Source organism: Mesorhizobium sp. WSM4311 (assembly GCF_002295115.1).
In the GTDB taxonomy this organism is placed as follows: domain Bacteria; phylum Pseudomonadota; class Alphaproteobacteria; order Rhizobiales; family Rhizobiaceae; genus Mesorhizobium.
In genome coordinates, this window is the sequence record NZ_NSFV01000015.1 from 1 (window position 1) to 57,671 (window position 57,671).

51 protein-coding genes and 2 pseudogenes (1 of these 53 running past the window's edge) are annotated in these 57,671 nt (G+C 62.7%); 45 read left to right on the forward strand and 8 right to left on the reverse strand.

Annotated features, from left to right (window positions below; genetic code table 11):
- On the forward strand, positions 1-880 hold an 880-nt coding region (locus tag CK226_RS28415), incomplete at its 5' end, for a calcium-binding protein (RefSeq protein WP_143750389.1).
- Positions 881-975: 95 nt separating this feature from the next.
- The gene (locus CK226_RS28420; protein WP_095775549.1) at positions 976-1,188 is read left to right on the forward strand and encodes a DUF768 domain-containing protein; all 213 of its coding nucleotides are present in this window, start codon (positions 976-978) and stop codon (positions 1,186-1,188) included.
- A gap of 128 nt (positions 1,189-1,316) precedes the next feature.
- On the opposite strand, the gene CK226_RS28425 is transcribed toward CK226_RS28420, so the two are convergent.
- Positions 1,317-2,042, reverse strand: a complete 726-nt coding sequence (locus CK226_RS28425; protein ID WP_095793611.1) for an AAA family ATPase — start codon at positions 2,040-2,042, stop codon at positions 1,317-1,319.
- A gap of 316 nt (positions 2,043-2,358) precedes the next feature.
- On the opposite strand from CK226_RS28425, the gene CK226_RS28430 reads away from it, so the two are divergent.
- From CK226_RS28430 to CK226_RS28450, 5 genes are read left to right on the forward strand one after another with little or no spacing between them, the layout of a single operon-like run.
- The gene (locus CK226_RS28430; protein ID WP_095793612.1) at positions 2,359-5,115 is read left to right on the forward strand and encodes an AMP-binding protein; all 2,757 of its coding nucleotides are present in this window, start codon (positions 2,359-2,361) and stop codon (positions 5,113-5,115) included.
- On the forward strand, positions 5,112-6,095 hold the full coding sequence (nadE, locus tag CK226_RS28435; RefSeq protein ID WP_095793613.1) for an NAD(+) synthase: 984 nt from the start codon (positions 5,112-5,114) through the stop codon (positions 6,093-6,095). The genes CK226_RS28430 and nadE overlap by 4 nt, the downstream gene beginning before the upstream one ends.
- Positions 6,096-6,101: 6 nt before the next feature.
- Positions 6,102-8,129, forward strand: coding sequence for an asparagine synthase (glutamine-hydrolyzing) (gene asnB / locus CK226_RS28440; protein WP_095793614.1), 2,028 nt, complete (start codon positions 6,102-6,104; stop codon positions 8,127-8,129).
- Positions 8,119-9,672 (forward strand): AMP-binding protein, encoded by a 1,554-nt coding sequence (locus CK226_RS28445; protein ID WP_179301149.1) that lies wholly within the window; start codon positions 8,119-8,121, stop codon positions 9,670-9,672. Before asnB ends, CK226_RS28445 begins: the two co-directional genes overlap by 11 nt.
- 55 nt (positions 9,673-9,727) lie before the next feature.
- Complete coding sequence (locus CK226_RS28450; protein ID WP_095775544.1) at positions 9,728-9,994, forward strand: acyl carrier protein; 267 nt, start codon at positions 9,728-9,730, stop codon at positions 9,992-9,994.
- A gap of 55 nt (positions 9,995-10,049) precedes the next feature.
- On the opposite strand, the gene CK226_RS28455 is transcribed toward CK226_RS28450, so the two are convergent.
- Both CK226_RS28455 and CK226_RS28460 read right to left on the reverse strand, forming a co-directional pair.
- The gene (locus tag CK226_RS28455) at positions 10,050-10,742 is read right to left on the reverse strand and encodes a class I SAM-dependent methyltransferase (RefSeq protein WP_095793615.1); all 693 of its coding nucleotides are present in this window, start codon (positions 10,740-10,742) and stop codon (positions 10,050-10,052) included.
- A gap of 96 nt (positions 10,743-10,838) precedes the next feature.
- Complete coding sequence (locus tag CK226_RS28460) at positions 10,839-11,798, reverse strand: aldo/keto reductase (RefSeq protein ID WP_095775542.1); 960 nt, start codon at positions 11,796-11,798, stop codon at positions 10,839-10,841.
- Between the two features lie 607 nt (positions 11,799-12,405).
- Here CK226_RS28460 and CK226_RS28465 point away from each other — a divergent pair.
- From CK226_RS28465 to CK226_RS28480, 4 genes are all read left to right on the forward strand, one after another.
- Positions 12,406-13,368, forward strand: a complete 963-nt coding sequence (locus CK226_RS28465) for a helix-turn-helix domain-containing protein (RefSeq protein WP_095793616.1) — start codon at positions 12,406-12,408, stop codon at positions 13,366-13,368.
- Between the two features lie 144 nt (positions 13,369-13,512).
- Positions 13,513-15,030 carry an aldehyde dehydrogenase gene (gene adh / locus CK226_RS28470; protein ID WP_095775540.1) on the forward strand — a complete coding sequence of 506 codons (1,518 nt, stop codon included), beginning with the start codon at positions 13,513-13,515 and terminating at the stop codon, positions 15,028-15,030.
- Between the two features lie 67 nt (positions 15,031-15,097).
- The gene (locus CK226_RS28475; protein ID WP_095793617.1) at positions 15,098-15,436 is read left to right on the forward strand and encodes a DUF779 domain-containing protein; all 339 of its coding nucleotides are present in this window, start codon (positions 15,098-15,100) and stop codon (positions 15,434-15,436) included.
- 167 nt (positions 15,437-15,603) lie between these two features.
- Positions 15,604-16,035, forward strand: coding sequence for a potassium channel family protein (locus tag CK226_RS28480; protein WP_095775538.1), 432 nt, complete (start codon positions 15,604-15,606; stop codon positions 16,033-16,035).
- A 12-nt stretch (positions 16,036-16,047) separates the two neighbouring features.
- Here the strand turns inward: CK226_RS28480 and hemN are convergent, their stop codons facing one another.
- A complete protein-coding gene (hemN, locus tag CK226_RS28485) occupies positions 16,048-17,397 on the reverse strand; it encodes an oxygen-independent coproporphyrinogen III oxidase (RefSeq protein ID WP_095793618.1) in 1,350 nt (449 codons plus the stop codon).
- Positions 17,398-17,554: 157 nt separating this feature from the next.
- Between hemN and CK226_RS28490 the strand changes: the two genes are divergently transcribed.
- Positions 17,555-18,283, forward strand: coding sequence for a Crp/Fnr family transcriptional regulator (locus CK226_RS28490; protein WP_179296119.1), 729 nt, complete (start codon positions 17,555-17,557; stop codon positions 18,281-18,283).
- A gap of 2 nt (positions 18,284-18,285) precedes the next feature.
- Here CK226_RS28490 and CK226_RS28495 read toward each other — a convergent pair whose 3' ends face one another.
- Positions 18,286-18,696: a hemerythrin domain-containing protein gene (locus CK226_RS28495; RefSeq protein WP_095775559.1), complete on the reverse strand. Its 411-nt coding sequence runs from the start codon at positions 18,694-18,696 to the stop codon at positions 18,286-18,288.
- 242 nt (positions 18,697-18,938) lie between these two features.
- Here CK226_RS28495 and ccoN point away from each other — a divergent pair, with 242 nt between their 5' ends.
- From ccoN to ccoS, 8 genes and pseudogenes are all read left to right on the forward strand, one after another.
- Positions 18,939-20,549, forward strand: coding sequence for a cytochrome-c oxidase, cbb3-type subunit I (gene ccoN / locus CK226_RS28500; RefSeq protein ID WP_095793619.1), 1,611 nt, complete (start codon positions 18,939-18,941; stop codon positions 20,547-20,549).
- Between the two features lie 9 nt (positions 20,550-20,558).
- Positions 20,559-21,290 (forward strand): cytochrome-c oxidase, cbb3-type subunit II, encoded by a 732-nt coding sequence (gene ccoO / locus CK226_RS28505; protein ID WP_095793620.1) that lies wholly within the window; start codon positions 20,559-20,561, stop codon positions 21,288-21,290.
- A 12-nt stretch (positions 21,291-21,302) separates the two neighbouring features.
- Positions 21,303-21,452, forward strand: a complete 150-nt coding sequence (locus CK226_RS28510; RefSeq protein ID WP_019860163.1) for a CcoQ/FixQ family Cbb3-type cytochrome c oxidase assembly chaperone — start codon at positions 21,303-21,305, stop codon at positions 21,450-21,452.
- Between the two features lie 2 nt (positions 21,453-21,454).
- Positions 21,455-22,318 carry a cytochrome-c oxidase, cbb3-type subunit III gene (gene ccoP, locus CK226_RS28515; RefSeq protein ID WP_095793621.1) on the forward strand — a complete coding sequence of 288 codons (864 nt, stop codon included), beginning with the start codon at positions 21,455-21,457 and terminating at the stop codon, positions 22,316-22,318.
- Between the two features lie 193 nt (positions 22,319-22,511).
- Positions 22,512-24,071: a cytochrome c oxidase accessory protein CcoG gene (gene ccoG / locus CK226_RS28520; protein ID WP_095793622.1), complete on the forward strand. Its 1,560-nt coding sequence runs from the start codon at positions 22,512-22,514 to the stop codon at positions 24,069-24,071.
- A complete protein-coding gene (locus CK226_RS28525) occupies positions 24,068-24,565 on the forward strand; it encodes a FixH family protein (RefSeq protein WP_095775531.1) in 498 nt (165 codons plus the stop codon). The genes ccoG and CK226_RS28525 overlap by 4 nt, the downstream gene beginning before the upstream one ends.
- Positions 24,562-26,853, forward strand: coding sequence for a cation-translocating P-type ATPase (locus tag CK226_RS28530; protein ID WP_095793623.1), 2,292 nt, complete (start codon positions 24,562-24,564; stop codon positions 26,851-26,853). Before CK226_RS28525 ends, CK226_RS28530 begins: the two co-directional genes overlap by 4 nt.
- Positions 26,850-26,990: pseudogene (ccoS, locus tag CK226_RS28535) on the forward strand (cbb3-type cytochrome oxidase assembly protein CcoS); the annotation flags it as partial. The gene CK226_RS28530 and the pseudogene ccoS, both read left to right, overlap by 4 nt.
- A gap of 58 nt (positions 26,991-27,048) precedes the next feature.
- On the opposite strand, the pseudogene CK226_RS35790 reads toward ccoS, so the two are convergent.
- Positions 27,049-27,512, reverse strand: a pseudogene (locus CK226_RS35790) (glycerol-3-phosphate ABC transporter ATP-binding protein); the annotation flags it as partial.
- An 85-nt stretch (positions 27,513-27,597) separates the two neighbouring features.
- On the opposite strand from CK226_RS35790, the gene dgoD reads away from it, so the two are divergent.
- The 17 genes from dgoD (at position 27,598) to CK226_RS28620 (ending at position 47,404) form a co-directional block, all read left to right on the forward strand.
- Positions 27,598-28,770, forward strand: coding sequence for a galactonate dehydratase (dgoD, locus tag CK226_RS28545; RefSeq protein ID WP_095775527.1), 1,173 nt, complete (start codon positions 27,598-27,600; stop codon positions 28,768-28,770).
- A 5-nt stretch (positions 28,771-28,775) separates the two neighbouring features.
- Positions 28,776-29,552 carry an SDR family oxidoreductase gene (locus CK226_RS28550; RefSeq protein ID WP_095790504.1) on the forward strand — a complete coding sequence of 259 codons (777 nt, stop codon included), beginning with the start codon at positions 28,776-28,778 and terminating at the stop codon, positions 29,550-29,552.
- A 22-nt stretch (positions 29,553-29,574) separates the two neighbouring features.
- Complete coding sequence (locus CK226_RS28555; RefSeq protein ID WP_095790503.1) at positions 29,575-30,558, forward strand: substrate-binding domain-containing protein; 984 nt, start codon at positions 29,575-29,577, stop codon at positions 30,556-30,558.
- Positions 30,559-30,660: 102 nt separating this feature from the next.
- Entirely contained in the window at positions 30,661-32,184 is a 1,524-nt protein-coding gene (locus CK226_RS28560; RefSeq protein WP_095793624.1) for a sugar ABC transporter ATP-binding protein, read from the forward strand.
- Complete coding sequence (locus CK226_RS28565; protein ID WP_095775523.1) at positions 32,181-33,182, forward strand: ABC transporter permease; 1,002 nt, start codon at positions 32,181-32,183, stop codon at positions 33,180-33,182. Before CK226_RS28560 ends, CK226_RS28565 begins: the two co-directional genes overlap by 4 nt.
- Positions 33,179-33,985 (forward strand): FadR/GntR family transcriptional regulator, encoded by an 807-nt coding sequence (locus tag CK226_RS28570; RefSeq protein ID WP_095775522.1) that lies wholly within the window; start codon positions 33,179-33,181, stop codon positions 33,983-33,985. Before CK226_RS28565 ends, CK226_RS28570 begins: the two co-directional genes overlap by 4 nt.
- A 5-nt stretch (positions 33,986-33,990) precedes the next feature.
- Positions 33,991-34,125, forward strand: coding sequence for a hypothetical protein (locus CK226_RS36080; RefSeq protein ID WP_280951487.1), 135 nt, complete (start codon positions 33,991-33,993; stop codon positions 34,123-34,125).
- Between the two features lie 258 nt (positions 34,126-34,383).
- Entirely contained in the window at positions 34,384-35,406 is a 1,023-nt protein-coding gene (locus CK226_RS28575) for an ABC transporter substrate-binding protein (protein ID WP_095775521.1), read from the forward strand.
- 67 nt (positions 35,407-35,473) lie between these two features.
- Positions 35,474-37,957 (forward strand): ATP-binding cassette domain-containing protein, encoded by a 2,484-nt coding sequence (locus CK226_RS28580; protein ID WP_095793625.1) that lies wholly within the window; start codon positions 35,474-35,476, stop codon positions 37,955-37,957.
- Complete coding sequence (locus tag CK226_RS28585) at positions 37,954-38,985, forward strand: ABC transporter permease (RefSeq protein WP_095793626.1); 1,032 nt, start codon at positions 37,954-37,956, stop codon at positions 38,983-38,985. The genes CK226_RS28580 and CK226_RS28585 overlap by 4 nt, the downstream gene beginning before the upstream one ends.
- A 106-nt stretch (positions 38,986-39,091) precedes the next feature.
- Positions 39,092-39,919: a phosphogluconate dehydrogenase C-terminal domain-containing protein gene (locus tag CK226_RS28590; protein WP_095793627.1), complete on the forward strand. Its 828-nt coding sequence runs from the start codon at positions 39,092-39,094 to the stop codon at positions 39,917-39,919.
- Positions 39,920-40,222: 303 nt separating this feature from the next.
- Complete coding sequence (locus CK226_RS28595) at positions 40,223-41,164, forward strand: D-ribose ABC transporter substrate-binding protein (RefSeq protein ID WP_095793628.1); 942 nt, start codon at positions 40,223-40,225, stop codon at positions 41,162-41,164.
- Between the two features lie 77 nt (positions 41,165-41,241).
- Complete coding sequence (locus CK226_RS28600) at positions 41,242-41,907, forward strand: DUF2291 family protein (protein ID WP_095793629.1); 666 nt, start codon at positions 41,242-41,244, stop codon at positions 41,905-41,907.
- Positions 41,904-43,475 (forward strand): sugar ABC transporter ATP-binding protein, encoded by a 1,572-nt coding sequence (locus tag CK226_RS28605; protein WP_095793630.1) that lies wholly within the window; start codon positions 41,904-41,906, stop codon positions 43,473-43,475. The genes CK226_RS28600 and CK226_RS28605 overlap by 4 nt, the downstream gene beginning before the upstream one ends.
- Positions 43,468-44,532, forward strand: a complete 1,065-nt coding sequence (locus CK226_RS28610; RefSeq protein WP_095793631.1) for an ABC transporter permease — start codon at positions 43,468-43,470, stop codon at positions 44,530-44,532. The genes CK226_RS28605 and CK226_RS28610 overlap by 8 nt, the downstream gene beginning before the upstream one ends.
- Before the next feature lie 2 nt (positions 44,533-44,534).
- The gene (locus CK226_RS28615) at positions 44,535-45,569 is read left to right on the forward strand and encodes a Gfo/Idh/MocA family oxidoreductase (protein WP_095775513.1); all 1,035 of its coding nucleotides are present in this window, start codon (positions 44,535-44,537) and stop codon (positions 45,567-45,569) included.
- Positions 45,566-47,404, forward strand: coding sequence for a hypothetical protein (locus tag CK226_RS28620; RefSeq protein ID WP_095793632.1), 1,839 nt, complete (start codon positions 45,566-45,568; stop codon positions 47,402-47,404). Before CK226_RS28615 ends, CK226_RS28620 begins: the two co-directional genes overlap by 4 nt.
- Positions 47,405-47,410: 6 nt before the next feature.
- Here the strand turns inward: CK226_RS28620 and CK226_RS28625 are convergent, their stop codons facing one another.
- Entirely contained in the window at positions 47,411-48,124 is a 714-nt protein-coding gene (locus tag CK226_RS28625) for a transcriptional regulator NanR (RefSeq protein ID WP_095775511.1), read from the reverse strand.
- A 187-nt stretch (positions 48,125-48,311) separates the two neighbouring features.
- On the opposite strand from CK226_RS28625, the gene oiaX reads away from it, so the two are divergent.
- From oiaX to CK226_RS28640, 3 genes are all read left to right on the forward strand, one after another.
- Complete coding sequence (oiaX, locus tag CK226_RS28630; RefSeq protein ID WP_095793633.1) at positions 48,312-49,562, forward strand: 3-oxo-isoapionate-4-phosphate decarboxylase OiaX; 1,251 nt, start codon at positions 48,312-48,314, stop codon at positions 49,560-49,562.
- A gap of 4 nt (positions 49,563-49,566) precedes the next feature.
- Entirely contained in the window at positions 49,567-50,901 is a 1,335-nt protein-coding gene (locus CK226_RS28635; RefSeq protein WP_095793634.1) for a four-carbon acid sugar kinase family protein, read from the forward strand.
- Positions 50,902-50,984: 83 nt separating this feature from the next.
- On the forward strand, positions 50,985-51,461 hold the full coding sequence (locus CK226_RS28640) for an SgcJ/EcaC family oxidoreductase (protein ID WP_245437871.1): 477 nt from the start codon (positions 50,985-50,987) through the stop codon (positions 51,459-51,461).
- 51 nt (positions 51,462-51,512) lie between these two features.
- Here the strand turns inward: CK226_RS28640 and CK226_RS28645 are convergent, their stop codons facing one another.
- Positions 51,513-52,718 (reverse strand): ROK family transcriptional regulator, encoded by a 1,206-nt coding sequence (locus tag CK226_RS28645; RefSeq protein ID WP_095775508.1) that lies wholly within the window; start codon positions 52,716-52,718, stop codon positions 51,513-51,515.
- 157 nt (positions 52,719-52,875) lie between these two features.
- On the opposite strand from CK226_RS28645, the gene CK226_RS28650 reads away from it, so the two are divergent.
- The 5 genes from CK226_RS28650 to CK226_RS28670 form a co-directional block, all read left to right on the forward strand.
- Positions 52,876-54,129: an ABC transporter substrate-binding protein gene (locus tag CK226_RS28650; protein ID WP_245318340.1), complete on the forward strand. Its 1,254-nt coding sequence runs from the start codon at positions 52,876-52,878 to the stop codon at positions 54,127-54,129.
- Between the two features lie 65 nt (positions 54,130-54,194).
- Positions 54,195-55,130, forward strand: coding sequence for a sugar ABC transporter permease (locus tag CK226_RS28655; protein WP_095775506.1), 936 nt, complete (start codon positions 54,195-54,197; stop codon positions 55,128-55,130).
- Positions 55,123-56,028, forward strand: coding sequence for a carbohydrate ABC transporter permease (locus tag CK226_RS28660; RefSeq protein ID WP_095793635.1), 906 nt, complete (start codon positions 55,123-55,125; stop codon positions 56,026-56,028). Before CK226_RS28655 ends, CK226_RS28660 begins: the two co-directional genes overlap by 8 nt.
- A 67-nt stretch (positions 56,029-56,095) precedes the next feature.
- Positions 56,096-57,202 carry a sn-glycerol-3-phosphate ABC transporter ATP-binding protein UgpC gene (gene ugpC / locus CK226_RS28665; RefSeq protein ID WP_095793636.1) on the forward strand — a complete coding sequence of 369 codons (1,107 nt, stop codon included), beginning with the start codon at positions 56,096-56,098 and terminating at the stop codon, positions 57,200-57,202.
- Between the two features lie 14 nt (positions 57,203-57,216).
- On the forward strand, positions 57,217-57,671 hold the 5' portion of the coding sequence (locus CK226_RS28670; RefSeq protein ID WP_095793637.1) for an SDR family oxidoreductase. The gene runs 313 nt beyond the window's last position; the window shows 455 of its 768 coding nt (coding positions 1-455); its start codon is at positions 57,217-57,219; its stop codon lies off the right edge, out of view.

Below are 57,671 nucleotides of genomic sequence, written 5' to 3' on the forward strand. Positions count from 1 at the left end.
CGCCCAGGAGCAGACCATGCTGGACCACTGGGCCAAGGTAGCGCCATCGCCCGCCTTCGACTATGCCTATGCCTGGGGCTCTCAACAGGGCGACACCGCGCTTGGCGACTCGCCGGCGCTGCAGGCCCTCTTCCTTCAGCATAATCAGAGCACCACCAGCGTAACTTCGACCGGCGCAACGACTCCGCCCACCAGCACGGTGCCCCCAACCACTACCGTGCCTTCGAGCAGCGATCACACTTTCTACGGCACGGGCGGCGCGGATGTGCTTCACGGCACCACCGGCGCCGATACGATGGTTGGTGGCGGCTACAACGACACCTACTATGTCAACAACGTCGGCGACAAGGTGGTGGAACTGTTGGGCGGCGGCAACGATACCGTGCTGGCATCGGTGAGTTACGCGCTGTCGGCCGGCTCGGAGATCGAGCACCTCGCCATCACGAGCAAGTCCGGCACTACGCCCATGAACCTCAAGGGAAACGGGTTCTCCCAAACCATAGACGGCAATGCCGGCAGCAACATCATCAACGGCGGTGGCGGAAAGGACGTGCTGACGGGAAATGGGGGCAAGGACTACTTTTTCTTCAATGCCGCCCTCAAGACCGGCAATGTCGACAAGATCACCGATTTTAACGTGGCACAGGACAAGATCGCGCTCGACCACCATGTGTTCACCGGCCTTCAAGCGGGCGCCCTTCCCACCTCGGCGTTCCACCAAGGCAGGGGTGCGCACGACAGTGGCGATCACATCATCTACAACAGTTCGACCGGCGCCCTGTCTTTCGACAGCGACGGCGAGGGTGGCGCACATCAGATCCAGTTTGCCACCCTGTCTCCGCATCTGTCTTTGACGGCGTCCTCGTTCATCGTAGCGTGAGCCTTGGGAAACGTCAGACCCCGATCACAAGGGTCTGACGTTTTCTTGAACACATATCGGCGGAACGAAATCGCTCCAACGCTCGTTGGTCCATCATGAGCGCTCGGGGCATCGAATTCCTGCAGAAATGGGTGGAGGATAATTTGCCACCCTATTCGAGATCCGATCCGACCCTTGCGGCGAAGCTCGCCGAGCAAGTGACGGCGGACGCCATCAAGGCGGGAATTCGCCCCGAGGAAATCTCGGAAGAAGTCGGAAGCATGTTGACCACCATGCTTGAAGTGCTCGACCAACGCGACACGAAATGATTGCGCGGCCGGTTACATTGGCAACGTCGCACGGGTCCATGGCCGACACGCCGACGGCTTCGCCGAAGAGAGTGCCACCAAGTCCTTGATCGCCAGCCAATCCAGTGGTTTGGCTCTTATCGCCTTGGTCAAACCGGGACGGTCTCGTGCTCTTTCAAGGCTCGCCTGATGATCTTGTCGAGGTCGTGAGGTTCAGCACCGTTGACTTGTATCAAGGGCCATCCATCCTGGCGCAAGCACTTGCCGATCTCCCTTGAGATATCGGCCTGCCTCAAGCCCCTGTCCACGCCGAGTTCGAACAGCAGGACCTCCAGCAGCGGTTGCTGCGCATGCCGATCCATGAGACGGCGGCGCAATGTTTCCTGCGGCGCATCGAGCTGGATAAGGAGGTCTGGTCGCGGCATGAACGCCAGGCAGTCACGAACCACGTCAATGCTTGGATTTCGCGCCAGCACAACCAGCGCGCATAAAGCCTGGATTAGGCCCTCTTCGAAAATGAAATAACCTTCCGATTGCTGCGCTTGACGCCACGACTCGCACAGCAGGGCGATATCGACCTTCATGCGCCACGACCATGTGCGGCTTCGTAGTGGGATTGACGCCAGAAGCCGCGCCGCGACACCATCCTTCGGCAGGGTCGACAGCAAGACTGGGCCGGAGGTGGCAATCTTTTTGCCAATGCGCCCAATGCCATGGCGAACTTCCGGACCGTCTTCCTGGGCCGACCCATATTCAATCAGGCGATACCCGTTCACTGTCTTCACGTTGATGTCGTATTTCGCCATCCCCTGGCAGAGGCCGCGAAGAAGTGTGGTCTTGCCTGCACCAGGCGGCCCGAACAACTCGATGATCATCACGCAATACCCAAATGTCTCCGAGCAAGCAGTCATTCGCCTGCGTATCAAAGCTTAGCCGGATTACGAGCCACACCAACGTTCATTTGAATGATCTTTCATATATGCCGGAGGCACGCGGGATTGGCCCTTGGCAAGCGTCTCAAGATCGGGGACCTCCGGGCGGACCGGCCGTTACCGAAGGGGAATTGGAGAACGTCTTCGAGGCCGGGAGCGGGAAAGCACTGTCTGATCAAGATCGAGGCATCATCCGAATGATTGATGAAAAGATTTCGGTGGCGAGTGATGGTCGACGTTCAGCTTGGTGGGGCCCTGAATGTCTTCAGCGTATTTGCAGTCTGAAGCGGTGAATGAAGATCTGCGGGTGGATTGTCGACCGACGACGACCCGCGGATGGTCAGATATTCCCGAATACGCTCTTGACGAAGGGGGACCCCTCTGGCGCCCCTATCAGCGGATGGGCGCCGGGTTTGCCGACATTCCCGTCTTCGATCACCTTAGAAACGTCGCAAGGCAATATCCCGACAAGGTCGCGATCGGCGACGGCGCCAATCGCCTGACTTATTCCGAGCTTTTCCGGGCTGTCGAGACATTGTCGCACCGTATCGCTACCGTCGTTCCCGAAGGACAGGCGGTCGGAATCCTTCAGGCCAACTCGGCCTGGTACGCCGTGGCGATACTGGCCAGTATGGCGGCCGGGCGGCCTTCGGTTCCGCTCAACATGAGAGATCCGGGCTCTCGGATCATCGAGATCGTGAATGCCGCGCGGCTCGGCGCCATCATAGGCGCTGGAAATGTTCGCCTAACCGATTTGCCGCAGGAAGTCCTATGGATCGATATTGCGGCTGGCGTCGCGCCGAACGGTCAACAGGCATCACAGCAGCCACAGCTCCCTTCGGTTTCCGTCGATGCGCCCGCAATGGTGCTTTACACATCAGGTAGCACCGGACGCCCCAAGGGCATCGTCAACAGCCAACGCAGCCTGCTGTGGCGCGTCCGGCAATATGTCGACGCGTGCCATATCAACGCGGATGACGTTTTCCTGCCGCTGACCGGGCCTGCCACGATCGCCGGTTGCCGGGAGATTTTTACTGCACTGCTGACTGGCGCCACGTTGCACCTTCTCGAGGTGGAGGCGGTCGGCCTCCGCGCTGTCCGCGCTCGGGTTCAAGCCGAAGGTGTGACGATCGCCTATCTTGTGCCGGCGCTGCTTCGGGCACTGTTGACCGAGGCCCCTGCTGACGCTTTCCAGTCGCTCAGAGTGGCACGGATCGGTGGCGAGAAGGTGTCGTGGACGGACATCGCCTTGCTGCGCAAAGCCGTTTCGAACCAGTGCCTGATCCAGATCGGCTACTCGTCAACCGAGACCACCGGCTCGCAATGGTTCCTGCCGCAGGATTGGCCGGAGCAAGACGCATCGATCCCCGTCGGCAGGCTGCTTCCCGGGATGGCATTCGCTATCGTCGACGACGCAGGACACGATGTCGGGACAGGCGAGAGTGGAGAGCTTCTGATCAAAAGCCCCTATGTTCTGCTTGGTCATTGGGAGAACGGCGTCGTCATTCCCGCGCGGCCGGACCCGGACGATCCCGGTGTGCGGGTTTTTGCGACGGGCGACCTCGTTCGGCTGGACGACGATGGCCTGTTGCGCATCGTCGGCCGCAAGGGGCGCCAGATCAAGATCAATGGTCGACGCGTCGAGCCCGCCGAGCTCGAACGGGTCCTGCGTTGCGCGCCTTCGGTGGCGGATGCCGTGGCAATCGTGACGCCGGCCGAGGAACTCATCGCATTCGCGGTTGCCCAGCGCTTCGCCGGGGCTGCTTTCGCGGAGGAGCTTCGTCAGCTCGTCAGAACGACGTTGCCGGCGCCGCTGCGTCCGTTGCGGTTGCACACCATCGCGGAGATCCCACGCTTGCCGGGAGGTAAGGTAGACCTGGCAACGCTCACCGAAATGGATCGTACGGAGAGAAAGACCGCGCCAGCCGTCCAGCCGCCCGCTGCCCGACCGCTCCCCGCAGGAGGCCAACTGAATACAAGGCAAGTGGTGCAGCACGCGTGGATGCAGGTTCTCAACATGGGCGCTGCGGTGGGAAATTGGGATGAGGCGGGGGGAGATTCGCTGCAGCTGCTGCATTGCGTCATGGCGATCGAGAGCGCCATAGGGCGAGAGCTGGGCCTCGAGGCCTTCACCGTCGGTATGAGCTTCGACGAGATGGTTGAGGCTGTCGTCTCCGCACAGGCGGGCGAACGACACGCGAAGAAACATCACCCTCCGGTTCTTTTCCTGTTCCCAGGGTCCGTCGGTTATGGTCCGAGCCTGGCTGCGTTCGCAGCCGCCATGGGCAAAGTCGCCCGCGTGAACCCCATTCGGTATCCTGGCCTCGCCGCGATATTGGACGGACATAACAGCCTCTCCGCCATGGCTGCCGCCGCAGTCGAGCAGATAGACCGCGCCCAGCCTGACGGCCCTGTGCGACTTCTCGGCCATTCGCTTGGTGGCGCGGTTGCGTTCGAGGTCGCGGCACGGCTTCTGGCGGCCGGTCGATCGGTAAGGTTTTTGGGTATCCTCGATACGAGCCTTCTGGACGAGCCGAGCAACCATTGGGAGACACTTACCCGCACATTCCATCGCATTCGCACCAATCGCATATCCGCCCACCGGATGGCTTGCCGAGCTCTTGCCAAGATCACCGTCGCCATGGGCTGCGAGGCGTATCTCGCCAGGATTCTCGACCGCTTTGGCAAGGGAGAGTTCAGCCCGACAAGCTTCAGAACCAAACTGGAACTGCAGGAAGTCTTGCGGGCGCGGTCTTTCTTCCAGTGGCTCGCGGCACCCAAACCGGCCCTGCCCATCTCCGGCACCTTGTTCCGATGCCGTCGGGAGGGAATGCCTCGGGCCCTGGGCTGGGAAAGCGCTCTGGCGCATTTGGACGTGGTTCCGATCATGGGCAACCACATCGACCTTGTCATAGAGCCCAATCTTGCCACCAACCGCCCGCTCATCGAGACGGCCGTCGTGCGGACCTACTCCCCGGCCGAGTCTCGCAAAAGGGAGGATCTGTCATCGACGTGATCTCACACTTCAGCAAGGACATGCTGGTGCTCGATGCTCGTGCGGAGGTCGATCGCATCGTTGACACCTTGCGCAAGCAGGTTCTTGGCACGCTCCGCCGTCGCGGAGTGGTTGTCGGCCTTTCCGGCGGCATCGACAGCTCCGTCGTCGCGACCCTGTGCACACGGGCGTTCGGCAAAGACAAGGTCTTGGGCCTGTTCATGCCGGAGCGCGATTCCTCCGGCGACTCCCTGAGACTTGGCCGCCGTGTCGCGGCACAGCTTGGCATTGAGAATATCCTGGAAGACATAGGCCCGGCAGTGGAAGCCGTCGGCGCCTACCGTCGGCAGATCGAGGCGATCCGGACCGTCGTTCCCGACTATGGGGACGGCTGGAAATGCAAGCTGGTGATCGAACCGGTTCTCGAGAGCAACGGCCTCAACATCACCCGACTCACCGTCCAGGATCCGGAGGGCAAGGTCGACACGGTGCGTCTGTCGCCTGCCGCCTATCTGCAGATCGTCGCCGCAACCAACTATAAGCAGCGTCTGCGCAAGATGACGGAATACTACCACGCCGACCGCCTCAAATACGCGGTTGCGGGGACACCAAACCGTTTGGAGTACGACCAGGGGTTTTTCGTCAAGCAGGGCGACGGAACCGCCGACGTGATGCCGATCGTCCACCTTTACAAAACCCAGGTTTATCAGCTCGCGGAATATCTCGGGGTGGACGAGGAAATCCGCCAGCGGGCACCGACCACCGACACATTCTCCATGGCGCAAAGCCAGGAGGAGTTCTACTTCGCGCTGCCCTATCATCTGATGGATTTATGCCTCTACGGCCTAAACCATGGGATCGCCAGCGAGGAGGTCGCGGCGGTTGCCGGCCTCACCGAGCCCCAGCTGCAGAAAGTCTTCAAAGACATCGACGCGAAACGGCGGGCCGCCCACTATCTTCACGCGCGGCCTTTGCTCTCCGTGGAAATTGGCGAGGATTGACCGGGAATGTGCGGCATCGCTGGAATTGTGACCCTGAACGCCGCGGCGGCTTCTCCTTCACGCGAGGCGCTGATGCGGATGGTGGGCACGCTGGCGCATCGCGGGCCGGACGAGCGCGGCATCTACCGCGACAAGCGTGCAGGGCTGGCGCATGCCCGCCTGTCCGTCGTCGATCTTTCCAGCGGCCAGCAGCCGCTTGCGGACACAGGCGATACGACCTGGATCGTGTTCAACGGCGAGATATTCAACTATGTCGAGCTGCGGGAAAAGCTGATTGCGCTTGGCCACCGCTTCCGGACCCGCAGCGACACGGAGGTCGCGCTGCATGCATATCGCGCATGGGGCGAAGCGGCCTTCGAGCGGATGAACGGCCAATGGGCAATCGCAATCTGGGACTCAATAGCAGGTCGTCTCGTCTTGTCGCGCGACCGGTTCGGCATTTGCCCCCTGCATTTTTGCGAGCATGCGGGCCGCCTTTATTTCGCCAGTGAAGTGAAGGCCATTTTCGCAGCCGATCCAGCCATCCCTCGCGCGTTTGATCCTGCCGGCCTCGATCAGACTTTCACGCTCTGGACTGTCGTTCCACCGCAAGGGGTATTTCAGGGAATCCACGAGCTCGTACCGGGGCATGTCCGCATCTACCAGGATGGCACCGTTCGCGAGCAGGTCTTTTGGCAGCCTTCCTACCCCGAGAATATCGGAGCGCAGCACGGCGAGTTCAGCGGGTCGTGCGATGACGCGGTGGACCGCGTGCGTGACGCCCTCGAGGCCGCGACGGCACTCCGAATGGTGCGCGCCGACGTGCCTGTCGGGTGTTACCTGTCGGGAGGACTGGACAGCTCGCTTGTGGCGACACTGGGAAGGCGCTTCGCCGGCCGACGCTTCCAGACCTTCTCCTTGCGTTTTGCCGACGCCGAATATGACGAGACCCGCTTCCAGCGCCTGGTTGCCGAAGCAACCGGCAGCGAGCACCATGAGGTGGTGGTTTCGCGCGGCGATATCGCGGCAATCTTTCCTGAGGTGATCTACCATACCGAGCGCCCGATACTGAGGACCGCCCCGGCGCCGCTGTTCCTGCTATCGAGGCTGGTGCGCGAGCGTGGCATCAAGGTCGTGCTGACCGGCGAAGGTGCCGACGAAATGTTCGCCGGCTACGACCTGTTCCGTGAAGCCAAGGTCCGCCGATTCTGGGGACGCCAGCCGGCGTCGACACGACGCTCACGCCTCCTCGAGCGTCTTTACCCGTATCTCACCCGCTCGCCGGTGCAACAGCAAGCGATGGCGCGCCAGTTCTTCGGACGCGGGATCGAGGCGCATGACGCGCCCGGCTTTGCCCATGACACGCGCTGGCGCAGCACCGGCGCCATCAAGCGCCTGTTCTCCGCGGATCTGCGCGCCGATTCCCAGCGCCGCGACGCCGTGTCGGAGTTGCTTGGCAGTCTGCCCGCGGCGTTTTCGCGCTGGAGCCCTCTTGCGCAGGACCAGTATCTCGAGGTCCAGACGTTGATGTCGGGCTATCTGCTTTCCTCGCAGGGCGACAGGATGCTGATGGCTCACTCCGTCGAGGGGCGCTTTCCGTTCCTCGACGATGAACTTGTGAGGCTCGCGAATTCACTTCCGCCTTCCTACAAGCTGCGTGTCCTGGATGAGAAGCACGTGCTGAAACGCGTGGCGGAGCCGATCGTGCCCTCCGAGATCGTAACCCGCAAGAAGCAGCCATTCCGGGCGCCCAATGCGCTTTGCTTCGCTGACGACGCCGCACCTGAATACATTCGCGAAGCGCTTTCGGAGACGGCGATACGCAAGGCGAATGTTTTCGATCCGGCTTCGGTCACACGCCTGCTCGGCAAGTGCCAGGCCAGGACCGGTGACGGTGATCTTTCCAATGCCGACAACATGGCGCTTGTCGGCGTGCTGTCGACCCAGCTCCTGCACCAGCAGTTTGTCGCGAGCTGTCCCGGTGCAACCCACGTGCGTGGGCTCAGCGTCGACGTCGACCGCGAACATCGGGAGGAGCGCTTGCATGTTGCATGATGCCGTACCCCTGCTGCATGACTACCTCGCCCACTCCGCCGGCCGGCTCGGCGACAAGGTAGCGCTGGTGTGCGGCAAGCAACGTGTCACCTATGGCGAGCTCGAGGCGCGCGCCAATGCAATCGCCACGGATTTGGCCGCATCAGGGGTCGCGCGCGGCGACCGCGTGATGATCTTCGCCGACAACACGGTCGAGACGGTGGTGAGCTTCTGGGCTGTACTCAAGGCGAATGCGGTGGTGTGCATCGTCAACCCGCTGACCAAGAGCGACAAGCTTGATTATCTGCTCAACGACTGCCTACCGGCGGCGCTGATCACCGACGCGCATCTGCACTCGATCTTCCGCGAACCGGCGCGCAGCTGCCCGTCACTTCTGCGGACGATCGTTTCCGGATCGATCGATGATGACGAGCTCTCCCGATTGCCGCAAGCCATACGCTGGGACATCGCGGTCGCCGCCGGCGACGCGCCGCCGGCGCGGCGCTGCATCGATATCGATCTTGCCGCCATCATCTACACGTCCGGCTCGACGGGCGAACCCAAGGGCGTGATGCTGACGCACAGGAACATGATGACCGCGTGCGCGTCGATCGCTTCCTACCTCGAGCTTGCAGAGGACGAGGTGATCCTCAATGTCCTACCCCTCGCCTTCGATTACGGCCTGTACCAGATGGTCATGGCGTTTCGCACCGGCGCCCGGCTGGTGCTCGAACGTTCGTTCGCCTTCCCGGCGCAGGTCCTTGGGCTGATCAGGCAAGAGGGGGTTACGGGTTTCCCCGGCGTGCCGACCATCTTTGCGGCACTCTCCGAGCTCAAGTCCCTCAAGGACCAGGATTTCTCAAGCATTCGCTACGTCACGAACACCGCGGCGGCCCTGCCCCTCAAGCATATTCTCATGCTTCGGGAGCTGTTTTCGAGCGCACGCATCTATTCGATGTACGGCCTCACCGAATGCAAGCGTTGCACCTATTTGCCGCCGGAGGATCTCGCGCGAAAGCCGTTGAGCGTCGGGATCGCGATCCCGAATACGGAAATGTGGATCGTCGACGAACATGACAGAAGGGTCGGCCCCGGCGTCGTTGGCCAGCTCGTCATTCGCGGCGCGACAGTCATGAAGGGCTACTGGGGCAAGCCCGAAGCGACGGCCAGGAAGCTCAAACCCGGCCCGTTGCCCGGCGAGCAGGTCCTATATACCGGCGACTACTGCCGGATGGACGCGGAGGGCTACCTCTACTTCGTCAGCCGCGGTGACGAGATCATAAAATCGCGAGGCGAGAAGGTGGCGCCGAAGGAAGTGGAGAACGTCCTTATGGATATTCCCGGCGTCCGGGAAGCAGCGGTCATCGGTGTTCCCGACGAACTCCTTGGGCAGGCGGTTAAGGCGTTTGTCGTGATGGAGAATGGAAGAACCATCGGCGAAAAACAGCTGCAGATGGAGTGCCAGAAACGACTGGAAAACTTCATGGTTCCGAAGTCCATCGTCGTCGTGGCCAGCCTACCGATGACGGATACCGGCAAACTCAAGAAAACGGCCCTGTCATGAGGTGGGCGCGGGGACGAGGTCGCTTATTTTATTGTGTCTTACAGAGGGCGAATTCATGTTGACGATCAAAGACCGCACCGGAACCTACAGCGAGCAGATCCGCAGTTTCTTGGTTTCGAATTTCTACGTGAGCGACGTGAAGGCATTGATGAGCGACACGTCCTTGCTCGACCAGGGCATCGTCGACTCGACGGGAGTGCTTGAGATTATAGGCTTCATAGAGGAGACCTTTGGCATCATCGTCGAAGACAGCGAGCTCTTGCCTGAAAACCTCGATTCCATTCAAGGGATCGAGCAATACATCATCCGCAAGATGAATTGATTGCCGGCGTAAAGCCCAGACCGGTTCGCGCAATTGCTCTGGGTTTCCCGCACGCTCATGCCTGCGACTTGGCTTGTCCCAGGACCACCCGGCCCTCGCCCGCTTCGTTCGACACAGCGCGGATGTTCTCGTATGCCTTGCCGCGCTCCAGCAGTCCCATCACCTGCCGGTCCTGGCCAAGGCCGACCTCGAAGAGCAGGGTGCCGCCAGGCCGCAAGTATCGTGGCGCGTCCTTCACCACCCGCATATGGATGCTCAGGCCGTACGGGCCGGCCGCGAACGCTTCGCGCGGCTCGAGTTCGACCAGATGCGCGCGGTCGCCCTCAAGCCGCTTTTCCGAAATGTAGGGCGGATTGCAGACGATAATGTCGATCGTTCCGTCGAGCCCAAGGCCCGAGAGAGCGTCGAACAAATCGCCCTGAAGCACCGAAACGCGGTCAGCCATGCCGTGATGGGCAGCGTTACGGCGTGCCACGCCGACGCATCCATCGGTGAGGTCGCTCGCCCAGACACGTGCGGTGGGAATGTGGTGGGCGATGGCACACGCCAGATTGCCAGTGCCGCAGCACATGTCGACGATGCGCGGCGCCGGCAGGTTCATTTGATGCAAAACACCAAGGGCCGTCCTGCCCAGCAATTCCGTCTCTGGCCGGGGGACGAGCGCACCGGGCGCGACGAGCAACTCAAGTCCCATGAAAATGGCGCGGCCCGTGCCATAGGCGTCGGCGACACTGAACTCTTTGCTCATGGCGAACCCGCTGGCTTAATGTTTCCAGTATAGCTGTTCGGCATTCCTGCGCCAGTCAAACCTGTGGTTGGAGAACCCCGGCAAGCTGCCAGCCGATCAGTCTTTGACACCCATGTCGAGCGCGGCAATGACGGCATTCAGGCGCTCGGGTGTTAGATCGTTCTTCAATCGCCGCAGATTGAAATCGAGGTGTTCCTTCTTGAGCATGGAGACCAGGGTGACGCCGGCCGAATTCGTTGCGAATGCGTAATCGGCGAGAAATGCGATAGCAATTTCAGTGGGACTGCCGCGGTATCCGAGGTCACCAAGAGCGACCAGTATTCCCTTGCGCGCATTGAATTTCGCGACGATTCGATTGAGGCCTGAGAATGTCCCGTGCGTTACGAACGTTCTGTGCCGGTGAACGCGCGCCTTCAACTTGGCGAGGTTTGACTCCAGCGGGGTATTGGCAATCTGCACGAACCGATAAGGCAGCGATTCCTGGAGAGCCGTCATTCCGGCCTCGAGGTCTCCCGCGACCGAGATGGCCCGGGCCTTCCCGTCCTGAATCACGCGCTCCACGGCCCGGATGATATCCTCGCGAACAAGCTCTTCGGCGGTCGGACGATGCAGTGCGAGGACATCGACATAATCCGTGCGAAGACGCCTCAGGCTTTCCTCGACACTGGATCTTATCAACGCCGCGGACAGCGGCACCTTGAAAGGCGTGGGGCGCACTCTTGAAGCATGCTGCTTAAGCGCCGGAACCGTCGCAACAGCGATCCGCGACAACGGCTTCAGCAGTCGCATGGTGGCGGAGGTCTTCGGCGGACGCATGCCAACCTTGGTGCAGACGCAGACGCTATCCCGTTTCCTGGATGCAAATTCACCCCAGATCGATTCAGCCATGCCGTCGCCATACGAAGGCGCTACGTCGTACCAGGTCACCCCTGCTTCGTAGGCGCGTTCCAAGGTCTCGATGCCCTTGCGAACTCCGATACGAGAGCCAAGCGAAGCGCAGCCAAAGCCGATACTTGAAACCTTGCTGCCAATAGCTTCGACAAAGACCAGCTTCATGGCAAAGCCTCGTTTTTGATACCGGCATCAAGCCGCCGCTGTCTCAGTCGAATGATCTTTTTGTCTTTCTGTCAATAGACAAGAAAGAAAGCCATGAGCCCGCGCCAGTGCAAAAGGTGGCATTAAATAGCATATCTGCGCGTCTCGGATCGTGATCACGGGTGACTGCATGCAGAACAGAAACGGATTCTTAGTCAGGTAAAAATTCCCCCAGAAAGATAGTGGCGGGTCGGACGGTATATTTATAATTTTGATTTTATTGATTTTTTCGTGGGCCGGGACGTTCGCGAGGTTGTTATCTGTATGCCTTGGCAGCGATTTCAGCGACCGGGCCGTAGTGAGCAGATCTTTGCTCTCGATCAAGGAAGCCCCAGTTCATTGAGCTAGATTTTGAACCAGCTGAAGGGCGCCTGGGAGCAAAGAATGTTCTCGCCGAGGAGGGCTATGGCTTGGCCGGATATCGCAGTTCGATGACTCCGCCTCTGATTCTTCTGTCGAATTGACAGTGTCGTGATTGAAAGCCGAACCTGGCATGGCACCAGCGCTACCTTGTCTTGAAGCAGCGATGGTCCGGGGGCTGAAGGAAAGACTGGTTCTGGGAGGAAGCATGGGCGAGGACCTATCCGGTCATCATGCCGACCGCATTCAGGCCGCGATCGCTTCGGACGCGGCGGCGAAATCCGCGCTGGTCGCGTCCTGGCGACGGTCTTCCAATTTGCACCGGCTCGATCCAACCGACTGCAGTTCCCCACGCTACCTCACGGAGACGGAGCTGGGGCAGGCCCGCCAACGTATCGAACCACTCGTCCGGGCTGCCCAATCGAGTCTGGACCGGCTCTATCTCGCGGTGGGCGGCGTCGGATGCTGCGTCCTCCTCGCCGATCGTGATGGCGTGCCCGTCGAACGGCGCGGCGCGCCTGTGGATGACGAAACGTTTCATTCCTGGGGTTTGTGGACTGGCTCCGTCTGGAACGAACAAAGCGAGGGCACCAACGGTATCGGCACCTGCCTGGTCGAACAGCGCGCGCTGACGATCCACCGCGACCAGCATTTTCATACGCGCAATACGGGGCTCAGTTGCACCACCGCTCCGATCTACGACCACCAGGGAGATCTGGTGGCCGCGCTCGACGTGTCGTCCTGCCGCGCTGACCTGACCGAAGCTTTTGCCAACCTTATTTCGCTAGCCGTTATCGACGCGGTGCGTCGGATCGAGGCAGAGAACTTCAAAATGGCATTCCCCAAGGCCCGCATTCTGCTGGCGCCGGTGGCCGACAAAGGCTCCGGCGCACTGATCGCCGTGGATACAGACGATTTGGTGGTCGGCGCGACCCGGTCGGCTCGCCTTGCGCTTGGAATCACCCAGCAGTGCCTGGACAAGCCGATGCCGGCGGCCGATCTGCTCGGCTGGGCCGGCCCCGAAGTGCTTGCCGAGGCGGAGCGCGGTGTTCTGCAGCGGGCGCTCGCGCGGGCGGACGGAAATGTCTCGGCCGCGGCCCAGGCGCTGGGCATCAGCCGCGCGACGCTTCACCGCAAGCTCAACCGCCTGGACGTCCACAGGTCGCACTGACCATTCGAAACCTCATACGGCTGTCGCAATTCTGCGACACATCCCGCCCGCGCGCTGTCCCCGGGGCGGTGACATTGGCGGCCTAAATCGCAACTCTCTTCCGAAGCGTCGCATCCCGCGACGTCAGCTTTGGGAGGAAGACACATGAACAAGGTTGAATTCTCACGCCCGGTCAAGGCGCCTTTCGACAAGCGCTACGGCAATTTCATCGGCGGCAAATGGACCGAACCCCGCTCCGGCCGCTACTTCGAGAACCACTCCCCGGTGAACGGCCAGCTGCTGTGCGAGGTGGCGCGCTCGGATGCCCAGGACATCGAGGCGGCCCTGGATGCGGCCCATGCCGCCAAGGACGCGTGGGGACGCACCAGCGTGGCAGAGCGGTCGCTTATCCTCAACCGGATCGCCGACCGCATGGAGGAGAACCTCGATCTGCTCGCCTGCGCCGAAACCTGGGACAACGGCAAGCCGATCCGGGAAACGACCGCGGCCGACCTGCCTCTGGCCATCGACCATTTCCGGTATTTCGCTGGCGCCGTGCGCGGCCAGGAAGGCAGCCTTTCGCAGATCGACGACGACACGGTCGCCTATCATTTCCACGAGCCGCTCGGCGTGGTCGGCCAGATCATTCCCTGGAACTTCCCGCTGCTGATGGCATGCTGGAAGCTCGCGCCCGCGCTTGCGGCCGGCAACTGCGTCGTGCTGAAGCCCGCCGAGCAGACACCGGCCGCCATCCTGCTCTGGGCCGATCTTATCGGCGATCTGCTGCCGCCAGGTGTGCTCAACATCGTCAACGGCTTCGGCCTCGAGGCCGGCAAGCCACTCGCGTCGTCGCCGCGCATCGCCAAGATCGCCTTTACCGGCGAGACCACGACGGGCCGGCTGATCATGCAATATGCCAGCCAGAACCTCATCCCCGTCACACTGGAACTGGGCGGCAAGTCGCCCAACATCTTCTTCAAGGACGTTGTCGCCGAGGACGACGATTTCTTCGACAAGGCGATCGAAGGCTTCGTCATGTTCGCGCTGAACCAAGGGGAGGTCTGCACCTGCCCGAGCCGCGCGCTCATCCATGAATCGATCTACGACAGGTTCATGGAACGTGCCCTCAAGCGCGTCGAAGCGATCGTGCAGGGCGACCCGCTCGATCCCGCGACGATGATTGGCGCCCAGGCCTCGTCCGAGCAGCTTGAAAAGATCCTGTCCTACATCGACATCGGCCGCCAGGAAGGCGCCGAGGTGCTGACCGGCGGCGCCCGCAATGTTCTGCCCGGCGACCTGGCGGGCGGCTATTACGTCAAGCCGACCGTGTTCAGGGGCCACAACAAGATGCGCATCTTCCAGGAGGAGATTTTCGGACCGGTGGTTTCGGTCACGACCTTCAAGGACGACGACGAAGCGCTCAGCATTGCCAACGATACGCTCTACGGGCTCGGCGCCGGCGTCTGGACACGTGACGGCAACCGCGCCTATCGCTTTGGCCGCGCGATCCAGGCCGGCCGCGTCTGGACCAACTGCTACCACGCCTATCCCGCGCATGCGGCCTTCGGCGGCTACAAGCAGTCCGGCATCGGCCGCGAGACGCACAAGATGATGCTCGACCATTATCAGCAGACCAAGAACATGCTGGTCAGCTATAGCCCGAAGAAGCTCGGCTTCTTCTGATCGGCTGTTTGTCGCACAGGCGCGGCTCCGCGAGGGGCCGCGCCCAAGACTGGAGATCGGAAAGACCATGCACGCAAAGGTCACGGCGACGCCGGCCGCCCTCGAACTGATCGCGGAGATCGTTGCCGAGCATGGGCCGGTGCTGTTCCACCAATCCGGCGGCTGCTGCGACGGCTCTTCGCCCATGTGCTATCCGCGCGCCGGCTTCGTCGTCGGCGACCACGATGTACTGCTCGGCCACATCGAAGACGTACCCTTCTACATCGGCGCGTCGCAATTCGAGGCCTGGAAGCACACCGATCTGATCATCGACGTGGTGCCTGGCCGCGGCGGCATGTTCTCGCTCGACAATGGTCGTGAGAAGCGGTTCCTGACGCGGTCGACGATCTGCGCCGTCCAGATGTGATGTCGGTGCATCGGGCTGCTTGCCCTTTGTCCCAGTGAAAGGAACGCACCAGAAAAACAGACGCGTGGACAACCGACAGGCTGCAAGAAGCGCGTGCTTCGGTTCTCATCCTCCATCGGTTTGATCTTGCACAATGCAAAGCGCCGCTGCGCCGCTACGATCAGCATATGGTCATAAATCTGTTCGCCGGCACGATCGTCATCAGCCTGACGGTCCTCATCCATACCTTCGGTCTCATCGCGATTACCCACGCCATGGCGCACCTCGTCGCTCGCTTCCGCATGCACGGCCGTCGCAGCCGAGTGGTCGCGATGATCAGCGTCGTCATGGGGCTCTTTGCCGTTATCACAGCCGAGGTGTGGCTGTGGGCCGGCGTGTATCTTGAACTCGGCGTCTTGCCGGACTTCGAGACCGCGCTCTATTTTTCCACCATTACCTTTTCGACGGTCGGATATGGCGACGTGGTTCCCGCCCATGGCTGGCGCGTGCTGGCGGCGCTCGAGGGCGTGAACGGATTTCTGCTCATCGGCTGGTCGACCGCCTACCTGGTCGCTGCCGGAACGCGCATCGGCCCGTTCAGGGTTGGCGAGCACTTCTGACCGGACTGGCGCTCAGACCGCCACTGAATGCCTGGCTGTGCCGGCTTCGAGGTACTTGTCGAACTTCGCTGCCACCGTCCTGACAAGCGGGCGGCTGTCCTTCGGCACGACGAAGTTTTCGCCGTCGAGCCGAAGCAGCAGCCCGCCGCCGCTGATCGCAAGTCGACTTGCCATGGCCAGGAGACTCTGGCCGACGTCGCCGAAGCGCTCGACCAGTTCGATCGCCGAGAAGGCGAAATGGCACATCAGACGCTCGATGATCCAGCCTCTCGCCAGATCGTCGACGCTGAGCTCGATGCCGCGCGCCACTGCCAGCTGTCCGGAATCCACGGCCTTCTCGTATGCGCCGGTTGCGACGATGTTCTGGGCGTAGCCCTGGCGGTATCGGCTGATCGCGGAAGGCCCGAGCCCAATCAGCGTCTCGCAATTGTCCTCTGTATAGCCCTGGAAATTGCGGCGGATCTTGCCGGTGCGAGCCGAGATGGCGAGCGTATCGTCCGGCTTGGCGAAATGGTCCAGCCCCAGGGCCTCGTATCCGGCGTCCACGATCAGCCGGGCGGCGAGCTGCGATTGCGCCAACCGTCCGGCGGAATCGGGGAGCCATGCTTCGTCGATCATCGTTTGATGTTTCTTGAACCAAGGCACATGCGCGTAGCCGAACAGCGCCAGCCTGTCGGGCTGCAGCGTCAACGCCTGGGCGACGGTGCGAGCAACACTCTCGAGGGTCTGGTGCGGCAGTCCGTAGAGCAGGTCGAGGTTCACCGAATTCACGCCACGCGCCCGCACGGCGTCCACCACGCTCTTGGTCAGCAGGAAGGTTTGCTCGCGATTGATGGCTTTCTGCACCTTGGGATCGAAATCCTGAACGCCTAGGCTCGCCCTCGTCATGCCGATCGCGGACAGGGCGTCGAGCCGGGCCTCGTCCATGTCGCTCGGATCGATTTCGACACTGAGGCTGGCATCGTCGAGCACATCGAAACGATCCCGCAGCGCTTTTCCAAGCGACAGGATGTCCTCGGGATTCAGCATCGTCGGCGAGCCGCCGCCGAAATGGATGGCGCGCACCCGGCCCTTGCCGCGCACGAGGCGGCCAACCGTCTCGATCTCCCTATGCAAGGAGTGCAGAAAGGTCGCCACCGGCTGATAGTGCCGGGTCTGCTTGGTGTGGCATGCGCAGAACCAGCACAGCTTGTCGCAGTAGGGAATATGCAGATAGAGCGATATCTCGTCATCGCTTTCGAGCGCTTCGAGCCAAGTCCGACAGACAGCCGCATCAACCCTCGGGTGGAAATGAGGCGCTGTCGGATAGCTCGTGTACCGCGGTACATTTTCGCCAAGCCTAGCGGCCACTTCCGGTTGCATGTCGCTTCCTCTGTGTTTGCAAGGTCAAGGCAATGGCCGCAACCGCGCGCCAATGCCTTGATTTCGGTCAAAGCCTTTGCACCGGACAAACTGTCACAAGGCTTTTTCAATGGCCGACACTTATCTTGCCGATACTGAGGGTCCTCGGACGATCGTGATGACAGTACGTCAAGATGTTCATAGCGCCGGCATTCCCGTGCTTTGCCAATCATGCGAGGCGCGGCATCGTGGCGTATGCGGTGCGCTCGACCCCGATCAATTGGTCGGACTCGCCAAGCTTTCGTCAAAGCACACCATTGATCCGGGCGTGGAGCTGATTGGCGACGCCGAGACCGTCGACAGCTATTCCAACGTGCTTTCCGGCGTGGTGAAGCTGACGAAAAGCCTTTCGGACGGGCGCCAACAGATTGTCGGGCTTCAGTTTGCTCCCGATTTTCTGGGGCGGCCATTCAAGGTGGAAAGCGCTATCAACGCCGAAGCGGCAACGGCCGTCTCCCTGTGCTCGTTTCCAAGAGCGTCCATCGAGAGAATGATGAGGGAATCGCCAGAGCTCGAGCATCGCCTGCTCAAGCAGACATTGAACGAGCTTGACGAAGCACGCGACTGGATGGTGACGCTGGGGCGCAAGACGGCCGCGGAAAAAGTGACGAGCTTTCTGCTGATGATTGCCAGAAACATCGATCCCACGCTCGATCCGGCCACCAACGCGACGAGCTTCGAGCTGCCGCTCACACGCGCCGACATCGCCGATTTCCTCGGCCTGACGATCGAGACGGTGAGTCGCCAGTTGACCCGGCTGCGGACAGACGGGCTGATCCGGATCGAGAACAATCGACATGTGACGGTGACCAGCCTTAACCGCTTGGCCAGTCGCTCCGGCGCCTGACCTCAATCAGCGATCCCGATCATCGGCAGCACGTGCTCGCGTTCAAACGCGATGTGCCGGCGCAGATTCTCGAACAGGCCGCGCAACATGAACCCGATGGCTTCGGGATTCTCGACTGTCTCGCCATGTCCGATGGCCAGCAGGATTTCAGTCACCTCACCGGCAAAGCATTCGTCTTCCACATGCTCGGCCCGCAATCGTCGGGTCGAGGCAAGGTTCGCCTCGCTGCCGACCACCGCCTCCTCGTAAGCCGGAAAAATGATGGCCTCTTCGTACTGATGGATGCTGCGCAGAAGCGGCACGATCGAGTTGGCTGTGCTGAGGCATATCATCCGATCAACACCTGGCAGAGCGTCCGCGATTTGTTCCAGAGCATCGCAAAGGCGGAGTTTCTCGTCATGCGCACGCCGCATCACCGCGGTCGGGACGGCCTCCCGCCCGGCCAGCGTGGCGATTTCACGGCGGTTTTCAAACAGCGACGGTCCTCGCACTTTCTCCGAGTCCAATGTCAGCCTCCGGTCTTTTGCAAGGCTTACGCTGCCCAATGATAACGCGGTGAGCTTTGACCTGGATCAAGGCACCGGCAACCCGGCTGAGGAATTGTGCCGCTGCGGATTTGCTTTCCGCGCACGGAATCCGAGGTCGGGGACATGTCATGAAATTCGGCACTGAAACTGTGGCTCTAAGCCTGTTTGCATTCGCGGCCCTGGTGGCCGCCGGCTTTGGCGTGGATGAGCCTTTCCGCCAGCATATGTGGGTGCTGTTCATCGTGCTGCTGGGCTTTGTCGCTGTTCTTCTGCGCAAGACCAGTTTCGCGCCGGCGGCTCCGATCGATCCGTCCGCCTATATGGACGGGCCGATCCGCTACGGCGCCATCGCCACCATGTTCTGGGGCGTGGTCGGCATGCTTGTCGGCGTGATCATCGCGCTGCAGCTTGCCTACCCGGATCTCAACATCCAGCCCTGGTTCAATTTCGGGCGTTTGCGGCCGCTGCACACATCCGGCGTCGTTTTTGCCTTCGGCGGCAACGCTCTGCTTTGCACGTCCCTGTATGTGGTGCAGCGCACCTGCCGCGCCCGACTTTTCGGCGGCAATCTCGCCTGGTTCGTGTTCTGGGGGTATCAGCTTTTCATCGTCATGGCGGCCACCGGCTATCTGCTCGGCATCACCGAATCCCGTGAATATGCCGAGCCTGAATGGTATGTCGACATCTGGCTGACCATCGTCTGGGTCGCCTATCTCCTCCTGTTCCTCGGCACTATCCTGAAGCGCAAGGAGCCGCATATCTACGTCGCCAACTGGTTCTACCTCTCGTTCATCGTGACCATCGCGATGCTGCACGTGGTCAACAACCTGTCGATGCCGGCCTCCTTCCTGGGCTCGAAGAGCTACTCCGCATTTTCCGGTGTCCAGGATGCGCTGACGCAATGGTGGTACGGCCACAACGCGGTCGGCTTCTTCCTGACGGCCGGCTTCCTCGGCATGATGTATTACTTCGTGCCCAAGCAGGCCAACCGCCCGGTCTACTCCTATCGCCTTTCGATCATCCACTTCTGGGCCCTGATCTTCCTCTATATCTGGGCTGGGCCCCACCATCTCCACTATACCGCCCTGCCTGATTGGGCGCAGACGCTCGGCATGGTGTTTTCGATCATGCTCTGGATGCCGTCCTGGGGCGGGATGATCAACGGCCTGATGACGCTGTCCGGTGCCTGGGACAAGATCCGCACCGACCCGATCATCCGCATGATGGTGATCGCCATCGCCTTCTACGGCATGTCGACCTTCGAAGGCCCGATGATGTCGATCAAGTCGGTCAATTCGCTCAGCCACTACACCGACTGGACCATCGGCCACGTTCATTCCGGCGCCCTCGGCTGGGTCGGCATGATCTCGTTCGGCGCGATCTACTACATGGTGCCGAAGCTGTGGAACCGCGAACGCCTCTATTCGCTGCGGCTGGTCACTTGGCACTTCTGGCTGGCGACGCTCGGCATCGTCGTCTACGCCGCGGTCATGTGGGTGTCCGGCATCATGCAGGGCCTGATGTGGCGCGAATACGACGAGCAGGGCTTCCTGGTCTACTCCTTCGCCGAGACCGTCGCCGCCATGCATCCCTACTACATCATGCGCGCCGCCGGCGGAGCCATGTACCTGTCCGGCGCCCTGATCATGGCCTGGAACATCACCATGACGATCCTCGGCCACCAGCGCCAGGAGCAACCGTTACCGGGCTCTGTTCCCGCCCTCCAGCCTGCACAATAGGAGCCAGAAATGGGCTTGATGGACAGACACGCGATCATCGAGAAGAACGCCACGCTTCTTCTCGTTGGTTCCCTTCTGGTGGTGACGGTCGGCGGCATCGTCGAGATCGCCCCGCTCTTCTATCTCGACAATACGATCGAGAAGGTCGAAGGCATGCGGCCTTATTCGCCGCTCGAACTCGCCGGCCGCAACATCTATGTGCGTGAGGGCTGCTACCTCTGCCACAGCCAGATGATCAGGCCATTCCGGGACGAGGTCGAGCGCTATGGTCACTACAGCCTGGCTGCCGAGTCGATGTACGATCACCCCTTCCAGTGGGGCTCGAAACGCACCGGCCCCGACCTTGCCCGGGTCGGCGACCGCTACTCGAACGATTGGCACGTCCAGCATCTCAGCGATCCGCGCTCGGTGGTGCCGGAATCGATCATGCCGAAATACGCGTTCCTGAAGGACACGCCAATCCAGGTGAAGGACTTCTCGACGCATCTGGTTGCGAACAGGCGTGTTGGCGTCCCCTACTCCGACGACATGATCGCGCACGCCAACGCCGACTTGATGGCGCAGGCCGATCCCAACGCCGACACGTCCGGCCTCCTGGCCCGCTATGCGAAAGCGAAGGTCGGAGATCTCGACGGCAATCCGCAGCAGGTCACCGAGATGGACGCGCTTGTCGCCTATCTGCAGATGCTCGGCACGCTGGTCGATTTCAAACACTACGACGAAGCCGCCGGTTACCGCTGAGGAGCACGACCCATGGACTACAATCTGATGCGGGAATTCGCCGACAGCTGGGGCTTGCTGGCCATGGCGCTCTTTTTTGTCGGCTGCATTGCCTTCGCACTTCGGCCGGGCGGCCGCAGCCAGGCCGATGAAGCCGCCCGCATTCCCCTCAAGGATGACTGATCATGAGCACAGAGCATATCGACGACGTGTCGGGCATCTCGACGACCGGCCATGAGTGGGACGGCATCAGGGAACTCAACAACCCTCTTCCCCGGTGGTGGGTGATAACCTTCTACATCACCATCGCCTGGGCGATCGGCTACACCATTGCTTATCCGGCATGGCCGATGCTGTCCTCCGCGACGAGAGGGCTGCTCGGCTATTCGAGCCGAATTGACGTCAAGAACGAGCTGGCGGCGGCCGAACTTGCGAAGGGCAAGTATGTCGCGGCAATTCAATCGAAGACCGTGTCCGAGATTGCCGCCGACGATGCTCTGCGTGAATTCGCGGTCGCGGCCGGCGGAGCCACATTCAAGGTCAATTGCGTTCAGTGTCATGGCTCGGGCGCACAGGGGTCCAAGGGCTTTCCCAACCTGAATGACGACGACTGGCTGTGGGGCGGCAAGGCCGACCAGGTCCAGCAGACGATCACGCACGGCATCCGGTTCGCGTCCGACCCGGATACGCGCATCTCCGAGATGCCGGCCTTTGGCGACATCATCACGTCCGAGCAGATCATGCAGGTCAGCGCCTACGTGGCGAGCCTCTCCGGCAAGGTCCAGGACGCAAGTCTGATCGAGCCCGGCGCCAAGGTCTTCGCGGAAAACTGCGTGGCCTGTCATGGCGCCAACGCGAAAGGCAACAGGGAGTTCGGCGCTCCCGATCTGACCGATGCCATCTGGCTCTACGGGTCTGGCGAGGCAGCCATCGCCGCCCAGGTCCGCACGCCGAAACACGGCGTGATGCCAGCCTGGATTGACCGTCTCGGCGAGACCAAGGTCAAGGAGCTCGCAGTCTACGTGCATTCGCTTGGCGGTGGAGAATAGCAACGGGGGCCTATTCTCCTGCCCTCTCCGTCCAGGCGACGAGGCCCGGCCCTGCCGGGCCTCGACTGATTTGCGGTGCCGACGATTGACCTGCATCAACGCGGCGCGATCCAGTCGGAGGCAAGGTCCCGGTCGACGCTGCATTTCGCGCCGCCACAGGGCGAAATTACAAGCTGCATGACGGGAGAGACCGGTGCTGGACAATACGCAGGTAGAACGGCTCGAAGCTGAGGCGGTCAACTCCGCCAAAGTGCGCCAGCCATTGTATGCTGCGCGCAAGAAGGTTTTCCCCAAGCGTGCATCGGGCAGCTTTCGCCAGTTCAAATGGCTCGTGATGGCGATCACGCTCGGCATTTACTACCTGACGCCGTGGTTGCGATGGGATCGCGGCCCGTTTGCCCCGGACCAGGCCGTACTGCTCGATGTCGCCAATCGGCGCTTCTACTTCTTCTTCATCGAAATATGGCCGCAGGAATTCTACTATGTGGCCGGCCTGCTGGTCATGGCCGGCGTCGGCCTCTTCCTGATCACGTCGACGGTCGGGCGCGCCTGGTGCGGCTATACATGCCCGCAGACCGTTTGGGTCGATCTGTTTCTGGTCGTCGAGCGCGCCATCGAGGGCGACCGCAACGCTCGCATGAAGCTCGATGCCGGACCCTGGACCGCACGCAAGCTCGTGCTGCGGGTCTCGAAACACGCCATCTGGCTGGTCATAGGCGCGGCCACCGGCGGCGCCTGGATCTTCTATTTCGCCGATGCGCCGACGCTAGCCGGCGAACTCTTCACCGGCGCGGCGGCTCCCATCGCCTACATCACCGTCGCCGTACTGACGGCGACGACCTATACGTTCGGCGGGCTGATGCGCGAGCAGGTCTGCACCTATATGTGCCCGTGGCCGCGCATACAGGCGGCCATGCTCGACGAGACCTCCCTCACCGTCACCTACAATGACTGGCGCGGCGAACCGCGCTCGCGCCACGCCAAGAAGGTGCTCGCCGCGGGGCAGCCTGTCGGCGACTGCGTCGACTGCAATGCCTGCGTCGCGGTCTGCCCGATGGGGATCGACATCCGCGACGGCCAGCAGCTCGAATGCATCACCTGCGCGCTCTGCATCGACGCTTGCGACAGCGTCATGGACAAACTCGGCAGGGAGCATGGGTTGATCTCCTACGCGACGCTCTCCGACTACAACGCCAACATGATGCTGGCGACCGCCGGGGGCTCGGGTTCAGTCAATCCTTCGCTGGTCCGAACCGCTGACGGCCTGTTCTCCGACAAGGTGGCCCATTTCCACATTCGCAAGATCTTTCGGCCACGCACCTATGTCTACATGGCCCTGTGGTCGCTGATCGGCCTGGGCCTGCTGTATTCGCTGCTGACGCGCGACCGGCTCGAAGTGAACGTGCTGCACGACCGCAATCCGCAGTTCGTCACCCTGTCCGACGGCTCCATCCGCAACGGCTACACCGTCAAGCTGCTCAACATGATCCCCGAGCCCAGGACCATCGTCGTCACCCTTCAGGGCTTGGAAGGAGCAGAGATGAGCGTGGTCGGCATCGATCAGCCGGCAGGTCGCTCCGTTCCCATCTCGGTCGAACCCGACCGGCTGAAGATGCTCAAGGTCTTCGTACGCCAGCCGGCGGGCCAGATCCAGGGTACGGCACAGACCTTCAAGTTCCGGGCCGAGGACAGAGCGAGCTTCGAGTCCGACGAATACACCGCCACCTTCAACGCACCGGAGATCGCCAGATGACCGCCAAGGCGCAAAAATCCCGCGAATTCACCGGCAGGCACATGCTGGCCACCGTCCTTGCCTTTTTCGGCGTGGTCATCGCGGTCAATCTGACCATGGCGACGCTCGCCAGCACAAGCTGGACCGGCCTGGTGGTCGAGAACACCTATGTGGCGAGCCAGCAATTCAACAAGAAAGCCGAAGAGGGGCGCGCGCAGGCGGCCCTCGGCTGGACCGGCAAACTGACCATCGCGGCGGGTGAGGTTCGCTATAGCCTTACCGATGCCGGCGGCAAGCCGGTCGCCTTGCATGGCGTCAAGGTGCTGTTTCGCCACCCCGCCTATGAGAAGGAGGATAAGGCCATCACGCTCGCCCTCGCCTCGGGCCAGGACTTCGCCGCGCAGCATACGCCGAAGGACGGGGTCTGGATCGTCGAAGTCGACGCCGATGCCGGTCTGGACAAAGCCTATCGTGACGTCCGCAGGATCATGATTTCCCATGGGGCGATGAAATGAGCTGTTGTGCACCTGGCGCTGAAATGACGCTGGATCTGGCCGGCGCCCCATCGGTCCTGCCGTCCAGCCAGGAGATCAGGCTGGTAAGCCGATCGATCGGCGACAACCTTTGCCAGACCGATCTGTCGGTACCGACAGTCCACTGCGCGGCCTGCATCCAGACGATCGAGACGGCATTGGGAAAGCTCAATCGCGTCGAGAGCGCTCGCGTCAACCTGTCGACCAGACGAGTTTCGGTCCAGTGGCGTGGCGACGAGGCTCCGCCATTTTTCGCAACGCTTGGGCGGCTGGGCTACCAAGCGCATCTCTTCGATCCGGAGACCAGCAACAAGGACAAGACGCTTTCGGAACTGATCCGGGCGGTCGCGGTCGCGGGTTTTGCCGCCGGCAACATCATGCTGCTGTCGGTCTCGGTCTGGTCCGGCGCCGAAGGCGCGACCCGCGATCTGTTCCACTGGGTCTCGGCGCTGATCGCCATCCCCGCCCTGGCCTTTGCCGGCGGCATCTATTTCCGCTCGGCCTGGAATGCCTTGCGCCACGGGCGCATGAACATGGACGTCCCGATTGCGGTCGGCGTGTCGCTTGCCTACGCCATGAGCCTCTACGAAACCATCAATCATGGCGACCACGCCTATTTCGACGCCTCCGTTTCGCTGCTGTTCTTCCTCCTGATCGGCCGCACGCTGGACCACGTCATGCGCGAACGGGCCCGCACCGCCGTGAATGGCCTGTCGCGGCTGGCGGCACGCGGCGCCATCGTGCTGCGCGGCGATGGCGTGCGCGATTACCTGCCGGTCGGCGAGATCGAGCCGGGCATGGCGCTGCACATCGCCGCCGGTGAGCGAATTCCGGTCGACGGCAATATCCTCAGCGGTATTTCGGATCTCGATTGTTCACTGGTATCCGGGGAAAGCACGCCCCGGACCGTGGGAGCGGGAGCCCAGGTTCAGGCAGGCACGCTCAATCTCACCGGCCCGCTGACCATGCAGGCGACGGCCGCGGCGAAGGATTCTTTCCTGGCCGAAATGGTCCGGCTCATGGAAGCCGCGGAGGGCGGCCGCTCGCACTACCGCAGGATCGCCGACCGTGTGTCGGCGCTCTACGCTCCGGTGGTCCATCTCGCTGCCTTGCTGACGTTCCTTGGATGGATGATCGCTTCGGGCGACTGGCATCTGGCAATGACGATCGCGATTGCCGTTCTCATCATCACCTGCCCATGCGCGCTCGGCCTGGCCGTGCCGATCGTGCAGGTCGTCGCGGCGCGGCGTCTTTTCGAGGCCGGCGTCATGGTCAAGGACGGTTCGGCCATGGAACGACTGGCGGCGATCGATACGGTGCTGTTCGACAAGACCGGGACCCTCACGCTCGGACAGCCAAGGCTGATCAATGGGCCGTCCATCGACCCGGCCATGCTGGCGATCGCGGCCGACATGGCCGCGCAGTCGCGCCATCCATTCTCGAAGGCCATAGCCGGTTTCGCGGGCTCTTCCAGCCAACCCGGGCTCCAGTCCGTCGGCGAACACCCAGGCTTCGGCATGGAAGCCGTCACCAAAGGCAATACCTGGCGCCTCGGCCGGCGCGGATGGGCTGGATGGAAGGCGCGGACCGGCGGCGAAGGCAAATATGGCGGCTATGGCGGGACAGTGCTTTCGAAGAACGGGATCATCGTCGCCACCTTTGCCTTCGAAGACGCCGCGCGCGCCGATGCAAAGGCGGCGGTCGGGCAATTGCAGGATGCCGGAATGTCGGTCCAGATGTTGTCCGGCGACACCGCCAACGCCTGTCGCGACGTCGCCAAGACCTTGGGGATCGAGGACTTCGTTCCGGCCCTGCTCCCGTCCGGCAAGGTCGAGTGGATCGAGGCGCTGTCCAGGGAAGGCCACAAGGTGCTGATGGTAGGCGACGGACTGAACGATACGCCGGCGCTCGGCGCGGCGCATGTCTCGATGGCCCCGGCCACAGCGGCCGATGTCGGTCGCAATGCCGCCGATTTCGTCTTCCTGCGCGAAAGCCTTCTGGCGGTGCCCTTGGCCTTGGATATCTCGCGAAAGGCAGGCCGGCTCATTCGACAGAACATCGCCATTGCCATTGTCTACAACGCGTTCGCGGTGCCGATCGCCATATCGGGGCACGTGACGCCGCTCATCGCAGCGATCGCCATGTCCGCCTCGTCGCTGCTGGTGATCGGAAACGCCATGCGGCTGCAAGGTTTCACGAAAAGCGCATCGCCTGAACGCGCTTCGCGCGACCGGCGCGGACGCCCAGGCATGTTGGTCCAACAGCCATGACGACGCTCGTCTATCTCATCCCCGTGGCCCTCTTCCTCGGAGCGCTTGGACTGAGCGGCTTTCTGTGGGCCCTGAGAAGCGGCCAGTATGAGGATCTTGATGGAGCGGCGGAGCGCATTCTCATCGATGGGGATGAGCCGCCGAGCGGGCGCATCGCCTTGGCGAAGGTGGACAGTATCGAGAGAACAAGCGCCCCTAGTTTATCCTGATGCCGCTCTGGGCGTCGAACAGATGCACCTTGTGCACGACAATCTCCAGATTCACCTCTTGATCCGGTCTGAACAGTGGCTGTTCCCGGATTTCGGCCATCAGGTCGACGCCATCAGCAGTTAGGGTGATTTCCTGGGCTTCCGGTGGCTCGACCACTTGGACCCTCGCCTTTGCGTGACTGCCACCGACAGCGATGTGCTGGGGGCGAATCCCGTAAACCACGCCTTGCCTGTTCCCTATCCCTGCCTCCTTCGGCAGTGGCAGGCGCAGGCCTTGTCCGGCGATGAACACGCCACTCTCGACATGGCCCTGATGATGTTCATTTCCGGCGATCCTATGAAGCTCGCAACGAACAGATTGGCCGGGTTCTCTTAGAGTTCGGAGGGCGTTCCGATCTGTTCGATGCGGCCTTTGTTCGGCACCACGAAGCGGTCGGCGAGCATCATCGCCCGATGCCGCGCTTGACTTGCTCATATGACTCATAATAAATCATACATAATAACTTTTAAAAAGACGACGCACCTGGGAGCATCCATGAAAATTACGGCCATCAAGGCGCTCGTCTGCAATGCGGAAATGCGCAACTGGGTTTTCGTTCGGGTCGAAACCGATGAGCCCGGTCTGTTTGGCTGGGGCGAGGCAACGCTGGAATGGAAGACGCGTGCCGTCGTTGGCGCGCTTCAGGATCTCGAGGCACTGCTCATCGGGCAGGATCCGCGCAATGTGGAGCAGTGCTACCAGATCCTGACGCGCCACGGTTTCTGGCGTCTTGGCGTCGAGGGAATGTCGGCCGTGAGCGGCATCGAGATCGCGCTCTGGGACATTCTGGGCAAGTCGCTGGGCGTTCCGGTCTGGCGGCTTCTCGGCGGCCAGGTCCGCGACTATCTGCGCACCTATACGCATCTCGGCCTCGGCGACATGAAGGCGGTCTATGAGAGCGGGTCGGCGGACACGATCGTCGAGCGCGGACGCATCGTCACGCAGGCCGGCTACGACGCGGTCAAGGTCGTCTGCATTCCCTACACCCACTATGTCTCGCCGGCGAAGGCGGTCGATTCCGTTGCCGACATGGTTGGCGCGCTGCGCGAGGCCGTCGGTCCCGATATCGACATCATGGTCGACTTTCACGGGCGCCCGGCCTCCGTCAACGCGGCGATGGACTATCTCAAGGCGATCGAACCGGCCCGCATCATGTTCGCCGAAGAGCCGGTGCCGCCCGAAGATGTCGCCGGCCTGGCGCATATCACCGCGCGATCGGCGGTCCCCATCGCATCCGGTGAGCGGCTGATCGGGCGCCGCGAGTTCACGCAATCGATCGCGGCGCGTGCGTTCAACATTGCCCAGCCCGATATCTGCCATACTGGCGGTCTGCTCGAGACCAAGAAGATCGCGGCGCTGGCCGAAACCGCCGGCATCGGCCTTGCGCCGCACAATCCGCTCGGCCCGATCGCCGGCGTCGCAGCACTTCACTTCGGCATATCGACGCCGAACGTCATCATCCAGGAGGAGATGTCGGGCGCGGTCGCCTGGTACGACGACGTCGTCACCTGGCCGATCGATCGCAAACCCGGCCGCTGGGACGTGCCCGATCTGCCGGGCCTTGGCGTCACCGTGAATGAAGATGTCATTGCGCGCCACCCCTTCAAGCAGGAAGTGCTGCATGCGCGCAACGCCGTCATGCCCGACGGCACCGTGGTCGATTGGTGAGCGCCATGACAGGCAGGCTTCAGGGAAAGATTGCAATCGTCACCGGCGCCGGCCAGGGCATTGGCGCCGCCACCGCGCGGGCCTTTGCGATGCAGGGAGCAAAGACCGTGATTGCCGAGCTGAATGCGGCAACCGGCAAGGCGATCGCCGACGAATTGCGTGCCAAGGGCGCCGACGCCCTTTTCGTCGAAACCGACGTCACCGACACAGCGGCAGTGGCCGACATGGTGGCGAAGACGATCGCGGCCTATGGCAGCGTCGATGTTCTCGTCAACAATGCCGGCGCCAACGTCTTTTACGAACCCTTGTCGATGCCGGACGAGGAATGGGAACGCTGTCTCAGGCTGGACCTTGAGGCCGCATGGTTCTGCGCCAAGGCGGTGTTGCCGACGATGCTGGCGAACGGGTCGGGATCGATCGTCAACATAGCCAGCTGCCACGCCTTCAAGATCATTCCCCACACATTCCCCTATCCGGTCGCCAAGCATGCGCTTGTCGGGCTGACCCGCTCGCTCGCCATCGAATATGCGGCGCGCGGCATTCGCGTGAATGCGATCGCCCCCGGCTACATCGAGACGCCGATCGCGGAAGCCTATTGGAACACGTTTCCAGACCCAGCCGAAGAGAAGCGGCGGGCCTACGACCTTCATCCGCCCAAGCGCATTGGCCGGCCGGACGAAGTTGCGATGACGGCGGTTTTCCTCGCTTCGGACGAGGCGCCGTTCATCAATGCCGAGACGATCATCATCGATGGTGGACGCTCGGTTCTCTACCACGACTGACAACCAAGCAGGGAGGATCCACATGAAAACGACGACAAAGGCTCTGGCAACATTGGCGCTACTGGCTGCCGGACTGATGGCCGGCGCGGCAAGCGCCGACGACATCAAGATCGGCTACATCAACAAGATGGGCGAGCATCCATGGTTCGTCGCCGAAGTCGGCGGCGCCAAGAAAGCGGCTGAGGCGGCCGGCGCCGCCTTCGTGTCGCAGGACGTCCAGTTCGACTCCAATCTGACGATCACAACCTTCGACACAATGGTCGGCGACGGCGTCAAGGGCATCGCCATCGTCGTTCCCGACAAGGCGCTGGGACCGGTCATCGCCGAGAAGGCGAAGGCGGCGAAAATCCCCCTGGTGGCGGTCGATGACGATATCTACTACCAGGACGGCACCCAGGTCCCCTATGTCGGCATGAATGCCTACAATATCGGTGCGCGGGTGGGCGAGGAACTGGCCAAGCTCTACAAGGCCGATGGCTGGGCCGGCAAGGAGGTGCGTATCGCCTCGATCGAGGACCGCAAGGCCGACACCTGCATGCAGCGCAACAAGGGTGCCGAGGAAGCGTTCCTGAAGGCGGTGCCCGATTTCAAGCCGGCAAATATCCTTCGCGTCCCCTATGACAACACGATGGTCAACGCCATCGACGTCATGACCACCACTTTGACGGCCAATCCCGGCGTCACCAACTGGATCTTCTATTCCTGCAATGATGACGGCGTGCTGGGAGCGGCGCGAGCGCTGGAAAACGCCGGCTATGCCCCGGACCAGGGCATGGGCATCGGCATTGACGGCAGCCGCGCCTGCGAAGCCTTCGGATCGGGAAAGCCTTCGGCATTCCGTGGTACGATGTGGCTCAATTCGGCAAACCATGGCGCGCTGGCGGTGAAGATCCTGCTGGCCTCGATCAAGGACGGAACGAAGCTGCCCGTTCAGTCCTTCACCGACCCGGAATACATCACCGCCGGCAATTTTGCATCGGACTACAAGGCCAAGCTCTGCCACTGAGCCGAACCTGCGTCATGCGTCCCCAGGGCGCATGACGCTTCCAGTTGGCAGGTTCGCTGGCTGCCATGCCACCGAACACGGATCGATCCTCGGGAGTGAGCTTTGACGCAATCGGACTTCTTCTCGCTCGATGGCATATCGAAGCGCTTCGGCGTCGTGCAGGCGCTCGACAACGTCTCGATTGCCTTCCGACCAGGCGAGGTGCTCGCTCTGGTCGGCGAGAACGGGGCAGGCAAATCGACGATGATGCGCATTCTCGAGGGCGTCTTCGGGCCCGACAACGGCACTGTGCGGCACGGCGCGACGCCGATCGTTTTCGGCGAACCGCGCGACAGCCACCGGGCCGGAATCCGCGTCATCCATCAGGAGCCGGAGATCGTGCCGAACCTGACGGTGGCCGAGAATATTTTCGTCGGCGAATTGCCGCGCCTGGCAGGCGTCCTGCTCGACTGGCGCAAACTGGAGGAGCGGACCGACCGGGTGCTTGCGACCTTCGGCATGCAGCAGGACATGCGGCCACGCCAACTCTGCGGCACGCTCGGCCCGGCACAACGCCAGATGATCGAGATCATGCGCGCCATCCGTGCCGGCGGCCGGCTGATCGCCTTCGATGAGCCGACCTCGTCACTGACCGATGACGAAGCGCGTCGCCTGTTTTCCGTCATCCGCCGGCTGCGCGAGGAAGGCACGTCGATCATCTACATCTCGCACCGGCTGAACGAGATCATCGACCTTGCCGACCGCATTGTCGTTTTACGTGACGGCAGGCTGGTCGACGATTCGCCGGCGGCCGGCGCCAGCGAGCAGACCATCGCCAAGCTCATGGTCGGCCGCAACATCGCCGATCTGTTCACCCGCGAGACCTGGCGGTCCGGCGAACAATTGCTGGACGTGGCGGGATTGACCACCGACCGCGTCAGCGATGTCAGCCTCAGGGTTCGTCGCGGCGAAGTGCTCGGCATCGCCGGCCTCATGGGTGCGGGCCGCTCCGAACTGGCAAAGGCGATTGTCGGCTATGACCAGCGCATCGCCGGCACCATAGCCATGAATGGCGTGCCCGTTCTCCCCAACAGTCCGCATGCGGCAATCGTCGCGGGCATCGGTTTTGCTCCCGAAGACCGCAAGCACGAGGCGTTGCTCCTGTTCAGAAGCATTCTCGACAACGCTTCGCTTTGCGTGCCCGACAAGACGTCGAGCTTCGGCTTCTTCAACCGGCGCAAGGCACTGGAGATTGTCTCGCCGCTGGCAGCCAAGATGTCGATCAAGGCACCCAACCTCGACGAGCAGGTTTCGAAACTGTCGGGCGGCAATCAGCAGAAGGTCGTTCTGGCGCGCTGGCTTGCCCGGCAGCCGATGCTGCTCATTCTCGACGAACCGACGCGCGGCATCGATATCGGCGCCAAGGCGGAAATCTATCGGCTGATCGATGAACTCGCGGCAAGCGGCATTGGCATCATCCTGATTTCCTCGGAAATGCCGGAACTGATCGGTCTCGCCGACAGGGTTCTTGTCATGGCAGGCGGCCGCATCACGGCCGAATTGTCCCGCCCCGACATCGACGAAGCGACGATCCTCAAACACGCCATGCCGCAATCCGCACCAGCGCCCGGAGACCACATTCAATGAACAGCCTCGAGCTTCGCGCATCGAAAGCGCAGACCGATGCCAGGGGCGCTTCCGCGCGCCTTGTGGAGCGCCTTGGCGTTCACAACATCAGCCTTCTGGTGGCGCTCGCCATTCTCGTTGTCATCTTCGGTTCGCTACGCGGTGATGTGTTCTTCTCCAGCCGGAACCTGCTCAACATCGGTCTCGGCATCACCATTCTCGGCGTGCTGGCAATGAGCCAAACCGTAGTCATCGTCGGCGGCGGTCTCGATATCGCCGTCGGCGCCACCGTCGGTCTGACCACGGTCTCGACGGCAATGGCCATCCAGGCGACCGGGTCGCCGGCGGCCGGCATCGTTGCCGGCCTGATGCTTGGTGGTCTTGCCGGTCTGGTCAACGGCATCATCATCACCTATGGGCGAGTCAACGCGGTCATTGCCACGCTCGGCACCATGGCGATCTTTCGCGGCATTGCCTTCATCATGTCCGACGGCCAGTCGATCGCAATCTTCAGCGACACGTTCCGGTTCATAGGCATTGGACGCATCCTCGGCCTGCCGTTGCTGGTCTGGATTCTGGTGCTGACGGCGATCGCATTCCACCTCTTCCTCGCGCGTTCGATTGTCGGCCGCAACATCTATGCGCTCGGCGGCAATGCCGTTGTCGCCCGCTTCTCCGGCATCAACATCAACCGCTACCGCGTCGGCATCTACATCATGAGCGGTGTCGCCGCCGGATTGGCCGGGATCCTGCTGGCTGCCCGTACCGGTTCGGGTCAGCCCGTATCCGGATCACAGGGCCTGGAACTCGAGGCTATCACCGCGGCCGTGCTGGGTGGCTGTGCCTTGCAGGGCGGCAAGGGCACGATTGTCGGCGCGCTGCTCGGCGTCGCCATCATTGGCGTGCTCAACAACGGAATGATACTGACGTCCGTGCCGACCTTCTATCAATTGCTTGCAAAAGGCTCACTGCTGATCCTTGCTGTGGTCATTGCCGAGTACCACTTGAACAGGACATGACGATGGACGCGGCGACCGCTGCAAGCGATCAAGGCAAGCAGGACCTTCCTGCCGGGGATGGCGCCAATTTGTCCCTGAAGGATCGCATCGCGCGCGATCTCGGACAGCGCATTCTCGCCGGCACCTACGCGCAGCACGCGGTCCTGCCGACGGAGGCTGAACTGTGCGTCATCTACGGCGCCAGCCGCACGGCGCTACGCGATGCGCTGCTGACACTTTCGGCCAAGGGACTGATCGAGGCGCGCAAGCGGGCTGGCACGCGTGTGCGCGCGTCGAGCGAATGGAACAGGCTTGACGCGCAGGTCCTCGAATGGATGCGCGATATCGAGCCTGATCTCGATTTCGTCCGCGGCTTGATCGAGGCGCGGCTGGTCATCGAGCCGGCTGCCGCCCAGCTTGCGGCCAGGATGGCGACCTCGGGCGATCTCGCGGTGATCGAAGCCGCCTACGAGGCCATGCGCATTGCGCCGGAGGACGACCTCGCGGCCTGTCTCGATGCCGATGTCCGCTTTCATACCGCTATCCTGCGCGCCAGCCGCAACCCGGTTTTCGCCAATCTCGGCAATATGCTGGCAGCCGCACTCAGCTTCTCTTTCCGACTGACCACATCGGCCACCGCCAATTATCAGCAGACGCTCAGCGCCCATGGCGATGTGCTGGAAGCAATCCGCATGCGTAGGGTCGACGACGCTCACGACCAGATGAAAGCGCTGATCGGCATCGCCTCGAACGACCTTCTCGCTATCGCCCGCAAGGGCCGCCACCAACAGCGCGTCCCCACCGCCAATGCCGATCCCATCTGAGGTTGATGATCCGCACCATTGAAATTCGAAATGGCGACCTGTCCGCCGAAATGGTTCCGTCGCTTGGCGCCGGTCTGGCGCGGTTCGATCATGGCCGCAGCCGCTGTTCAAGCCATGGCCTGACGACGCAAGCCGAATGAGAGCTTCGCGACTTCGGGATGGCGAAAGCGGACGTTTCGCATGGGAGGAAGTTCCGACCTGACCCTCGGGATCCGGGATTGTCTGACCAGACGACATGCCAATTCGACGAAATTGGTGGGCCTTACGCTTTTCAGCCTCCGAACCCCAGCAGGCAGCAAAGCGCTTGTCTATTTGGTATGCTGGTATAATATGTACCTGACATAGCGTGATCCTCAGCAGATGCGCTGCGTCCTATGGTCTTTCTGGGAGGAGATACAATGAAACGTTCAATCGTGGCGGCGCTGGCCAGCGCCGCGCTGATCAGTGTTGTGACGCTGCCGGCAATGGCGTCGTCGGACAAGCCGGTCATCGCGCTGACCAATGCCTATTACGGCAACACCTGGCGCCACCAGATGGTGGAAGCGTTCGAGGCTTCGGCCAAGGAAGCCAAGGCCGCCGGACAGATCGCCGACTACATCGTCATGAACGGCGACGGCTCGGTGGCGCAGCAAAACAGTCAGATCGCCGAACTGATCCTCAAGAAGGTCGACGTGCTCGCCGTCGACGCCGCCTCGGAAACCGCGGTCAACGGCATCATCGAAAAAGCCTGCAAGGCCGGCATCATCGTCGTCTCCTTCGATTCAGTCGCCTCGGCACCCTGCAACTACCAGCTCAATTTCGACTTCAAGGGCTACAAGGCGACCCAGGCCGAAGCCGTGTTCAAGATGCTCGGCGGCAAGGGCAACGTCATCCAGGTTCGTGGCGTGAAGGGCTCGGCGCCCGACAATGACATGTTCAACGCGCAGCAGTCGGTCCTGGCGAAATATCCGGACATCAAGGTTGCCGCGACCGTCTATGGCCAGGCGACGGCCTCGGTGGCGCAAGCGGCGATCGCCAATGTGCTGCCCTCGCTGCCGCATGTCGATGCGGTGCTCGGCCAGGGCGGCAGTGACGATGTCGGCATCGCTCAGGCCTTCGTCCAGTATGGCGGCGAGTACAAGGACAAGATGCCGATCATCGAGGGCGGCGGCGGTACCGACTTCGTCAAATGGTGGGCCGACGAGAACGCCAAGAACGGCTACCAGACCGTCTCGATGAACACCACGCCTGGCATTGGCGGCGCCGCTTTCTGGCTCGGCCTCTCCCTGCTCAAGGGCGCCAAGGCGCCCAAGATGATGATCATGCCCGTCGCAACCGTCGATGCCAGCAACCTCAAGGAATACGCCAAGCTGCCGGCCGGCCAGATCATCAGCCCCAGCTATTCGCTCGACTGGGTCAAGCAGAACCTGCTGAGCAAGTAACCCGACCAGAATAAGGGATCGGACGCCGAAAGCGCCCGATCCCTGGCCGTGAAGAAACGGAGGACGAATGTCCCACCTTGCCGTTGCCGATAAGAAGCGTGCAGCCGCCATGGCACCCGCCGCTTCGATCCGGCAGGAAATCGTCTCGCTTTCACAGATCACCAAGAGCTTCGGGCCGACGCTGGCGAACGCCGAGATCGACCTCGCCGTTTCGGCCGGCGAGATCATCGGACTCGTCGGCGGCAACGGCGCCGGCAAATCGACGCTGATGCGCATTCTTTGCGGCACGATGCGGCCGACCCTCGGCTCGATCTCGTTCGCCGGCCAGACGCTGAGCTTCGCCGACTACGACACGGCGGAAGCGCAAGGGCGCGGCATCCGCATGGTGCATCAGGAACTGTCGCTGTGTGCCAACCTCTCCGTGGCCGAGAACTTCTTTCTGGAGACGCCACAGGACGCGACAAGCCGGCCCGGCTGGCGGAAGCTTTACCTGGGCCGTGCACGCGCGGCGCTGGATGCCGTATTCCCCGGCAATGGCATCGATGTGGACGCGGACGTCGGCCAACTCTCCATCGCCGAACGGCAGATGGTCGAGATCGCACGCGCCGCCGCCACGCCCGGCGTCAGGCTCATCGTTCTCGACGAGCCGACCTCCTCGCTTGATCTCGATCGCTCCAGGCAGTTAAGGGCCTTCATCCGCGAGCGAGCCAAGGCTGGCCTCGCCTTCATCTTCATCAGCCACAAGCTGCAGGAAATCATCGACATCGCCGCGCAGGTTGTCGTGCTGCGCAACGGACGCACGGCTTGGCGCGGCGACGTGGCGGATACGTCGTTCAGCAAGCTGGTGCAGTTGATGGGCGGCGACGCCAACTCGATCCACCAGCATGGCGCCATCGTCGCCAGCACCGGGGGCGCATTGGTGCGGCTGTCCGGGTCGCTGACATCCGAACTCGGCCGCGACATCGAGATCGCGCGCGGTGAGATCGTCGGGCTGGCGGGGCTCGAGGGCAGCGGCCAGAAGGAGCTGCTGCATGCCATCTTCAAGCCCAATCCAGCAAAGGATGCCGCCGTCACGAGAACCGGCGAGGCCGGCTTCATTGCCGGCGACCGACAGAAGGAAGGCGTGTTCCCGCTGTGGAGCGTGCTCGGCAACATCTCCATCGGCAGCCTTGCGCGCCGCCCGTCCTTGGGCCTGGTCTCGGATCGCCACAACCGCGAGGCCGCGGCCGACGCCGCAGGTCGGCTGCGGCTCGACGAAAATCGCTTCGGGTCCAACATATTGGAGCTGAGCGGCGGCAATCAGCAGAAGGCGCTGGTTGCCCGCGCGCTCGTCGCCGATACGCCGATCATCCTGCTCGACGATCCGACGCGCGGCGTCGACATCGCCACCAAGCAAGATTTCTACCGGCTCTGCAACGACATCGCACGCGGCGGGCGGACACTCGTCTGGCACACGACCGAGGACGCCGAATTGCTGGCCTGCGACCGCGTGCTGATCTTTGCCGGCGGCCGGATCGTCAAGGAACTGACCGGTGAGGCGATCACCGAAGCGGCGATCGTCGGGGCGTCTTTCGTCCAACAGGCGGACAAGCGCATCGACGCCGCGCAGGCCAAGGCCGGCGCCGCCGGGCTTGTCCGCAGGCTGGTGAACGCAGCCCCCTTCATCGGCCTCGCCGCCGTGCTGGCGGTGATGATCTCGGCCAATCCGGCGGTCGCCTCGATCTTCGGCCTCGATCTGCTGCTGATGCCAGCGCTGTCGCTGGTGCTGGTGACGGCGGCACAGATGTTCATCGTCGGCGGCAGCGAAATCGATCTCGGCGTCGGCGCGTTCGCCGGGCTGATCAGCGTGCTCAGCGCGACGCTGCTCTACGACCGGCCATGGCTCGGTGCGCTGGCTGTTTTGGCGGCGGTGGCCGTGTATGCCGGGCTCGGCGGGTTGATCCAGGCACGCAAGATCCCAGCTATCGTCGTCACGCTCGGCGCCTCCTTCATCTGGGTGGGGCTGGGCTATGCGCTGCAGCCGACGCCAGGCGGCGCCAGCCCTGAATGGCTTACGGCGCTGTTCGGCTGGTCGCTCGACTTCCTGCCGACATCGATCATCCTCATCGCGGCTGTTGCCCTGGTGGTCTTGACGATCGACCGGTTGCCACTCGGCGTGGTGCTGCGAGGCTTCGGCAACAATCCGACGGCAATGATCCGCTCGGGCTGGTCGCCAACACGTTACGCGCTGGTGCGCTATCTCATCGCCGGGCTGTTCGCGGCGGCCGCCGGCCTGTCGCTGACGGCGATCAACACGGCGAGCGACATCAATTCCGGCAATTCGTTCACGCTGCTCAGCGTCGCCGCCGTGGTGATGGGCGGCTGCTCGCTGCTCGGCGGCATCGTCTCGCCGGTTGGCGCCATCGCCGGCGCGGTGACGCTGTCGCTGATCGGCGCACTGCTCGGCACGCTCAATGTCAGCAGCGACTTCAACGCCGCGACGCAAGGGCTGATCCTGATCGCGCTCCTGACGTTGCGCGGCCTGACCGCGGACCGCAGGAGCGAACAATGAACGCGCTGTCCGCCTTCACTGTTTGGGCCCAGAAAAACCGCTGGATCTGGGCAGCGATCGGCGTGCTCCTGCTCTGGCTCGTGCTCTCCGTGGTCACCAACCGGTTCAGCCTGTCCAGCCTGTCGGGCATCGTGCTGTCGGCCTCGTTCCTGACCGTCGTCGGCATCGGCCAGATGTTCGTCGTCACCACCGGGCGCGGCAATATCGATCTTTCCGTCGCCTCGGTCATCACGCTCAGCGCCTTCGTCGCGCTGCTCACCATCAAGGGCCAGGATGCCAACCTTGCTATTGGCGTCACGGCTGCCGTCCTGCTCGGCCTCGCGGTCGGGTTGCTCAATTCGCTGCTGGTCGTCGGCCTCGGCATTCCGGCGATCATCGCGACGCTCGCCACCGGCTATGTACTGGCGACCGCGACGCTGCTGTCGAACAAGGCAATCCCCGGCTTTGCCGTCAGCCCGGCGCTCAAGGATCTGGCGACGGGCCGCATCTCGGGCGTCCCGATCATGGCCATCATCGCCATCCTCGGCGTAGCGGCGGCTTCCTTCGTGCTGCGCTACACCGTGTTCGGGCAGCTCCTGTCGGCGGTCGGCCAGAACCGCGCGGCCGCCCGGCTCGCCGCCATCAGCAATGGCCGGGTGATCGCAGCGGCCTTCATCATCTCGTCGGTGCTGGCCTCGCTCGACGGCCTGCTGCTCGGCGCCTATATCGGCGGCGCCTTCCTCGAAATGGGCCAGCCCTATCTGTTGCAGTCGATCGCCGCCGTGGTGCTCGGCGGCACGCTGATCTTTGGCGGCTCGGCGACCGCGCTCGGCACCCTGTGGGCCAGCATCCTGCTCATCCTGATCGTGACGACCATGCAGATTATCGGGCTGCCGCCCGGCGCCCAGGACATCGTCCAGGGCATCGTCGTCATCTTTGTCCTGGCGCTTGCCGGCCGACAGGCATTGGCGCGGCCCACCACTGCCGAGCCTGCAGATGGAGCGACGCCGAAGACGCGGGCAAAGGCGGCCGCGTCGTTGCCGGAGTGACCAGCAGGCCGACAATTCCGCTTGCCAAATTATGGTAGAGTGATCATACCAGTATATAAGATGATGATCGCGCGACGATCATCCAGAATTCAAGGAGCAAGGCCAGATGACAACGATTGCGCTATTTGGTGCGGGCGGGAAAATGGGCTACCGCCTGTCGACCAATTTTCGCGGATCGGACTACACGATCCGCCATGTCGAGATCAGCGAGGCCGGCAAGGAGCGGCTGAAAACCGGTCTGGGCTTCGATACGGTCGACGCCGACGAGGCGCTTAAGGACGCCGAAGTCGTGATCCTGGCGGTGCCGGACACGCATATAGGCAAGGTCGCCGCCAGCATCGAAAGCAAGCTTTCGTCCGGCACGATGGTGATCGTGCTCGATGCGGCGGCCCCTTTCGCCGGCCATCTGCCTGATCGTGCCGACCTTACCTATTTCGTGACCCATCCCTGCCATCCGCCGATCTTCAACGACGAGACCGACATGGCCGCCAAGAAGGACTTCTTCGGCGGCGTCAAGGCCAAGCAGCACTTCGTCAGCGCCCTGATGCAGGGGCCAGAGGAAGACTACGCCAAGGGTGAGAAGATCGCGCAGATCATCTGGGCGCCGGTGATGCGCTCGCACCGGGTCACGGTCGAGCATATGGCGCTGCTGGAGCCCGGCCTTTCGGAGACAGTTTGCGCTTCGCTGCTCGTCGTCATGAAGGAAGCGCTCGACGAGGTCGTGGCGCGCGGCGTCGACCGGCAGGCCGCGCTCGATTTCCTGCTCGGCCACATGAATGTGCTCGGCGCCGTCATCTTCGGCGAGACCAAGGGCGTGTTCTCCGATGCCTGCAACAAGGCCATCGAGTTCGGCAAGCCGGTGCTGATGCGCGATGACTGGAAGCGCGTCTTCGAGCCGGAGGAAATCGCCGCCAGCATCCAGCGCATCACCTGAGGCGCGCATTTCCCTTCGCCGCAGCAAGGTGCGCGGTTAGATACAGATCATCTGAATTAGTGGTTGACTCATTATACCAGTTGGCTAAGCTGCTGACGCACTCGGGACTGATCCTTCTCCGCTGGGAGGAGGCATCAGAACGAGCGGAGGATGGCGGGGACGGGCGCGAAAATCGGTTCGGTCGAAAAGCCGGCAAACGGCTTTGCCGATCCAGGCGGCGTTTTGCCCCGCCCTGTCTGACGATTTCAAATGAAGACAGTGGCCTCGACTGGTCGAGGCCCATGTTCTTAACGGGAGGACTTAGTGAAACTTACTCGCAGAATGACACTTGCGGCTTTCGCCGGCGTACTGGCACTGGGCACGGCTGCGCCGGCCTTCGCGGCCGACCTGATCGCGATCATCACCCCCTCGCACGACAATCCGTTCTTCAAGGCGGAAGCCGTCGGCGCCGAGGCAAAGGCCAAGGAACTCGGCTACGAAGCGCTGGTGCTGGTGCATGACGATGACGCCAACAAGCAGTCCGAGCTGGTCGACACCGCGATCGGACGCGGCGCCAAGGCCATCATCCTCGACAATGCCGGCGCCGACGCCACCGTCGCTGCGGTGCAGAAGGCCAAGGACGCCGGCATCCCCTCCTTCCTGATCGACCGCGAGATCAATGCCACCGGCGTCGCCGTGGCGCAGATCGTCTCGAACAACTACCAGGGAGCCCAACTGGGCGCGCAGGAATTCGTCAAGCTGATGGGCGAGAAGGGTAACTTCGTCGAATTGGTGGGCAAGGAATCCGACACCAATGCCGGCATCCGCTCCAAGGGCTATCACGACGTCATCGACGACTATCCGGACCTCAAGATGGTGGCGCAGCAGTCGGCCAACTGGAGCCAGACCGAGGCCTATTCCAAGATGGAATCGATCCTCCAGGCCAATCCCGATATCAAGGGCGTGATCTCCGGCAACGACACGATGGCGATGGGCGCTAATGCGGCGCTCGCTGCGGCGAACCGCAAGGATGTCATCGTCGTCGGCTTCGACGGCTCCAACGACGTGCGCGACTCCATCACGTCGGGCGGCATCAAGGCGACGGTGCTGCAGCCGGCCTACGCCCAAGCGCAGATGGCGGTCGAGCAGGCCAACGACTTCATCAAGAACAAGAAGTCGCCCGAGAAGGAAAAGCAGCTGATGGACTGCGTGCTCATCAATGGCGACAATGCCGCCAAGCTGGAAACCTTCGCGCTGAAGAACTGAGCCGGCGCAACGCAAACAGCGAGGGGCGAACCTTGGTTCGTCCCTCGCCTCCATTTCAATGGGAAGCTTTGACCGCCATGCTCAGTAAGCCGATCCGGCCGATTAAGGCAACTTGGCCGATCCTCGCGCTGGTCGCCGGCATCGGCCTCAGCGCCTGCAAGGTCCTGCCGACGCCATCGGCGCAAGGGGTTGCAGGCAACGCGTCCGGCTTCAACCCGGACAAGATGGTCGAGGAGATCTGGGCTTCGAAGGTGATCCCCTATTTGCAAGGGAAGGCTGGGCCATTTGCCGAGGTCCATGCTCTGGCGAAGACCGACCCGGCGGCGGGCGGCGCCAAATACGGCAATCCCAAGAAGCAGGCGAATGCGCCATGGACCTTCGCGGTCCGCGTCGAGGGCAAGATCGTCGCCGCCAACACGCAGTCGCGCGCGGCGACGATGGATATCGACGTCGACGGCGACGGCAGGGCCGATGTGCACGTCCAGATCGGGCCGGCGATGCGCGGAACCGCACTGCGCGACAGCCTCGATTTCGTTCAGTTCAACGATTTCACCAACCAGATCGACTTCGCCCAGTTCGGCAAGGCGTTCAATGCCTATGCCGACAAGACCGCGCTGTCCAAGCTGCCGCGCGAAGCGCTGGAGGGCCGCACCGCCAAGGTGCTCGGCGCCTACACGATCGAAGGCGGCCAGGACCTGCCGTTGGTGACCCCGGCGGAGGCCGAGATCGGGCCTAAGCCATGAGCGCGGCGCTTGATCATGACGTCATCCTGAAGCTCGAAGACGTCTCGAAAGTCTATGCCGGCACCGTCGCGGTCAAGCAGGCCAATTTCGAGGTGCGCAAGGGCGCGGTCAATGTGCTCGTCGGCGAAAACGGCGCCGGCAAATCGACACTGATGAAGATCATCGCAGGCGTCGAGCAGCCGACGGCCGGGCGCATCATGCTCGACGGCAACGAGGTTTCCTTCTCCTCCTCCGGCGATGCCGTGGCCCGCGGCATCGGCATGGTGTTCCAGGAGCTGAACCTGTTCGGCAACATGACGGTCGCCGAGAACATTTTCGCCACGCGCGAGATCACCAACCGGTTTCGCAAGATCGACCGCAAGACGCAGGAGCGGCGGGCCGGCGAATTTCTCGATCGGCTCGAAGCCGGTATCCGGCCGGACATGCTGGTCGAGGATCTGCGCATCGGCCAGCAGCAGCTGGTCGAGATCGCCAAGGCTGTTTCGCTCGACGCACGCATCCTGATCATGGACGAGCCGACCTCGGCACTCAGTGCGGCGGAAGTCGAGATCCTGTTCAAGGTGATCGCCGACCTCAAGGCGCGCGGCGTGGCGATCGTCTACATCTCGCACCGGCTCGAGGAGCTGATCCGCATCGGCGACTACATCACCGTGCTGCGTGATGGCCGCATCACCGGCCAGGAAGAGGTGAAGAACGTCGACACGCAGTGGATCGTGCGGCAGATGATCGGCTCGGACGCCAAGGATTTCGCCAAGGCCGACGGCCATGTTCCCGGCGAGGAGATCTTCCGAGCCGAGGACATCTGCCTGCCGCGCGTCACCGGCGGACTGGCGGTCGACCATGTCTCGCTGTCGCTGCGCGCCGGCGAGATTTTGGGCATTTACGGCCTGATGGGCGCGGGGCGCAGCGAGCTGTTCGACTGCATCATGGGCCGCCACGGCCATGCCAGCGGCGAGATCTTCATCGACGGAAAACATATCAGGGAACGCGACACGACGCGGCGCATACGGCGCGGGCTGGCGCTGATTCCGGAAGATCGCCAACGCGAGGGATTGGTGTCGATCTTATCCGTTGCCAGCAACCTGACGCTGGCCAGCCTGTCGCGTTTCGTGCGCTTGTTCCATATCCGAGGCGGCGCAGAGCGGCAGGGAGTCAGGCAGATGGTGCGCGAGCTTTCGATCAAGGTCGGCGATCCGGCGCAGGAAGTCTCGTCGCTTTCAGGCGGCAACCAGCAGAAGGTGGTGATCGGCAAGGCGCTCCTTACTGAACCGAAGGTGCTGTTGATGGACGAGCCGAGCCGCGGCATCGATGTCGGCGCCAAGGCGGATGTCTTCCGCACCATGCGCAAGTTGTCACGCGATGGGCTCGGCATCCTCTTCGCCACTTCCGATCTCGACGAGGTGATGGCGCTGTCCGACCGGATCGCGGTGATGAGCAATGGCAAACTGACCGGCACGTTCGATCGCGCCGAGGCGAGCGAAGCCGCGATTGTCGCCGCATCGGCGCTCGGCCATGGACCCGCCCCGCACATCTTGCCCCAGAATTTGGAGAGCAACGCTAATGACTGACATTCCGGCCAGGGCGACTCACTCTTCCGCCTCCAGCGGCTCCGCGCTGCTGACGGTGATGAAGCTCAGGACCTTCATCGCGCTGATTGCCGTGCTGGTGTTCTTCTCCATCGCGGCGCCGAACTTCCTCTCGGCCGCCAATCTGATCCTGATGGCCAAGCATGTGGCGCTCAACGCCTTCCTTGCCATGGGAATGACCTTCGTCATCATCACCGGCGGCATCGATCTTTCGGTCGGTTCGATCGTCGGCTTGTGCGGCATGGTGGCCGGCTATCTCGTGCTCAACGGCATCGACCTGCAGATCGGCTACACCATCTATTTCAACGTGGTGGAGATCGCATTGATCACCCTGGCGGTCGGCATTTTGATCGGCGCCGTCAACGGACTGCTGATCACCCGGCTCAATGTCGCGCCGTTCATCGCCACGCTCGGCGTGCTCTATGTGGCGCGCGGCCTGGCCCTGTTGTCGTCCGACGGCCGCACCTTCCCCAATCTGGTCGGCAAGCCGGAGCTCGGCACCACCGGCTTCGGCTTCCTCGGCGCGGGTCGGCTCGTCGGCTTGCCCGTCTCGATCTGGATCCTGATCGTGGTGGCGCTGGGTGCTGCCTATCTCGCCAGGTACACGCCGCTTGGCCGCCACATCTTCGCCGTCGGCGGCAACGAGCGCGCGGCACGCATTTCGGGCGTGCGCGTCAACATGGTCAAGATGTTCGTCTACATGTTCTCGGGCTTCTGCGCGGCGATCGTCGGCCTGATCATCTCGTCGGAGCTGATGGCTTCGCATCCGGCGACGGGCGAGAGCTTCGAACTGAATGCCATCGCCGCGGCGGTGCTTGGCGGCACCTCGATGTCGGGCGGTCGCGGCACGATCGGCGGCACCATCGTCGGCGCCTTCGTCATCGGCATCCTGTCGGACGGGCTGGTGATGATGGGGGTGAGCTCGTTCTGGCAGATGGTGATCAAGGGCCTCGTCATCATCGTCGCCGTCGTCGTCGATCAGGCGCAGCGCCGGCTTCAGCAGCGTGTCACCCTGATGCAGATGGCAAAGGTGGGCTGATCATGGCAACTTTGAGCGGAGCGCTGATCGGCTGCGGCTTCTTCGCCGTCAACCAGATGCATGCCTGGCGCGACATAGAGGGCGCCGCGATCGTCGCCATTTGCGACCGCGATCCGGAGCGGCTCAGGATCGTCGGCGACCAGTTCGGTGTGGCAAGGCGCTACACCGATGCAGCCGCGCTGTTCGCGGCCGAGACGCTCGACTTCGTCGACATTGCCACCACCGTGGCCAGCCATCGGCCGCTGGTCGAGATGGCGGCCGCCAACCGCGTCCCGGTGATCTGCCAGAAGCCCTTCGCGCCGACGCTGGCCGACGCCAAGGCAATGGTCGCGGCCTGCGCCGAGGCCGGCGTGCCGCTGATGGTGCATGAGAATTTCCGCTGGCAGTCGCCGGTCCAGGCTGTGCGCGCCATGCTCGACAGCCGTGAAATTGGCACGCCCTTCTTCGGGCGTATCTCCTTCCGCTCGGCCTATGACGTATTTTCCGGCCAGCCCTACCTGGCGACGGGAAAACGCTTCATCGTCGAGGATCTCGGCATCCATATCCTCGACATCGCCCGTTTCCTGCTGGGCGACGTAAAGAGCCTCACGGCGCGCACCGCGCGCATCAATCCCGCCATCGCCGGCGAGGATGTCGCCACGATGCTGATGGATCACAAGAACGGCGCCATTTCGGTGGTCGATTGCAGCTATGCGACCAGGCTTGCCGTCGAGCCGTTTCCCGAAACGTTGATCGAGATCGACGGCAGCGACGGCACGCTCCGGCTGGCGCAGGGATACCAGCTGACCGTCACCGGCAAGAGCGGAACCACTGTCACAGACGTCTCGCCGCCGCTGCTGCCCTGGGCCTCGCGGCCATGGCACAACATTCAGGAAAGCGTGCTGGCGATCCAGCGGCACTGGGTCGACTGCATTGCATCAGGCAAGGGGCCGGCGACCTCCGGCGCCGACAACCTCAAGACATTCGCGCTAGTCGAGGCTGCCTATACCGGCGCCGCAAGCCGGCAACCGGTGCGGATCGACGACCTGCTGGAATGACCACGGATCGCTTCCTCCTTTGCGGCACGCACGCGGCGGAGACCGAACCGGTCCGGTTGATCGCCGGCCCGCTCAGTGCCGGTTTCGTCAACGGCAATCTGCGCACAATACGCCATGGCGGCGCGGAGGTGCTGCGTGCCATCGCCTATGTCGTTCGTGACCGCGACTGGGGCACCTATGAGCCAGCGCTGACGGACTTGACTATCGATCAGGGTGCCGATGCTTTCTCCGTCAGCTACGCGGCAAGCTGCACCGGGCCTGGCGGAAGCCGGCTCGCCTTCCACGCCACCATCAAAGGCTCCTCTGATGGGCAGCTGGTCTTCGACGTCAACGCGCTGCCCGAAAGTGATTTCGAGACCAACCGCTGCGGCTTCTGCATCCTGCATCCAATCGCCGGCCTCGCCGGCAGCCCCGTAATGGTCGAGCACACGGATGGCAGCGTGGTGGCGACGAGACTGCCTGATCTGATCGATCCCTGGCAGCCTTTCAAGGATTTGTGCGCCATCACGCATGAAGTGCGGCCCGGCGTCACCGCGCAATGCCGTATGGAAGGCGACGTCTTCGAAATGGAGGACCAGCGCAACTGGTCCGATGCTTCCTACAAGACCTATGTACGGCCGTTGGCGCTGCCCTGGCCCTATGTATTGCCGGCCGGCGAAACCAACCGCCAGACGATTAGCCTACGCATTGCCGGCGACGACAAGACGCCGGCCACCACCGAGCCATCTGGCCCGATCCGCGTTACGCTCGGCGAGCCCGGTCCGGCGCTTCCGGATGTCGGCGTGATCCTCTATCCCGGCGATGTCGAGACAGCGCTGGCGAACCTCCCAGCACTGTCGGCGCTCGGCCCGCAGCAACTGCTGCTTCATTACGATCCGACGGGCGGCCATGGGCTCGATGCCTTGCGCTCTTTCGCCCGGCTCGCCGCGGCTTATCCCGCCCGCACAACGCTCGAATGCGTGGTCGCCTGCAGCGGCGATCTCGATGCCGAACTCTCCGATATCATCGACCTGGTGCGCCGGGCGGGCCTGCGGCTCGATGCCATAGCGGTCTCGCCTTCGGTCGATCGGCAATCGACACCACCAGGCAGCGCCTGGCCGCCCTGCCCGCCGCTGGAAGATGTCTACGCCGCCGCGCGCCGGGCCTTCCCGGATATCCGTCTTGGCGGCGGCATGTTCAGTTATTTCACCGAGCTCAACCGCAAGCGCGTCCCGGCCGGGCTGCTCGATTTCGTCAGCCATTGCACGTGCCCGATCGTGCATGCCGCCGACGATCTCAGCGTCATGCAGTCGCTGGAGGCGTTGCCGTTCATCACCCGGTCGGCGCGGGCGATCTTCGGCGACAGGCCCTACCGGATCGGGCCCTCGACCATTGCCATGCGGCAGAACCCCTATGGCGGCGCCACCAAGGACAATCCGCGGGGAGAGCGCATCGCCATGGCGAACCGCGATCCGCGCCACAATGGCCAGTTCGCCGCCGCCTGGACGATCGGCTATGCCGCGCGGGTCGCGCCGGCCGGCCTGGAGATGCTGACGCTGTCGGGATTCACCGGGCCATTCGGCGTGCTGGCGGGATCTGGGGAACCCGTTGCGGAAGGGTCACCCCGGCCGATCTTCCAGGCCATCAAGGGGCTTTGCGAACTGGCTGGCCTTAAACATGTCACGGCCAAAACGAGCGATGAGACCCGGGTAATGGCGTTGGCCGGGCGTTCACCCTCGGGCAAGACAGTCGTGTGGCTGACGAACCTGACGGCAAGCGACGTGGCGGTCGACCTTTCGGAGTTTGACCGAGGCCATCTTGTGATGACACCCTACGCGATCGCGCGGATCGGCTGAATCAGATTACTTTTCGGAATTCATCACATAGAGGGCGCGCGAGCGCTCCAGATGCTTGATCATCGCCTTCTCGGCGCCATCGGCATCCTTCTTCTCGATGCGGCCGATGATCTCTTCGTGCTCGGTCAGCGTGAACTGTTCCTTGCCGGTCCAGATCAGCATTTCGGTGTGATATTCCTTCAGCCAGCCGAGCATCGCCTCGCTGACGGCGACATAGATCGGGTTGCCCGATATCGTCGCGATCTGGGTGTGGAATTTCATGTCGGCGGAAATGAAGGCTTCGGAATCACCTCGCGCGGCACGCTGCTCGGCGACGGTTGCCTTGAGCCGCTGCACATCCTCGACGGTGGCCTTCTCGGCGGCTTCCCTGACCATGCCACGCTCGAAGAAAATGCGCGCGGTCTTGAGGTGCTCGAGCGTGTCCTTCGACGACGACAGGATGATCTTGGCCGCGCCGTCGACCTGTTTGATGATCGACTTGGCGGTGAGCTGCAGCACCTTGGCCCGCTCGCCATGCGAAATGGCGACGAGGCCCATATTGCTCAGCGCCTGCATCGCCTCGCGAATGGCCGGACGGCCAACCTCGAAGCGCTCCATCAATTCGCGCTCCGACGGCATGTCGTCGCCCGGCTGCAACTCGCCGCTGGTGATCAGCCGCTTCAGCCTTGCAAAGACTTCGTCGGAAAGTTTGCGCCGGACGATCGGCTCCGAACGGTTCATCGTGACGAATCACTCCCTGGCCCGGTTCCTGTTTAGCACTGCCGGTGCGATTCCCGGAATGCCTGCACCTTTGCCCGCCCCCGTTTCGCGAAGTGGGATATTTGCTTGCAATACTTATGTACTCATTATACCAGATTTCAGACGTGACGAAACTTTTTTCGGACCCTTTTCGACCGGCCGGCTCCCCATGATCACCTTCACCTATCGCATCGAAACGTCAGGCAACATCGAGGCGCTGGCGGCCAAGATCGCCAGCGACCAGTCGACCGGCACCTTCGTCGTTCTGCCCGGCGAGACCGAGGAGCTGAAGGCCCGCGCGGCGGCGCGAGTGCTGGCGATCCGGCATCTGCCCGATGCCCAGCAACCGTCCATTCCCGAGGCCGGCGGAGGGCCTTTCAAGCGCGCCGATGTCGACATCGCATTCCCGTTCGACGCGATCGGCACCGACCTTTCGGCCCTGATGACCATCGCCATCGGTGGCACCTATTCGATCAAGGGCCTGTCGGGCATCCGCATCGTTGACATGCAGCTGCCTGATGACTATCGCGGCGCCCATCCCGGCCCGCAGTTCGGCGTCGCCGGCAGCCGCAAGCTGACCGGCATCGTGGGACGCCCGATCATCGGCACCATCGTCAAGCCGGCGCTGGGGCTGCGGCCGCATGAGACAGCCGAGATGGTCGGCGAATTGATCGAGGCCGGCGTCGATTTCATCAAGGACGACGAAAAGCTGATGAGCCCGGCCTACTCGCCGCTGGCCGAGCGGGTGAAGGCGATCATGCCGCTGATCCTCGACCACGAGCAGAAGACCGGCAAGAAGGTGATGTATGCCTTCGGCATCTCGCATGCCGACCCGGACGAGATGATGCGCAACCACGATCTGGTGGCGAAGGCCGGCGGCAATTGCGCGGTGATCAACATCAACTCCATCGGCTTCGGCGGCATGGCCTACTTAAGGAAACGCTCCAGCCTGGTGCTGCACGCCCATCGCAACGGCTGGGACATCCTCACCCGCCACCCCGGCCTTGGCATGGATTTCAAGGTCTGGCAGCAGTTTTGGCGATTGCTCGGCGTCGACCAGTTCCAGATCAACGGCATCGCTTCAAAATATTGGGAGCCGGATGCATCCTTCATCGAGTCCTTCAAGGCAGTGACGACGCCGATCTTTTCGCCTGATGATTGCGCGCTGCCGGTCGCAGGTTCCGGCCAGTGGGGCGGACAGGCGCCCGAGACCTACGAACGAACCGGCCGCACGGTCGACCTGCTCTATCTGTGCGGCGGTGGCATCGTCAGCCATCCGGACGGGCCAGGCGCCGGCGTGCGCGCCGTCCAGCAAGCCTGGCAAGCGGCGGTCGACGGCATCCCGCTGGCGAACTTCGCCCTGAACCACCCCGAACTGGCACGGTCGATCGAAAAGTTCGGCGACGGCAAGGCGGCCTGAGGTCATGCAGAACCTGCTGCTCAGCTATTATGGCGACGACCTCACCGGCTCGACCGACGTCATGGAAGCGCTGGAGCTCGGCGGCGTGCCGACGGTGCTGTTCATGAGACAGCCGGACGAGGCTCTGCTTGCCCAATTCAAGCATTGCCAGGCGGTCGGGCTGGCCGGCACCAGCCGCAGCGAGACGCCGCACTGGATGGACACGCATTTGCGCGACGCCTTCGCCTGGCTGAAGACGCTGAAAGCCGAAATCTGCCACTACAAGGTCTGTTCGACCTTCGATTCCAGCCCGACGATCGGCAGCATCGGCCGGGCGATCGAGATTGGCCGCGAGGTCTTCAAACAGGATAGCGTGCCGCTGCTGGTCGGCGCGCCGCAGCTCAAGCGCTACACCGCCTTCGGCCATCTGTTCGCGGCCTATCGCGACCAATATTTCCGCATCGACCGCCATCCGGTGATGAGCCGCCACCCGACGACGCCGATGGATGAATCGGACCTGCTGATCCATCTGTCGCGGCAGACGGATCTCACGTCGGGGTTGATCGACCTTGCGACACTGCAGTCGGAGCAGCGGTCGCAGGCATTCGATCGCTTCGTGGACAATGGCACGGCCATCGTGCTTGTCGACGTCGACAGCCGGGAGACCCAGGCCCTTGCAGGCAAGGAGATATGGCGCATGCGCAAGCCGGGCGGCTCTTTTGTCGCCGGTTCGTCCGGCGTCGAGTATGCGTTGCTGGCCGAATGGGCGTCGAATGACGTCGTCGGCGCCGGACCAGGCTTCACGCCGCCAGGCGCCGCCGACCGGATCGCCGTCGTGTCGGGCAGTTGCTCGCCGACCACCGAACGACAGATCCGGCATGCCCTGAGCGACGGCTTCGACGGCATCGAGGTCGATCCTGTCGAACTGGTTTCGGAGGCTTCGCAGCAGGCGATCACGCGTGCGGCGGCAAGCGGCCGCGCCAGCCTGCAAGCCGGACGAAGCGTCATCCTCTACACCGCGCTTGGCCCTGCAGCCGACAGGGGCGCCGAAATCGACCGGCAGGACGGCGCCCGCCACAAGCTTGGCCGCGGCCTTGGTGCGCTGCTGCGCCAATTGACTGACGAGCAGAGCTTGCGGCGCGTGGTTATTGCCGGCGGTGACACGTCAAGCCATGCGCTTGGACAAATGGGCGTCGACGCGCTGACCGTCAGGATGCCTCTGCCCGCCTCGCCTGGTTCCCCACTTTGCGTTGCTCATTCGCACGTCAAAGCGATTGACGGGCTGGAGGTTGCGCTGAAGGGCGGGCAGGTAGGAACCGACCGCTATTTCTCGTCCATCCGTGACGGTCTTCGCAGTTGACTGTGCGGAGGTCCGACGGCTGTTCTGTCTCGCAGCCACGGAAGAAGCGTGCGGCGGGACCTGTAATTGATAGCGACCGTGCTATGCTTGAAACCGCAAGCCAGCAGAAATGCAAGGAGATTTTCGCCATGGCACTGGTGGTCAGCAAACCTGAAGATATCGCGACGGCCTTTGCCGATGCGTGGAACAGGCACGATATGGACGATTTCGCAGCGCTGTTCTCCGAGGAGGCCAATTTCGTCAATGTCGTGGGAATGTGGTGGAAGAATCGCGCCGAGATCGAGGGGGCGCACCGCGCAACGCATGAAACGATGTTTCGTGACAGCCGATTGGAGGGTTTTGTCTCGTCGGTTGTTGAATTAGCTCCCGGCCTTGCATCGGTACATTATGCGTGGACCCTGACCGGTGCATTTGCTCCGGATGGCTCACCGGCCGGTACACGCAAAGGCATTCTGCTTTTGGTTGTGAAGGAAGAACAGTCGGGCTGGCGGATAAAGGTGGCCCAAAACACCGACATTGTTCCAGGGGCAGCTGCTCCCCCTTCGAGCGCGAGGAGTTGATCCTCCTCACCTCCCCGCAGCATGGGGTAGCGGGGCAGTTTGTTGGATTGATCAGCCGAGCGACAGTTCCTTCGTCTGATGCCTCAGCACGAGTCCGACCGCGCCCAGCAATGCATCGTTCTCGGTGTGCTTGCCAACGATTATTCGCGTGCGCAGGGCCGGAGCGATATCGCGGGACTTGATGAGCGTGTGGCGTTCGTAGGACGCGATCAGCGGCGTCAACAGAATGTCGCCCGCCAACGCCATCTGGCCGCCGATGATGATGAGCGGCGGATTGAGCACCGAGCCGATCAAGCCGAGACCCCGGCCGGCGATCTCGGCGGTATCCTCAATCATCCGCAACGCCCTGACGTCGCCCTCCTTGGCCATCATGATGACATCGTCCATGGTGACCTGCCGCCGCATGACACGCGAAATCTGTTCCAGTGGTCGGGCAAAACTCGCATAGAGCTCCAGGCATCCGCGATTGCCGCACCGACAAAGATCGCCGCCGGGATCGATGCTGATGTGCCCGAATTCGCCGGCGCCGCCGGCGATGCCCGTCACCAGCCGGCCATGCTGGACAATGGCGCCACCGACCCCCAGATCGATCTTGAACAGGACGAAATCGTCGTGGCCGATTGCCGCGCCCCACATCAGCTCCGCAATGGCCGAGCAGTTGCTCTCGTTGTCGGCGAAGATCGGCCGCTCCAGCACGGGTCCGAACACATCTCGTATGTTGACGCCGGCCCATGTTGGAACGATGCTGGCGCGCAGGACCACTCCATCGCGGCTGACAGGACCAGAGACGGAAATCCCAACCCCCAGGAGCCCCGCCATCGGCAGACCATTTTCCTCGTAAGATTGGGCAATTGCCGATTTGGCCATCTGGGCCGCCTGCTGCGGTTGGTAGTCCAGTGCCATGGGGATAGTTTGTTCGGCAATGACGGAATGCGAGACATCGGCAACGATCAGTCGTATCTGCTGAAGTCCGAGGTGAATTCCGACGCAGGTACCGGCTGTCGGATTGAGCGTCACGGCCGCGGCTGGCCTGCCAATAGCTCTGATCCCCTCGCGACTGGTCGGGGCTTCGATCACCATGCCCGATTTTCTCAAGCCATTGAGCGCGGTTGAGACCGTCGAGCGCGCCAGGCCGGTGACGCGTGCGATCTGCGACGCCGAGAGGGCGCCGCGTTCACTCAGGCAGCGCACAATCATGCTCTCCGGCGATGCGGACGGCCTGTCGATCAGCCAGGTTCTAAGCGAAGGTTTTGTCATGGGCCAACATAAACATCGTTGACTGGTAGCTCCAATATGTCATCTTGGAAAGAACTTGAGATTAACGCATCTCGCCGGCGGCGGCTTCAAACCGCGGCCATAAGCGGTCGATACGAACCGTGCAACACCATATGGGAGTGAAACTATGAAATGCGTCATGACCGCCCTCGCGGCCGCCGTTGCGTGCACCTTTGTCGCCGGAGCAGCCTTAGCCGAGCCCAAGACGAACCTGCTGCACCAGTGGGCGACTGGCTCGGACGCCCAGGCGATCGCCAAGCTCGGCGAGATGTTCACCGCCAAGGGCGGCAAATGGGAACAGACCTCGATCGCCGGTCACACGGCCAACACGCTGGCCAAGCTGCGTGCCGACGTGATCGCCGGCAATGCCCCGCCCGCCGTGCAGCTGAAAGGTCCGGAAATCGCCGAGTGGAACAAGACCGGCATGACCGCTGACCTCGACGAGCTGGCGGCCTCGGAAGGATGGGAAAAAGTGGTCGCGCCGGAATTGCTTCCGGTGATGAAGCCGACCGGCAAATGGGTCGCCGCCCCCATGAACATCCACCGCATCAACTGGTTGTGGGCCTCGCCGAAGGTCATGCAGGCCGCCGGCGTGACGGAAATGCCCAAGACCTGGGCCGAGTTCAATGCAGCCTGCGACAAGATCGTCGCCTCTGGCAAGATCTGCATCTCGCATTCGACGGCCGACTGGACGGATTCGACGGTGTTCGAGGTCGTGCTCTACGGCCAGGACATCGATCTCTATCGCAAGGCCTTCGTCGAGGGCGATGTCGAATCCATGCGCAGCCCGGGGATGGTGAAGGCCTTCCAGCAGATGCGCCTGATGACGAGCAAGTACATGGATCCGGGCATGGTTGGCCGCGACTGGGATTCGATGTCGGCGCTCGTGGGCAAGGGCGACGCAGCTTTCCACATCATGGGCGACTGGACGATCGGCCTGCTGACTGCCGCCGGCTTTAAGGAAGGCACCGACTATGTCTGCGCCCAGGCACCGACCGATTGGGGCAAACCCGGCTTCATCCTCAACTCGGACTCGGTCGTGTTCTTCAAGCAAAAGGATCAGGATTACATCGACGGCCAGAAGCTGCTTGCCAGCCTGATCCTGTCGCCCGACTTCCAGACGGTCTTCAACCAGGCCAAGGGCTCGATCCCCGCGCGTCTCGATATCGATCTGTCGAAGGGCTTCAATCCGTGCCAGCAGCTCTCACAGAAGGATCTGCAGGCTTCGATCAAGGACGGCACGCTGGTCCGCTCGATGGCGCACAACATGACCATCCCACAGAAGATGCGCGGCGCGATCATGGACGCCATTACCGAGTTCGTCGCGACGCCCGACATGTCACCCGAGGACGGCGCCAATGCGATGGCCGACGCGGCCGAAGCACAGAAGTAGACAGGAACGGCCGGGCGCAATTTCTATCCGCATCCGGCCATCCTCCATCCAGTTCCGCGCCGCAAATGTCAAATCACGACCTGATCCTATCGACCCCGGCGCCCGCCCGCCCCTGGCGCGAGCGGCTGGGCTCGGCGATGCCCTTGCTGGTGCTCGGCCCCTCGCTTGTGGCGAGCTTCGTCTACGTCTTCGTGTTCACCGGCTGGACGCTCTACATCTCGCTTTCGAACTCCTCGCTGCTCCCGACCTACGGCTTCGTCGGTCTGGACAACTACGCGTCACTCTGGGCGAACCGGCGCTGGAACATCGCCTACGACAACCTCTTTCTCTTCAGCGGCTTCTACATCGTCGGCTCGATGGCCGTGGGACTGCTGCTGGCGATCCTGATCGACCAGCGCGTGCGCGGAGAAGCGGTCTGGCGCACGATCTTCCTCTATCCGCTGGCCGTCTCCTTCATCGTCACCGGCACGGTCTGGAGTTGGCTCTACAACCCGACCGACGGTATCCAGGCGATGGTGCGCGGATTGGGCTGGACAAATTTCAGTTTCGCACTCGCCAGCGACCGACACTATGCGATCTATGCGGTGATCATCACCGGTGTCTGGCAGTCCTCGGGCTTTGCCATGGCGCTCTTCCTGGCCGGTCTGCGCTCGGTGGATGCGGACCTCGTCAAGGCCGCGCAGATCGATGGCGCATCGACCTTCCGCATCTATCGCAAAGTGCTTCTGCCAACGATTGCGCCGATCTTCCTGGCGGTCGCCGTCATTCAGATCCAATTCGCCATCAAGACCTTCGACCTCGTGGCGGCCCTCACGAAAGGGGGCCCGGGGATCTCGACCACGTTCCCTGCCATTTACGTCTATGACCTGATGTTCCAACGCGGCCAGATCGGCGAAGGCGCCGCGGCGGCCATCATGATGCTTGCCGCTCTTGCCGTGGTGCTGGTGCCGTATTCCCTCTGGGTGGTTTGGCGCCGGCGCAAGGAAGCCGGCCATGGCTGACGTCCCGCTGGACCACATGCAGGATCATCACGCTGCCACAGTTGCGGCGCGCAGGCATTTCCTCACCCGCTTCGTCATCTATGGGCTGCTGGCTATCTTCGCGGCGATCTACCTGGTGCCATTGCTGGTCGTGGTGCTGAATTCATTCCGCGATCAGCAAGAGATCGCGCGCAACGGGTTGATCTCGCTGCCACGCAGTTTCCGCCTCGAAGCCTGGGGCCAGGCCTGGAGCACATATTGCATCGGCGGCACCTGCGAGGGCATGCAGCGCAACTTCTACAACTCTCTGAAAATGACGATCCCGGCGACAATCATCTCGACGGTGGTCGGCGCGATGAACGGTTACATCTTGTCGAAATGGCGCTTCAAGGGTTCGGAAGCGCTGTTCACCTGCATGCTGCTCGGCGTCTTCATTCCGGGCCAGATTTCGTTGATGCCCTGGGCGTTCATCCTCGGCAATCTGGGCCTCAGCAATTCCACCTACGGGCTCATCGTCATCCACGTCATCCAGGGCATTTCGTTCACCACGCTGTTCTGCCGCAACTACTACGTCAGCATCCCCGACGATCTGATCAAGGCGGCACGCATCGACGGCGCAGGCTTCTGGCGCATCTTCCGCAAGATCATTCTCCCGCTCTCCTCACCGATCCTGATCGTCACGGTGATCTGGCAGTTCACCGGCATCTGGAACGAATATCTGTTCGGTGTCGTCTTCACCTCCGGGCAGCAACAGCCGATCACGGCCGCACTCGTTGCGCTGACGGCAAGCGGCACCAATGTACGCGCCTACGATGTCATGAGCGCCGCCGTGCTAATCGGCGCGCTGCCGCCGCTGCTGATCTATCTCTTCGGCGGCAAGTATTTCGTCCGCGGCCTGACCCAGGGCGCGATCAAGTGAGGCGCGATCAAGTGAGCGTAGCCTATCTGATGTCGCCGATCGCCTCGACCGCCAAGAAAGGCATCGCATGTCGACATTGACCATCCGATCCCTGCGCAAGAACTACGGCTCGGTCGAGGTGCTGAAGGGCATCGATCTCGAGGCGCAGAACGGTGAGTTCATCGCGCTGGTCGGACCGTCCGGCTGCGGCAAGTCCACCTTGCTCGCGATGATCGCCGGGCTGGAAACCGTAACCTCCGGCGAGATCCGCATCGACGGCCGGCTGGTCAATTCGGTTGCGCCTAAGGACCGCGACATCGCCATGGTGTTCCAGTCCTACGCGCTTTACCCGACGATGACGGTGCGCGAGAACATCACCTTCGGCATGGAAAGCCGCCGCGTACCGAAGCCGCAGCAGGACGAGGCCGTCAAGCGGGTTGCAGCGTTCCTGCAGATCGAACCGCTGCTTGGGCGCAAGCCCGGACAGCTTTCGGGCGGCCAGCGCCAGCGTGTCGCGATGGGCCGGGCGCTGGTGCGTGATCCGAAACTGTTCCTGTTCGACGAGCCGCTCTCCAATCTCGACGCCAAGCTGCGCGTCGACATGCGTACCGAAATCAAGAAGCTGCATCACCGTGTCGGCAAGACGACGGTTTACGTCACGCATGATCAGGTCGAGGCGATGACGCTGGCCTCGCGCATCGCCGTGATGCATCAGGGCTCGGTCCAGCAATTCGATGAGCCGGCCACGATCTACAACCGTCCGGCCAACATGTTCGTCGCGGGCTTCATGGGTTCGCCGGCGATGAATTTTTTGCCGGCCGAACTGGGCGAGGAAGGCGGCCGCCCGACTGTTGTCTTGCCGACCGCCGACGGCAAGACGGCCAGCCTGCCGATCGTCCAGGCCCTGCCGTCCGATACGCCGCGACAGCTCTTGCTCGGCATCCGGCCGGAGCACATCTACCGGTTTGATCCCGATCTTGCCCGCCGCAAGCCAAGCATCGCGCAAATCGATGCCGTGGTCGAACTGGTCGAGCCGACGGGTGCGGAAACCATGGCCGTTCTGCGCCTGGGCGGCAAGGAGATCACCGGTCGTTTCGACCCCGACGGCACGCCTCGGATGGGTGAGACGGTGACGCTCGGCATCGACATGGCGCGTGCCTGCTTGTTCGACCCGACGACCCAACGCCTGATCTGAAGAGAGTTCCGCTTTTGTCCTTTGCCACCTATCCGAGCCTGGCCGACCGTGTCGTGCTGATTACCGGCGGCGCGTCCGGCATCGGCGCCGACACGGTTCGCGCCTTCGCCGCCAATGGCGCACGCGTCGCGTTTCTCGATCTGCAGCAGGAGGCCGGCGAAGAGCTCGCGCGGGAACTCGCCGCCACGGCAACGCACCCGCCCCTATTCATGCGCTGCGACGTGACCGATATTGCCGCCCTCCAGGCTGCGATCGGCACGGTGCGCGACCGCGTCGGATCTGTCGCGGTACTGGTCAACAACGCCGCCGACGATAATCGCCACCCGGTCGCCGAGGTGACGCAAGAGTACTGGGACCACGCCCAGGACGTGAACCTCAGGCACCACTTCTTTGCCGCCCAGGCCGTGCATCCGCACATGAAGGAACTGGGCTTTGGTTCGATCGTCAATTTTTCCTCGATCGCCTGGCG

Excerpts from the sequence above, each read along its gene's own strand:
- CK226_RS28420 (WP_095775549.1), top strand. The coding sequence starts at position 976 with ATGAGCGCTCGGGGCATCGAATTCCTGCAGAAATGGGTGGAGGATAAT.
- CK226_RS28425 (WP_095793611.1), bottom strand. The coding sequence starts at position 2,042 with ATGATCATCGAGTTGTTCGGGCCGCCTGGTGCAGGCAAGACCACACTT.
- CK226_RS28430 (WP_095793612.1), top strand. The coding sequence starts at position 2,359 with ATGTCTTCAGCGTATTTGCAGTCTGAAGCGGTGAATGAAGATCTGCGG.
- asnB (WP_095793614.1), top strand. The coding sequence starts at position 6,102 with ATGTGCGGCATCGCTGGAATTGTGACCCTGAACGCCGCGGCGGCTTCT.
- CK226_RS28445 (WP_179301149.1), top strand. The coding sequence starts at position 8,119 with ATGTTGCATGATGCCGTACCCCTGCTGCATGACTACCTCGCCCACTCC.
- CK226_RS28450 (WP_095775544.1), top strand. The coding sequence starts at position 9,728 with ATGTTGACGATCAAAGACCGCACCGGAACCTACAGCGAGCAGATCCGC.
- CK226_RS28455 (WP_095793615.1), bottom strand. The coding sequence starts at position 10,742 with ATGAGCAAAGAGTTCAGTGTCGCCGACGCCTATGGCACGGGCCGCGCC.
- CK226_RS28460 (WP_095775542.1), bottom strand. The coding sequence starts at position 11,798 with ATGAAGCTGGTCTTTGTCGAAGCTATTGGCAGCAAGGTTTCAAGTATC.
- CK226_RS28465 (WP_095793616.1), top strand. The coding sequence starts at position 12,406 with ATGGGCGAGGACCTATCCGGTCATCATGCCGACCGCATTCAGGCCGCG.
- adh (WP_095775540.1), top strand. The coding sequence starts at position 13,513 with ATGAACAAGGTTGAATTCTCACGCCCGGTCAAGGCGCCTTTCGACAAG.
- CK226_RS28475 (WP_095793617.1), top strand. The coding sequence starts at position 15,098 with ATGCACGCAAAGGTCACGGCGACGCCGGCCGCCCTCGAACTGATCGCG.
- CK226_RS28480 (WP_095775538.1), top strand. The coding sequence starts at position 15,604 with ATGGTCATAAATCTGTTCGCCGGCACGATCGTCATCAGCCTGACGGTC.
- hemN (WP_095793618.1), bottom strand. The coding sequence starts at position 17,397 with ATGCAACCGGAAGTGGCCGCTAGGCTTGGCGAAAATGTACCGCGGTAC.
- CK226_RS28490 (WP_179296119.1), top strand. The coding sequence starts at position 17,555 with ATGACAGTACGTCAAGATGTTCATAGCGCCGGCATTCCCGTGCTTTGC.
- CK226_RS28495 (WP_095775559.1), bottom strand. The coding sequence starts at position 18,696 with ATGCGGCGTGCGCATGACGAGAAACTCCGCCTTTGCGATGCTCTGGAA.
- ccoN (WP_095793619.1), top strand. The coding sequence starts at position 18,939 with ATGAAATTCGGCACTGAAACTGTGGCTCTAAGCCTGTTTGCATTCGCG.
- ccoO (WP_095793620.1), top strand. The coding sequence starts at position 20,559 with ATGGGCTTGATGGACAGACACGCGATCATCGAGAAGAACGCCACGCTT.
- CK226_RS28510 (WP_019860163.1), top strand. The coding sequence starts at position 21,303 with ATGGACTACAATCTGATGCGGGAATTCGCCGACAGCTGGGGCTTGCTG.
- ccoP (WP_095793621.1), top strand. The coding sequence starts at position 21,455 with ATGAGCACAGAGCATATCGACGACGTGTCGGGCATCTCGACGACCGGC.
- CK226_RS28525 (WP_095775531.1), top strand. The coding sequence starts at position 24,068 with ATGACCGCCAAGGCGCAAAAATCCCGCGAATTCACCGGCAGGCACATG.
- CK226_RS28530 (WP_095793623.1), top strand. The coding sequence starts at position 24,562 with ATGAGCTGTTGTGCACCTGGCGCTGAAATGACGCTGGATCTGGCCGGC.
- dgoD (WP_095775527.1), top strand. The coding sequence starts at position 27,598 with ATGAAAATTACGGCCATCAAGGCGCTCGTCTGCAATGCGGAAATGCGC.
- CK226_RS28550 (WP_095790504.1), top strand. The coding sequence starts at position 28,776 with ATGACAGGCAGGCTTCAGGGAAAGATTGCAATCGTCACCGGCGCCGGC.
- CK226_RS28555 (WP_095790503.1), top strand. The coding sequence starts at position 29,575 with ATGAAAACGACGACAAAGGCTCTGGCAACATTGGCGCTACTGGCTGCC.
- CK226_RS28565 (WP_095775523.1), top strand. The coding sequence starts at position 32,181 with ATGAACAGCCTCGAGCTTCGCGCATCGAAAGCGCAGACCGATGCCAGG.
- CK226_RS28570 (WP_095775522.1), top strand. The coding sequence starts at position 33,179 with ATGACGATGGACGCGGCGACCGCTGCAAGCGATCAAGGCAAGCAGGAC.
- CK226_RS36080 (WP_280951487.1), top strand. The coding sequence starts at position 33,991 with ATGATCCGCACCATTGAAATTCGAAATGGCGACCTGTCCGCCGAAATG.
- CK226_RS28575 (WP_095775521.1), top strand. The coding sequence starts at position 34,384 with ATGAAACGTTCAATCGTGGCGGCGCTGGCCAGCGCCGCGCTGATCAGT.
- CK226_RS28580 (WP_095793625.1), top strand. The coding sequence starts at position 35,474 with ATGTCCCACCTTGCCGTTGCCGATAAGAAGCGTGCAGCCGCCATGGCA.
- CK226_RS28585 (WP_095793626.1), top strand. The coding sequence starts at position 37,954 with ATGAACGCGCTGTCCGCCTTCACTGTTTGGGCCCAGAAAAACCGCTGG.
- CK226_RS28590 (WP_095793627.1), top strand. The coding sequence starts at position 39,092 with ATGACAACGATTGCGCTATTTGGTGCGGGCGGGAAAATGGGCTACCGC.
- CK226_RS28600 (WP_095793629.1), top strand. The coding sequence starts at position 41,242 with ATGCTCAGTAAGCCGATCCGGCCGATTAAGGCAACTTGGCCGATCCTC.
- CK226_RS28605 (WP_095793630.1), top strand. The coding sequence starts at position 41,904 with ATGAGCGCGGCGCTTGATCATGACGTCATCCTGAAGCTCGAAGACGTC.
- CK226_RS28610 (WP_095793631.1), top strand. The coding sequence starts at position 43,468 with ATGACTGACATTCCGGCCAGGGCGACTCACTCTTCCGCCTCCAGCGGC.
- CK226_RS28615 (WP_095775513.1), top strand. The coding sequence starts at position 44,535 with ATGGCAACTTTGAGCGGAGCGCTGATCGGCTGCGGCTTCTTCGCCGTC.
- CK226_RS28620 (WP_095793632.1), top strand. The coding sequence starts at position 45,566 with ATGACCACGGATCGCTTCCTCCTTTGCGGCACGCACGCGGCGGAGACC.
- CK226_RS28625 (WP_095775511.1), bottom strand. The coding sequence starts at position 48,124 with ATGAACCGTTCGGAGCCGATCGTCCGGCGCAAACTTTCCGACGAAGTC.
- oiaX (WP_095793633.1), top strand. The coding sequence starts at position 48,312 with ATGATCACCTTCACCTATCGCATCGAAACGTCAGGCAACATCGAGGCG.
- CK226_RS28635 (WP_095793634.1), top strand. The coding sequence starts at position 49,567 with ATGCAGAACCTGCTGCTCAGCTATTATGGCGACGACCTCACCGGCTCG.
- CK226_RS28640 (WP_245437871.1), top strand. The coding sequence starts at position 50,985 with ATGCTTGAAACCGCAAGCCAGCAGAAATGCAAGGAGATTTTCGCCATG.
- CK226_RS28645 (WP_095775508.1), bottom strand. The coding sequence starts at position 52,718 with ATGACAAAACCTTCGCTTAGAACCTGGCTGATCGACAGGCCGTCCGCA.
- CK226_RS28650 (WP_245318340.1), top strand. The coding sequence starts at position 52,876 with ATGACCGCCCTCGCGGCCGCCGTTGCGTGCACCTTTGTCGCCGGAGCA.
- CK226_RS28655 (WP_095775506.1), top strand. The coding sequence starts at position 54,195 with ATGTCAAATCACGACCTGATCCTATCGACCCCGGCGCCCGCCCGCCCC.
- CK226_RS28660 (WP_095793635.1), top strand. The coding sequence starts at position 55,123 with ATGGCTGACGTCCCGCTGGACCACATGCAGGATCATCACGCTGCCACA.
- ugpC (WP_095793636.1), top strand. The coding sequence starts at position 56,096 with ATGTCGACATTGACCATCCGATCCCTGCGCAAGAACTACGGCTCGGTC.